We start from the raw sequence: 55,055 nt of genomic DNA, 5'->3' as shown, positions 1-55,055 counted from the left end.
CTCCCGGGAGAAGCCCCACTCGGGGACGGCGGAGGGAGGTTCGAATCCTTCACCTGTCAGCAGGACGGTGTCCGACAGGAAGGCGTGCAGCTGGGCCAGGTTCGCCGGGCCGCCCTCGGCGAGATAGCGGTGCGCCTCGGCGGCGACCCCGATGGGCGCGGTGGAGAGCTCCATCAGCTCGGCGCTCGGCTGCTGCTCCCCGCCCAGGACGACGACGGGGGCGGCCAGGTCACGGACCCCCGGCCAGAGGTCGTGCGGCGATCCGAGCAACCGAACCACGACGAGGTCGGCATCGCCGACGGCGGCTGTCAGCTCCGCCTCCGTGGACCGGGCCGGGTTGAGCCAGCGGTAGGCGGCGCCACTGGCGCGTGCGGAGAGCAGATCGGTGTCGGACGTGGACAGCAGCGCGATGCGCACGGTTCCTCCTGCGGGGTTCTCGCCCCGGGTATCGGTCGGATCGGCCCGTGCGCAGTGTCTGGCTGCGTCCCGACGAGACGGGGAGTCTCGGCGTGACATCACAGTGGCGGAACCGCCCCGGAATCGAACCGGGTTCCTGCCGCACGGGTGTGAGGGGAGCCTAGCGTGCGGTCGGGGTTGTAACTTGGGCGCCGTGCGCGTTGCTCTCGCTCTCGGTGCCGGTGGCGCCCGCGGCTATGCCCATATCGGTGTGATCAACGAGATCCGCAGTCGAGGACACGAGATCGTCGCGATCTCCGGCTCGTCGATGGGGGCCATGGTCGGCGGGATGACTGCTGCCGGTCACCTCGACGAGTTCAGCTCCTGGGTCTCGGGGCTGAGCAGGCGTGACGTGCTCCGACTCGTCGACCCGCACCTGTCCGTTCCAGGTGTGATCACCGCCGAGCGGCTCTTCGCCGAGATCCACGCCATCGCCGGGGACTGTCGGATCGAGGACTTCGACATCTCGTTCACCGCCGTCGCGACCGACCTGCGGGCGCGGCGTGAGGTCTGGTTCCAGCGTGGTGAGCTCGTCTCCGCGCTGCGCGCCTCGGTCGCGATGCCCGGCGTCTTCACCCCGGTCGTGCTCAACGGACGCCTGCTCGGCGACGGCGGCGTGCTCAACCCGGTGCCGATCGAGCCCACCGCTGCGGCCGGCGCCGAGATCACGATCGCGGTCTCCCTGCACGGCAACCGGTTCGCGCACTCCGCGGCCCTGCCGACTCAGGAGGAGGCGGAGCCGTCGTGGCGCGAGACCATGGTGGACAAGGTCCGTGAACGCCTGGGCCGGCCCCCGTCCGAGGCCGCGGAACCGGACCCGGACGCCGCGCTGTTGAACGGGATCAAGATCGCGGACGTGATGGGCCTGTCCAACGACGCCACCCAGGCGCTGGTGATCCGCTACCGGATGGCCGGCAACCCGCCGGACCTGCTGATCTCGGTGCCCGGCAACGCCGCCGGCACGCTTGACCTGCATCGCGGCAAGGAGATGATCGAGCTCGGTCACACGCTGGCCGTGCAGGCGCTTGACGCGGCGGATCTCTGAGCCCCGTGGACGTGTGGAACGCGGTCTTCTGGGGAGCGTTCTCCTCGGCCGCGCTCTTCGTGGGACAGGCGTTGGCCGGTCCGATGGGCAGGTCCAACCGGGCGGTCGGTCTGATGATGGGTTTCGGTGCGGGCACGATGCTCAGTGCCGTCGCCTACGAGCTCATCCCGGAGTCGACCCTGGAGCACGGGCTCGCGGTCGGAGCCTCCTGCCTGGTCGGCGCGTTCGCCTACTACGTCGGGGATCGGATCGTCGACGGCAACGGCGGTGAGGACCGCCAGCGGATCACGTCGAGCGAGGGCGGCTCCGGTGCGGCGATGTTCATCGGCGCCCTGCTGGACGGGATTCCCGAGGCGCTGATCCTCGGGATCGGGCTGGCGGCCGGGGGCCCGATCAGCGTCGCCTTCGTCGCGGCGATCTTCGTCTCCAACGTCCCGCAGGGTCTGGCCGGGACGACCAGCCTCCAGGACGCCGGGTACACCGGCCGACGGATCGCCGGCATGTGGGGTGCCCTGACCATCGCCTGCGCCGTCACTGCCGCCGCCGGCTACCTGGTGGCGGACGCGTTGCCGATGACCGGCCTCTACGCCCAGGGCTTCGCCGGCGGCGCCGTGCTGGTCATGCTCGCGGACTCGATGATGCCCGAGGCGTTCGAGCACGGCGGCCGCTCGGTCGGGCTCCTGACCGTGGTCGGGTTCCTCGTCGCCGGCGCGCTCTCAGTGCTCCAGTAGTCGCCGTTCCGGGTTCGGCACGGCGGCGAGCAGGAGTCGGGTGTACGGGTGCTCGGGCTGGTGCAGCAGACGCTCCGTCGGGCCGCTCTCGACGACGTCACCGGACTTCATCACCAGGACGTCGTCGCAGACGTACCGGACCACGGCGAGGTCGTGGCTGATGAAGAGCAGCCCGACCCCGGTCCGGCTGCGGATGTCGCTGAGCAGGTTGAGCACCTGCGCCTGGACCGAGACGTCGAGGGCCGAGACGGCCTCGTCGAGCACCAGCACGGCCGGATCGACGGCGAGGGCGCGTGCGATGGCGACTCGCTGCCGTTGCCCGCCCGAGAGGCTGCGCGGCAGCGCGGCGGCCTCCCGCTCGCCCAGGCCGACCTGCTCGAGGAGGGCCAGGAGGCGGGTGCGCCGCTCACTCCTGGACAGGGTGGTGTGCAACCGCAGCACCTGGTCGATCGCGGTGCCGACCGGCACCCGCGGGTCGAGGGAGAGGTAGGGGTCCTGGAAGACGATCTGGACCGCCTTGGCCCGTTCGAGCCGCGCCGCCCGGCCGCGCTGTCGGGCAGCGACGTCACGCCCGCGGATGAGAACGCGGCCCGCGTCGGGCTGCTCGAGCCCGACCACGATCCGGGCGGTCGTGGTCTTGCCGGAGCCGGACTCGCCGACGATGCCGAGCGAGCCACCGGCCTCGAGCCGGAAGGACGCGTCGCGGACGGCGACGACGTCGATCCCGCGGGTGCGGTACGTCTTGTGCAGGCCTTCGACCTCCAGCAGCGGCGTGGTCACGAGGCATCCTTCTGGGTCAGCAGGCAGCGGTTCGCCCGGTCGCCGTGGGCGACGAGGTCCGGTGCGGTGGCGGTGCAGGGGGTCTCGACCCGGTCGCACCGGGAGGCGAACGCGCACCCGGTCGGTTCGGTGAGCAGGCTCAGGGGAGTGCCTCGGATCGGCTCGAGCCGCTGGTGGGACTGCTCGAGTCGTGGGGTGGACCCGATCAGTCCGGCGGTGTACGGGTGCTGCGGAGTGTGGAACAGGTCGAGCGCCGGAGCCTGCTCGACCACCTGCCCGGCGTACATCACGTAGACCCGGTCGCAGACCGAGGCGGCGAGGTCCAGGTCGTGGGTGATGAACAGCATCCCCATCTGCTGCTCCCGCTGCAGCCGCTGCAGGATCCCGACGATCTCGGCCTGGGTGGTGACGTCGAGCGCGGTGGTGGGTTCGTCGCACAGCAGCAGGCGGGGCGAGCTCATCAGGGCGCCGGCGATCATCACCCGCTGCAGCATCCCGCCCGACAGCTCGTGCGGGAACTGCTCGAGGTGCCGCTCCGGGGCGGGCAGGCCGACGGCGGTGAGCAGGTCGAGGGCCCGTGTCCGGGCTTCGGCCACGTCGCCCTTGCTGGCGTAGCGGGTCGACTCGAGCAGGTGCTCGCCGATCCGGCGCAGCGGGTTGATCCCGGCTCGGGGGTCCTGGAAGACCATCGAGACGTCCTCGGTGCGCAGCCGGCGCAGCTGGGCGGGTGAGGCGGAGAGCACGTCGAGGCCGTCGACGGTGACACGGCCCTCGACCTGCGCGGCCCGGGGGAGCAGCCCCAGCGCGGCGCGTGCGGTGACCGACTTGCCCGAACCGGACTCGCCGACCAGCCCGACGACCTCGCCGGCCCGGACCTGGAGGTCGACCCCCGCCAGCACCGGGCGCTTGGCCACCGCGGGAAGGCGGAGCGACAGGTCGGAGATCTTCAGCAACGGCTCGCTCATGAGTCCCTCCTGGCGATTCGGTCGCCGAGCTCTTCGCCCAGCACGTTGAAGGCGACGACGGTGAGGATCACCGCGGTCGAGGCGACGACGGCGGTGAGCGGTTCGCCCAGCAGGACGGCGCCGCGGCTGTCGTTGATCATCGCGCCCCAGTCCGCGGTCGGCGGTTGGATGCCGAGACCGAGGAACGACATCGCCGCGAGGTCGAGCAGCGCGTAGCCGAACATCACGGTCGCCTGGGCCAGGATCAGCGGTGCGATGTTGGGCAGCACCCGACGTACGGCGATGTCGGGTCCGCTGAACCCCTGGACGGCGTAGGCCGCGACGAAGGGACGGGTCCGGGCGGTCAGCACCATCCCACGCACCTGGCGGGCGATGAACGGCGTGTAGGCGAGCGCCATCGCGACGATCGGCGCGACCAGCCCCTTCCCGAACAGGGCGACCGCCAGGATCGCCAGCAGCAGCGCGGGGAAGGCGAACCCGATGTCGAGGATCCGGCTGATCACCGCGTCGACGCGACCACCGCGCCACCCGGCGACGAGGCCGACCAGGGCGCCGAGCAGCGTGGCGGTCACGACGACGGTGAGCGGTCCGACCAGGCTGGTCCGGGAGCCGTAGACGAGGCGCGAGAACGTGTCCCGGCCGACCTGGTCCGTGCCGAGCCAGTGCTCGGCGCTCGGCCCGCTGAGGACGTTGCGCAGGTCGGTCGCCTCGGGGTCGTGGGTGGCGATCAGGGGCGCGAAGAGGGCTGCGACGACGAGGGCGATCAGGACGGTCGCCGAGGCGATCACGAGCCAGTTCCCGCCCCAGGCGCGCAGCCGGGCCGAGCGCGTGGGGCCGACCAGGGTCGGCGCGATCGCGGTCATCGGGCTGCCGCCCCGGCCAGGGTGCGCGGATCGATCAGCGGCTGCACGAGGTCGACGACGAGGTTCACCAGCACGAAGGCTCCTACGACGATGAGGACGATCGCCTGGACGACCGGGAAGTCGGACTTGTTGACCGACTGGATGAGCAGCGAGCCGAGCCCGCTGAGTCCGAAGGCCGACTCGACCACCGCGCTGCCGACCAGCAGGCCGGCCACCAGGAGGCCGGAGATCGTCGTGATCGGGCCGAGAGCGTTGCGCAGCACGTGCCGTCGGACGACGGTGCCGCGGGGGACCCCGCGGCTCATCGCGACCTCGACGTGCTCGCGTCCGAGCTCCTCGAGCATCGCCGACCGGGTCACGCGCCCGACCAGCGCGATGAAGGTCAGCGACAGCGAGATCGCCGGCAGCACGAGGTGGTGGATCCGGTCGAGCAGACCCTCACCGGCGCCGAACGTGGGGAACCAGCCCAACCGGACCGCGAAGAGCGAGATCAGCAGGATCGACGCCACGAACGACGGGACGGCGGCCAGCACCGTGGTCCCGACCAGCGTCACCCGGTCGGCCCAGCGGCCCGCGTTGAGCGAGGCGGTGATCCCGGCCGCCAGACCGACGAGCAGGATCACCACCAGCGACATCACCATCAGCAGCAAGGTGGTGCCGAGCCGGGCTCCGATCAGGGTGGAGACCTGCTCGCGGAACTGGAAGGAGATCCCCAGGTCCCCGCGCAGGACGGCACCGAGCCAGTCGAGGTACTGCGTCAGGAACGACTGGTCGAGCCCGTACTGCTGCTCGAGCGCCGCCATCGCCTCCGGTGACAAGGTGCGACCCTGCGTGAGCAGGTCGACCGGGTCGCCGGGGGCGAGGTACATCGAGGCGAAGACCAGGAACGACGCGACGAGCAGTGTGATCACGACCCCGAGAAGTCGTGACCCCACATAGCGGACGGCAATCACAGGGAGGGCCGCCAGGCGTCGGAGGTGGTGAGACCGAGGCTGCTCTCGAGCGCGGCACCGAGGTGGAACACCGTGGTGTCGTCGTACGTGCGACCGACGATCTGGACGCCTGTCGGCACGCCGGCCGCGCCGATGCCGGACGGCACCGACAGGACGGGGCAGCGTCCGATGATGTTGAACGGCATCGTCATGACCGCGTCGTACATCGAGACCGGACCCGAGTCGTTCGGGATCAGGTCTGCGGCGACGCGCGCCTCGGCCGGGATCCGGGGAGCCGCGACCGTCGGCGCCAGCAGGGCGTCGTAGGTCTCGAGCAGCTCGGCGAGCGGACGGTAGAACTCCACCTCGCCGGTGAGACCGGCAGCGTAGTCGCGCGGCACGATCGCGGCCCGGGCGAACTCCTTGGTGTAGTCCATGACCAGGTCGGCGACGGCCTCGTCGAGGACCTGCCCGGCGAACGCACCCATGCCGGGGCCGAGGTGGGTCCAGGCGATCTCGAGGATCTGCTCCCGGGTCCACGGCAGCGTGACCTCGTCGACCGTGACCCCTGCGGCGCGCAGCGCGTCGGCGGCGGCCCGGGTGTTCGCCACGACCGCGTCGTCGAGGAGGTAGTCACCCAGGTTGAGGCAGAGCGCGACCCTCATCCCCGCGACGACGGCGGGACTGCCGAGCTGGCCCGGCTGCGTGGGCAGCTCCAGCTTCGGCCGCAGGGTCGCGGGGTCGCCGACCCACGGTCCGGCGAGCACGTTCTGCAGCAGTGCCACGTCGGCGACGCTGCGTCCCATCGAACCGTCGGAGCAGTAGTAGTCGAAGTTGAACGGGGCCAGACCGGGCACCCGTCCCGCCGGCGGCTTGAAGCCGACGACGCCGCACTGCGAGGCCGGGATCCGGATCGAGCCCCCGATGTCGGAGCCGGTCGCCAGCGTCGACATGCCCGCGGCGAGGGCCGCACCCGCCCCGCCCGAGGAACCACCGGGGGTGATCTCCAGGTTCCACGGGTTGCGGGTGACGCCCCACAGCTTGCTGTGGGTGACGACCGTGCAGCAGAACTCCGGCATCGTGGTGCGGCCGTGGACGACCGCCCCCGAGTCCAGCACCCGGTCGACGACCGGGTGCTGGAGCGGCGTGGTCTGGCCCTTGAGGAGCAGCGATCCACCCTCGATGGAGCGGCCGCTGATCACGTGCTCCTCCTTGAGCAGCGTCGGCACGCCCTCCAGGGCCCGCGGCGCGGGGCCGACGCCGGCGTAGCGGCGTTCGGACTCGCGGGCGGCGTCGTACGCCTCGTCGAGCATCTGCTCGGTCAATGCGTTGACCTGGGGCTGGGTCTTGTCGGTCTGGGTGGCCACCGCGTCGAGGAGCTCGACGGGGGAGAGGTCACGCGACCGGAAGAGCGCGAGCGCCTCGGTGGCGCTCAGGTAGGCGAGGTTCATCCCTTGGCACCGATCTTCGCGGCCCACGGGTAGTACAGGTAGTTGATCGACGGGTCGACGCCGGTGATCTTGTCGCCGAGCCACACGCTGGTCGGGAACGAGTAGATCGGCAGCCACGGCAGGCCGTCCATGGCGGCCTTCTCGGTCGCCTCGACCGCGCCGGTCCGGCTCGCGTCACCCAGCGGGGTGGCGACGGCGGTGTTGGCCAGGTCGTCGTACCCCGGCGCGGTCCATCCGCCGTAGTTCGAGAACGAGAACGAACGCAGCGCGGCGAGGTTGTCCATCGGGTCGGCGATCGAGGCGTACCAGGCGGTCAGGAAGAGGTCGTACTTCGCCCGCGCCTTCGGGTCGGCGAAGAGTGCGCCGTACTGGTCGGGAGCGATGGTCTCGATCTTGGCCGTCATCCCGATGCTCTTGGCGGCGTCGGCGATCGCGGTGGCGATCACGTCGGCGGCCTGGAACGCGGGCGTGGACGCGATCACGATCTCTTTGCCGACGACACCGGCCTCCTCGGCGAGCTTCTTCGCCGCGGTGGGGTCGAACGTGTACGACGGCAGCGCGGCCTTGCGGTCGGCGACCTCGCTGTCGGAGGCGCCGGCGGCGGTCCACACGGAGTCCGGGACGATCGAGTCGGCGACCTCGCCGACACCCTGCTCGGCGGCCTGGAGGATGCCCTCGCGGTCGATCGCCATCAGCAGTGCCTGGCGTGCCTTCGGGTCCTTGAGGGTGCCGGTGGTGTTGACGATCTCCGAGATCGTCGAGGTGTTGAGCCCGTAGTAGAGCGAGCCGGGTGCGCCGGCCTTGAGCTGAGCCTGGGCGTTCGCGGGGATCGACCAGCCGCCGTCGACCTCGCCCGCCGTCCAGGCGTTGACCCGGGTGGTCGGGTCGGAGAGGAAGACGAACTTGACCGTCGCGGCCTTCGCCTTGAGGTCGGCGTCCCAGTAGTCGTCGTTGCGGGTCAGCGTGATGTTGTCACCCGGCGTCCAGGACTTGAACGCGAACGGACCGGTGCAGTTCACGCCGGTGGTCGCGTTCCCGTAGTTGGCGCCGGCGGCCATCATCGTCTTGGCGGACTCGACGGTGCCCGCGGCGGTGGCCATGTACTGGTTGAACAACGAGTCCGGGTACTTGGTCTTGACGGTGACCTCGTTGTCGCCGGTCTTCTTGATCGACGCGACGTTCATGTACGCCGCGCCCCAGTACGAGCCGAAGGCGGCGTTGGTGTTGGCGCTCAACGAGAACACGACGTCGTCGGCCGTCATCGGGGTGCCGTCGTGGAACTTCACGCCCTGGCGGATGGTGTAGACCCAGGTGGTCGGGTCGGGGTTCTCGACCTTCTCCGCCAGACCGGGCGAGGTGCTCATGTCGGAGTTCAGCCGCAACAGCGACTCGCAGACGTTCGAGAGCACCGTGTTCGGCGGGTAGTCGTAGGCGTAGAGGTAGGCGAGCGAGAACGGCTCGGCGTAGAGCGACCAGGTGAACGAGTCGATGTCGCCGGTCGCCTTCGGCGTGGTCGCGGTCAGCTCGTAGGCCTTCCCGGAACCGCCGGACTTGTCGGAGTCGTCCGAGCTGCCCGAGCAGGCTGACGTGGTGAGCGCGAGGGCGAGCAGGCCGACGGCAAGGGGTTTACGCATGGTCGTTCCTCCGGGTGTTGGGTACTGCGTGGGTGGTGCTGTCATGGACGAGCTCCCCGCCGACGTACGTGCGGATGACTCGGGTCGAGGCGATCTCGTCCGCCGGGGCGGCGAACGGGTCACGGTCGAGGACCACCAGGTCGGCGTGGTAGCCAGGCCGCAGGTGTCCGGTGCGGTCCTCCTGGTGGTTCACGAAGGCGCTGCCCGCGGTGTAGGCCGTCAGGGCCTGCGCCAGCGTCAGCGCGTTCTCGCTGAAGAACGCCGGCGTGTCGAGGTCGGGGTGTCGGCGGGTGACGGCGACGTGGATGCCCTCGAGCGGGTCGGCACTGCTGACCGACCAGTCACTGCCGGCGGCCAGTCGGGCACCGGCGTCGGCCAGGGCGGCGAACGGGTACTGCCAGGCGGCCCGACGATCGCCGAGGAACGGGATCGTCAGGTCGTCCATCTGCGGCTCGTGGCAGGCCCACAGCGGCTGCATGTTCGCGGTGGTGTCCAGCTCGCTGAAGCGTGCGATGTCGTCGGGGTGGACCACCTGGAGGTGGGCCAGGTGGTGCCGGTTGCCGGACGGGCCGTTGGCCGCACGGGCCGCTTCGACGGCATCGAGCGCTTCCCGCACCGCCCGGTCACCGAGGGCGTGGAAGTGGACCGAGAAGCCCTCGGCGTCGAGCCGGGTCACGTAGGTGAGCAGCGCGTCGGGGTCGACGAACGACAGCCCGGAGTTCTCCGTGGCGCAGCCGCACCCGTCCAGGTACGGCTCGGTCATCGCGGCGGTGTAGGTCTCGGCGACGCCGTCCTGCATGATCTTGATCGCGATCGGCCGGAACCGACCCTCGACCCCGGTGGCGCGGCGGGCGACCAGGCCCTCGACCTGTTCGATCCCGGCTTCGCGGTCCCACCAGAGTGCGCCGACGACGCGGGCCTTGAGCTCGCCCGTCTCCTCGGCACGGCGGTAGGCGTCGAAGAGGTCCGGCATGCCGAAGACGGCGCCGACGGCGGCGTCCTGCCAGGACGTGATGCCGAGGGAGAAGAGGTACTGCTGGGCGACCAGCAACCCCTGGTAGGCGTCCTCGAGACCGGCGGCCGGAGCGTGCTGGACGACCAGGGACATCGCACCCTCGTGCAGCGCACCGGTGGGGAAGCCGTCGGCCTCGCGCTCGATCCGACCGTCGACCGGGTCGGGGGTGGAGGCGTCGATGCCGGCGATCCGCAGCGCCGCCGTGTTGGCCCAGGCGCCGTGGCCGTCGCGGTTGGTCAGGATGACGGGCCGGTCCGGCACGATCGCGTCCAGTGCCTGCCGGGTGGGAACGCCGCCGGGGAAGAACTCCATCTTCCAGCCGCCGCCGAGGATCCACGGCGCATCCGGGTTCGCCGCGGCGTAGGTGGCGATCCGCTCCAGGCACTCCTCGGCGGACTCGGAGCCGTGCAGCTCGCAGCGGATCATGTTGATCCCGGCCATCACGGGGTGGACGTGGGCGTCCTGGAAGCCCGGCAGGAGCAGCCCGCCGTGGACGTCGACCACCTCGGTGCCGGCTTCGGCCAGGGCCAGCACCTCAGCCTCGGAACCGACCCAGGTGATCAGTCCGTCGCGCACCGCGACGGCCCCCGGGATCGAGGACTCCTGGCCGGCGCTGAACAGCCGGGCGTTCACGAAAACGGTGTCCGCGACCACGGTCTCAGATGTGCTCAATGTGATCTCCCTCTCAGATCTCAGCCCGTAACCTAAGCGTCAGTTTCGCTTTAGTCAACGCCATTGACCAACTCGTTGACTAACGAGTTGACTAGGGTGTGCGCACCACTCCAGGGAAGGGGCACGGCATGGCACGGAGCACGTCCGGGAACGGACGGCGGCGAGGCGATCTCAGTCGCGAGGTGATCATCGAGGCCGCGACCGTCGTCGCTGCCGCGGGGGAGAACATCACCTTCCGTGCGCTCGGGGACGCCCTCGGCTCCGACCCGACGGCGGTGTACCGGCACTTCAAGGCCAAGGACGAGCTCGTCCGATGCGTCTACGACCAGCTGATGCTCGGCGCGGTCGAGCGCCTGGACAGCTCAGCGAGCTGGCGCGAGCAGATCCGGCAGCTCGCCGTGATCGCGTGGGAGATCAGTGAGCAGCACCCCTTCATCGGTCGCGATGCCCACATGCTCACCACCGGCGGGCCGGGCGAGCTCGCGAACATCGAGGTGATCCTCGAGCAGCTGCTCTCGATCGGCCTGGACCGTGACGAGGCGGTCCGCTACTACGCCGTGATCGGCGGCTACGTGCTCTCGGTCGCCTCGACGCTCTCCGCGCGCCGGATCAGCGAGCCGGACGTCGACTTCGGCAGGCCCACCGCCTGGCTGTCCGAGCTGGGCAGCATCGACGCGGGGCGCTACCCGGCCATCGCCCAGACCCGCGAGTCGCTGGCGGAGCTGGACATCTACGGCGTCTCGCTGATGGGTGTCGAGGTGCTCCTCGATGCCGCCGAGGCCGCCGCTGCCCGCTCCTGAGCGAGTCAGTTCCCGCTGCTGCTCGCGCTCGGCGAGGGGGTGACGGTGACCGTCACGGTCGGCGCCGGCGTCGGGGTCGACGTGAGAGCCTCGGACGCTGCGGCGAGCGCACTCTCCAGGGCCGACACGGTGGCCGCGTCGACCGTGCCGGTCGGGTCGACGCCGAGCGCCTTCTGCGCCTTGGTCAGCGCCTCGGTGAGCTCAGGTGTCCAGGTGCCGTCGACCGGTCCGTCCCAGTAGCCCAGCAGCGTGAGCGTCTGCTGGAGGGCAGCGGTGTTCGCCGTCGCCTCCTGGGCGGCGGCCCCGCCCTGGGCGAGCAGGTCGGCCGCGAGCGCGTCCTGGCTGGCCTTGTCCAACGTGCCGGTGACCGGGAGCTGGTGGGCCTGCTGGAGGCTCTTGATCGCCGCAACCGTCTCGGGACCGTAGATCCCGTCGACCTCGCCGTCGTAGTAGCCGGTGGAGGCGAGGGAGGTCTGCAGTGCCGTGGTGAAGGCGCGCACGCTCGCCTCGGCCCGCTGGGCCTGGTCGTCGCTGAGGCAGCCGGCGTCGGCAACGAGAGCCAACCAGGAGAGCTCCAGCGCGACCGCGGCCGCGTTGAACTCCTCGGCGGCCTCGTCGAGCGGGGTCTGTTCGGAGATGCCGTCGGCGGCGGTCTCGAACGCCGCCTCGGCCGCGGTGACTCGGCTGACGCTCGAGGCCGGGGCCAGGGGAGTCGGTGAGGGCGTCGTCGCGTCCTGCGTCGCGGTCGAGGTGGCGCCTGCCTGCAGGCTCGCCAGCTGCTGCTGCGCGGTGACCAGCTCCGCCTGGGCGGCCGCGAGCTCCTGGTTGGCTGTCACCGCGGCCTCGGCCTCCGACATCGCCACGTCCTGGGGGTCCTCGAGATCTCGCCCGGCGGTGCGGACGTCACCGACCGTCGGTGCGGTCGCATGCAGCACGTCGCCGTACCGATCCAGAGCGGTGATGTAGGAGGCCGCAGCGGTGCAGAAGGCCTTCGAGGCGGTGTCGAGAGACGACTGGGCGTCGGCGACCGCCTGCTCGGCATCGCTGACGCGAGCCTCGGCCCGCTTCAGCGCGACGTCCGAGTCCGACCCGCCGCAGCCGGTCAGCGCCAGCGCGAACGCCAGCCCGACCCCACCCAGAACCACACCGTGCTTGGGCACCCCGTGCCTCCTCGATCAGTGGTCGCGCAGGATGGTGCCGTAGCCCTCGACCTTGTCGTCCATCCCGTGCTCGCGCATCGCGTGCCACAGCGTAGCCGCGTTGATCGCGACGATCGGCTTGCCGCGCTCGGCCTCGAGCTTGTCGGCCAGGTCGATGAACGAGAGGTTGGTGCCGACCTGGACGATCGCCTCGACCTCGGGACCGTCCAGCTCGTCGACGACCTCACGCAGTCGGTCGTCGGGGACCTTGGCGATGTCCATCGCGGTCGGGCAGCGCAGACCGGTGATCGCGTGCACGTCGAACCCGGCCTCGGTGAAGAAGCGGCCGACCTCGCGGTCGGCGACCGGCTGGTAGGGGGAGAAGACGGAGATCCGCTTCACGCCGAGCGTGCGCAGGGCCTCCCGGCACGAGCTGGCGCCGGTCGTCACCTCCAGCCCGGTGGCCTTCCTGATCCGCTGCTCGAAGGCGGCGTTGCCCTCGACGCCGCCCCAGAAGGTCTCGGCGGACATGCCCATCACCATCCGGTCCGGCTCCGCGGTCAACGTGTCGCGGATCGCGGTGTCGATCGAGCCGCGGATCTGGACCAGGAGCGCCTCGAAGCCGGCATCGCCGGAGATCGTCGGGTCGGCGATGTACATCGAGCCGGCCCGGTAGGCCACGCCTTCGACCCCGGCGCGCCAGTAGTCGTGCTCGACGACCGTGTTGGTGCTGGGAACGATGACGCCGAAGAGCGCTCGGGGAGCGACAGCGTTGGTCATTTCACCTCAATTTCAGCTAGGTGCAGGTCGGCCGCGCGGTGTGCACGGGCGCGTCCGGTGGGTTGGTCGAGCAGAAGCGCGTCGACCAAGAGCGGGGAGACGATCGCCGCGACCATGTCGTCGGCGACCCGGCGCGGCACCCGCGCCGAGGCGAGGACCGCGTGGAACGGGGCGACGAGGTCGGAGACGTAACGGTGCCGGAGCTCCGCCGCCTCCGCGTCCTCGCCGGCGGAGGTGGTGAGCGCCCGCAGGAACGCCGCGACCGGCTTGTCCCGCAGACGGTTGCACAGCAGGTCGACCTCGGCGTGCAGGTCCTCGGCCAGGGAGCCGGCCGTGGCGCGCGGGGCGGTGTGCGCCACGTCGATCAGGGCGGCGAGGACGTCGGTCGGGGTGGCCCAGTGCCGGTAGATGGTCGACCTCGAGACGCCGGTCGCCTGGTGGAGGCGCTGCGCGGTCAGGGCCGAGGCCCCCTCGGTGAGGAGCAGGTCGAGGGCGGCGGTCAGGACCACTTCGGTGGTGTCGCTCGCCGGTCCGGCGGGGCGTCCGATCTTTGGCACGGAGTAAACGATACAAGATGTTCCGGTTATGTGATAGTAATACATCCTGTACCGGAAAATTGGTTCCAGATTCCTGAGGAGAAGACATGCGCCCCCATGTTGAGACGATCGATGAGAAGGACCTTCTCTTCCACATCGCCGAGTTCGAGCACGCCACCGGCACCGCGAAGCAGAAGAACCTCTGCTACGACGAGGAGGACGGCTCGGCGTCGCTGAAGGTCCACTTCACGAGCGACTGGTCCCGTCCGGCCGGCTACCACGCCGCCGAGACCGAGTGGTACGTCCTCGAGGGCGAGGTGAAGATCGGTGACACCGTCCTGCGCGCCGAGGGTTACTGGCACGCCTCCATCGGTGTGTGGACCCCCGAGCTCGAGGTCAAGGAAGGCACCGTCGTCCTGCTGTTCCGCGAGTTCGGTGACTGGACCTTCACCCCCGCGACCGAGGACGCGATCGGCGTGCGCGAGGACCAGAAGCTGATCATCATGCAGACCGCCGAGATGCCGTGGATCGACGTCGTCGACGGCAGCCCGATGCGCTTCGACCTCGGCGGGACCCCCGTCCCCGGTCTCTACATCAAGCTCCTCCACCGCGACGAGAAGACCGGTTTCTACACCCGTCTGATCAAGGCGAAGCCGGGCTGGGTCGAGCACCCGCTCGCGCACCACCCCTGCAGCGAGGAGGCGTACTGCCTCGAGGGCGGGTTCAACTACAGCTTCGGCGACATGTGGCCGGGCACGTACTTCTGGCGTCCGCCGCTGGTCCGCCACGGTGACTTCACCGCGCACGAGACCATGGGCTGCACCTGGATCCTGCGTTCGGACAGCGACCTCGTCGACTGGTACACCGACGACGCCAAGATCGAGATGCAGGGCACCCCGACCAACTGGGGCCCGGACTTCCCGCACAGCATCGCGCCGCAGCCGGTCCAGCCGGTCCGTTCGCGCAGCCTCGGCAAGTGGGAAGACCCGACCTACCAGTGACGCACCCGGTCAGGGTCCGGCCGGCAGGCTGACCTCGACCACCAGACCCCCGGCGGGACGCGGCCTCACGGCCAGCGTCCCGCCGTGGGCGTTCACGATCCGTTGCACGATCGCGAGCCCGAGGCCGACCCCGACCTGCTCGCCGTGCACCCGGTCGGTCCCGCGCCGGAACGGCTCGGTCAGGGTCGTCACGATCCCGGGGTCGACCTGTTCCCCCGTGTTCTCCACCGTCAGTACGGCGACGCCGGACTGAACCCGCGTGCGCACCCGGACCTCGCCGTCGTCGACGTTGTGCACGATCGCGTTGTGCACCAGGTTCATCGTCATCTGGCCGAGCAGCGCGGCGGAGCCCCGGACGACCGCCACCCCGCCGGCGTACTCGAGCGTCACCCGGCTCCGCTCCGCCAGCGGGAGGAGCGACTCCACCGCCTCGTCGACGGTGAGCGACAGATCCACGTCCTCCCACGCGAAAGCGGCGGCCGCATCGGCCCTGCTGAGCATCAGCAGTGCCTCGGTGAGATCGATCGAGCGTGCGTTCAGGGACGCCAGGCGCTCGATCAAGGCATCGACGTCCCGGGCGGGATCCTTGGCGGCGACCTCGAGCAGCGTCTGGGTGATCGCCAACGGCGTGCGCAGCTCGTGGGACGCGTTCGCGGCGAAGCGTTGCTGCTCGGCGACGTGGTCCTCGAGGCGGGCCAGCATCGAGTCGAACGCGTCGGCGAGCTCGCGGAACTCGTCGTTGGGTCCCGGTAGCTCGATCCGGTGGGAGAGCGACCCGGTCGCCGCCCGGCGGGTGGCGGCCGTGATCGGGACCAGGGGAGCGAGCATCCGACCGGCCAGCAGCCATCCGCCGATCAGTCCGACCAGGAGCAGCGCGAGCAGCATCCAGGCGGCCTTCGGCGCGAACGCCTCCCACAGGTCGGAGCGTCCCGGGATGAAGATGCCCGGGATCCCGGCGTTCGGATCGTCGACCCGGACGGCGTCGCGCGGCACGTAGCGGAGCAGGAACACCCAGACCACCGAGATCAGGCCGATGCCGGCGACCATCAGGAAGACGGCATAGCTGAGGGCGAGCTTGAGCCGGACGCTCGCGCCCGGGCGCCTAGGCATCGATCCGGTACCCGACGCCGGGAACGGTGGCGATCACCGCCGGCTCCCCGAGCCGTTTGCGCAGCGCCGAGACGGTGATCCGCACCGCGTTGGTGAACGGGTCAGCGTTCTCGTCCCACGCCCGCTCGAGCAGCTCCTCGGCACTCACCACGCCCCCTTCGGCACTGACCAGCACCTCCAGAACAGCGAACTGCTTCCGGGTCAGCGCCACGTAACGCCCGTCGCGGAAGACCTCCCGCCGGAACGGATCGACCCGCAGGCCGGCGATCTCGCGCACGGGCGGTCGGCTGTGCCCGCGCCGCCGGTCCAGGGCACGGAGGCGGAGCACGAGCTCGGCCAGCTCGAACGGCTTCGTCAGGTAGTCGTCGGCGCCGAGCTCGAACCCGCTGGCCTTGTCGTCGATCCGGTCGGCCGCGGTCAGCATCAGGATCGGCATCCCCGACCCCGAGGCGACGATCCGCCGTGCGACCTCGTCGCCCGACGGTCCGGGGATGTCGCGATCCAGCACCGCGAGGTCGTAGGCGTTGGTGCTGAGCAGCTCGAGCGCCGTGTCACCGTCCCCGGCGATGTCGGCGGCGATCGCCTCGAGGCGCAGGCCGTCCCGGATCGCCTCGGCCATCAGGGGCTCGTCCTCCACGATCAACACGCGCACCGTCCGATCCTAGGCAGGAGGCACCTATCGTCCGCGTATCGATTTCCGCATACGCCCTGGCAACGCGGCGCTCGGTGGACTGGAGCCATGATCCTGCGACTCCTCCCTCTGGTGCTGTGCCTCGCCGGGTGTGCGGCGGTACCGGCGACCGTGGCGGCGCGGCCCGCGGGCGGCCTCGACCCCGGACTCCAGCGGGCCCTGACGGCGGCCACGGCCGCAGCCGCCCGCGACGGGGTGGAGATCACGGTGACCAGCGGCTGGCGGTCGAGGCGCCACCAGGCGCGCCTGTTCGCCGAGGCGGTGACGACGTACGGATCGGAGGCGGAGGCGGCTCGGTGGGTGGCGCGGCCCGGTACCTCGGTGCACGAGGCGGGCCAGGCCGTGGACGTCGGCCCCGACGCTGCCGAGGAATGGCTCGACACCCACGGCCGTGCCTACGGGCTGTGCCGGATCTACGCCAACGAGCCGTGGCACTTCGAGCTCCGCCGCGGGGCCGAGCGCAACGGCTGCCCCACCCCCTACACCGACCCGACCCAGGATCCGAGGTTGCGATGACGCCCGAGTACAGCTGGTGGTTCTCCTGGCTGGCGCCGTACCGCGGCGACCTCGCTCAGGTCGCCCTCTTCCTCCCCGTCGCTCTCGCCGCCGTGATGGCACTCGCGGTGGTCCGCCGGTGGCGTGGACAGCCCGCCGGCCGGGCGTGGGGTCGGTCGTTGTGCGAGGTGATGATCGTCCTGGGGACAGCGCCCTTCATCTGGCTCACCCTGCAGCCGGGCAGCGAGCCCGGCCGGGTCGGTGCCGTCAGTCTCGCGCCGCTCGAGGACCTGCAGACGATGCCGCCGTACCAGGTGGTCGGCAACCTCGCCGTCTTCGCCGCCCTGGGGTTCTTCGGCCCGCTCCGGTTCACCGCGCTGCGCTCGGTGCCCCGGGTGCTGCTGGTCGCCGCACTGGGCTCGATCGCCATCGAGACGGCCCAGTACGTGCTCCGGATCGACCGGGTCTCCTCGGTCGACGACGTGCTGCTCAACACGGCCGGCGCGGGCCTGGCGGCGATCCTCGCCGCGCCGGTGTGGGGCCGGACCCGGATTCGTCGGCCGACTCTGGAATGCTGAGCGCTTCACCGTGGTGGTGACGGTCGCAGCAGGAGGTGTGGATGAGCGAGATCGCGGGGGAGCTCACCCGCGTCAACGACGCGTTCTCCCAGCCGACCCTGACCCTGCTCCACCAGCGTCAGGCACCGGTCGTGATCACGATCTTCCGGGCGGCCTTCGGGCGCAACAACCGGCCGATCCCGACCGCGCGACTGCACGTCCAGGTCGACGAGCACCTCGCCGAGTTCCGGCACGCCGGCGAGACCGATCTGCCCAGCGGGACCGGGCGCGAGATCTGCCAACGCTGGATGCGCGGCCAGTGGCTGGTGCGGTCCTTGGACGAGCTCGGCAACGAGGTCTACTCCCTGACCTCCCACGCCCAGCAGGCACTCGAGCTGGTCAAGAACCTCGCCCGGGACCGGGCCACGCTCAGCGAGCACCGGATCGCGACGATCCTCGGCACCGTCCGTCGGTTCAACTCCGAGGCCAACCCGGACCGGACGACGCGGGTCTCCATCCTCAACGCCGAGATCGCCCGGCTGCAGGCCGAACGGGACCGGCTGGTCGACGGCGCCGACATCGTCAGTGCCACCGAGGACTACATGTCCGAGGGATTCACCGAGCTGCTCTCCCTGATCTCGGCGCTGCCGAGTGACTTCGCCCGGGTCGAGGAGCGGTTCGCCGGGATCCGCGGCGCCGTGCTGGCCGCCTTCCGTGCCGAGGACCGACCGGCCGGTGAGGTGATCGACGACTACCTCGCTCGCGCGGACGCGCTGATGACCGCCACCCACGAGGGCCGCGCCTTCGAGGGGGCCTTCGCCCTGCTCCGCGACGACGCCCTGGTCACCCAGCTGCGCGAGGACCTGAACGCGCTCCTGGACCACCCGCTCTCGGACCGCATCCTCGGCGAGGCCGAGCGGACCGAGCTGCGCGGCACCGTCCGGCTGGTCCGCGACGGTCTCGACCGGGTCCTCACCCAGCGCTCCCGGGTGACGGCCACGCTCAAGGAGTACATCGTCTCCCACGACACCGCGCGCGACCGGGAGCTCGAGCAGACCCTGCGCGCGGTCGAGTCCGAGCTGATGACCTGGTTGGCCACGACCGGGCCGCGGGCCACCCACGAGATCCAGCTGCTTCCGGCTCGGGCGAGTGTCGACCACCTGCGTGAGCGCTTCTACGACCCGGCCGACGACCTGCTGCCGGACCGGATCGAGGTCGCCGACCCCAACGACGCACCGCCGGTCACCCTCGCCGAGCTCAAGGGCCAGGGCGGACCGCAGCTGAGCACGCTCCGCGACCGGCTCGACGCCACGTTGACGTCGCTGACGCCGGCGGGGTCGCTCGGCGAGCTGTTCGACTCCCTCGAGCCCTCCCTGCGCCGGCCCGTCGAGATCTTCGGTCTGCTCCACCTCGCCGCCGATCGTGGGTGGTCGAACGAGGAGGCCACGGAGGCGTTCGCGACCATCCGCTCCGACGGCTCCCGCCGTGCGTTCGCCCTGCCCCGCACCCCGTTGCCCGACCCGGACCTCCGAGGAGGCGAGACTTCCGCATGACACTCGACAGCGACGTCACCGACGTGACCGAGACCAACGACGTCATCGACGACCCGATCTCCCTGTTCGAGGGTGACGAGGGCGGGCTCGAGTTCGGTCAGCGTCACGCGCTCGTGACGCTGCTCAAGCAGCGCTTCATCAGCGCCCGCACCCACCCGCGCGACTGGGCCGTCCTGGTCGACCACGAGCGGGTGCTGCGCTCCCGGCTCAACGACCTCTTCCTCGACCTCCAGGTCGACCGCGTCCGCGAGGTCGCATGGAAGCGGCAGGCGACCTCGGAGACGGGCTCGCGCTTCCCGACGCTGCTGCACGACACCGCCTGGACGCGCGAGGAGACGGTCGTCCTGATCCACCTGCGCGACCGCCTCCGCGCCGGCCTGGCGACCGGCGACGTGAAGGTCTACGTCGACCGCGACGACATCGTCGAGTACGTCGCCAGCTTCCGGCCGCTGCACGCGACCGACGAGGCGGGGGACGAGAAGCGCGCTCGCAACGCCGTGGCCAGCATCGTCAAGACCGGACTGCTCATCCCGGCCGGCAGCGAGGACCGGTTCGAGATCAGCGAGGCGGTCGAGTCGCTGCTGCCGCTGGAGCTCCTCCAGGAGCTGTTGGAGTCCCTGCAGCGCGCCAACGGCGCCGACACGTTCGTGGTGGTCGACGAGCCCACCGGTCTGTTCGAGGAGTGAACCAGTGACGATCGACGGACTCTTCGCCCGCGAGGTCGTGGCCACGCCGGCCGACGACACCATGCAGTGGCGCGCAGCGCTGCTCCAGCTGGTCAACTGGGGCGGCTTCGGGGGCCTCACCACCGTGCCCCTGCGTGGCGACACCACGATGATCTCCGGCGCCTCCGGGGTCGGCAAGAGCACGATCCTCGACGCCTACACGGCCCTGATGATGCCGTCGGACACCAAGTTCAACGGCGCTTCCAACGACGCCGTCGCCGGCCGTGCCCGCGGCGTGGGCCAGCGCAACCTGCTCTCCTACCTGCGCGGTGCGGTCGACGTGATCGACGACCCGCGCACCGGGCGTCCCGTGGAGAAGCTGCTGCGCGGCAAGGGCGCCGACACCTGGGGCGCGGTCGCGATGACCTTCGTCAACGACGAGGGCGGCCGGTTCACCGTGCTGCGGACCTACTACGTCCCGCGGCGGGCGACCCGGTCGGGCGAGGTGCAGATGCAGCTCGCCACCTTCGACGGCCCGCTCCCGCTGGACACGCTCGAGGTCGCCGTACCCGAGCGGTTCCACGCCAACGTGCTGAAGAAGCTCTACCCCGGTGTCCGGGTGCACCAGACCTACGCCGAGTTCTCCGCCGTGCTCTACGCCCGGCTCGGGATCGGCGCCAACGGTGACGGCGCCAAAGCGCTGCGCCTGCTCGCCCGGATCCAGGCCGGCAACCAGGTCCGCAGCGTCGACGAGCTCTACAAGGACATGGTCCTCGAGCGGCCGTCCACCTATGCCGCGGCCGACCGGGCGATCGAGCACTTCGACGACCTCGAGACCGCGTACTCCGCGATGCGGACCGAGGAGCAGAAGCTCGAGCTGCTCAGTCCGATCAGCGGGCTGCACGACCGGATGGTCACCGGACGCCGACGCCTGGCGGAGCTGGACTCCTTCGGGGTCACGCTCGCCGGGGACACCCCGGTCCGGCTCTGGCTGCTCCGCACCCACCAGCAGCTGCTCCAGACCGCCGTGGGGGCGAACCGGCAGGCCCGCACGGCGGCGGCCGAGTCGTTGGCCGCGACCGCGGCGAGCGAGGCGTCCCTGCTCGGCGACCTCGAGACGGCCAAGGAGGCGCACCGCGCCGCCGGTGGCGGCACCCTGCAGTCGCTGGGTCTCGCCGTCGAGCAGGAGGAGGTCATCCGCGAGGACCGCCGCGGCCGCCGCACCGTGCTGCAGGACCGCCTCCTGCCCCTGGTCGACGTGGCCGACCGGAACGCGCCCGACCTGGACCACGTGCTGTCCACGGCGAAGCGCTTCGGCGCGTTCCAGGAGCAGGCCCGCGCCTGGCTCGAGAAGTCGAGGGAGGAGGCCGACGCGCTCACCCGGGAACGTGACCAGGTCCGTGACCGGCGGTACCCGCTCAACGTCCGCCAGCGTGAGCTGCGCGAGGAGCGCGGGTCGATGGAGAACCGCGCCAGCCGGATGCCGACCCGGATGCACGAGCTGCGCAGCGAGGTCGCCCACGCGACCGGTCTCGACCCGGACGAGCTGCCCTTCGTCGCCGAGCTGATCGACGTCGCCCCCGAGGAGAGCGGCTGGCGCACCGCGATCGAGACCGTGCTCGGTGCCTCGGCCCGGACGATGCTCGTGCCGCTGGACCGCTTGGGTGACTTCTCGGCCGCGATCGACGGACTGCAGCTGCGCGGACGGCTCACCTTCGAGGGCGCCGAGATCGACCTGCCCGACCTCGGACCGGCCGACCCCGAGCGGATCGCCGGGAAGCTGCTCTTCAAGGACTCGCCGTTCTCCGGCTGGGTGCAGGCCCACGTCGCCGAGCCCGGACGCAACGCTCTCTGTGTCGAGAGCGCGGCTGGCCTCGACGGTGCAGGGCTCCGGGTCACGGCTGCCGGTCAGACCCGCAACGGTCGGCGCGGGGCGCACGGGCGCGGCGACGTCCGGAACATCATCGGGTTCTCCAACGAGGACGCCCTGGCCGAGATCGACGTCGAGCTCGCCGCCCTCGAGGCGACGCTGGTCGGCTTCGACAACGACGTGGCGGAGATCGACCGGGAGCTCCGTGTCCTGGAGCGCCTCCGCGGTGCGTACGACGCCGTGGCCGCTGCCCGGTTCGACGACTTCGACGTCGCGGGCAGCGACGACCGGATCGCCGAGCTGGAGCGCCGCCGGACGGAGATCCTTTCGGCCGACGACCAGCTGCAGGTCCTCCAGGACCAGATCGACACCCTCGCCGCCTCGCTCGAGGAGGCGCGGCGCACCCGGTTCGGGCTGGAGCAGCGACAGCGGGAGCTCAACAACGCCCACGGCGAGCTGGTCGACTCCGAGGACCTCGTCAACGACCGGCTCGACGCGATGGAGCGTGCCGGACGGGTGGCGCTGACCGCCGAGCAGGACGCGGCGCTGGCTGAGGAGTTCGCTGCGGCGGCCGCCCCGGCCGACCCCGACGACCTGGACCGGTTCGTGGAGAACTCCCAGCGGATGGCCGAACGGCTCCGCAACGCGGTCGGGGAGGCTGACGCCGACATCCGCCGGGTCGAGGAGGAGCTCTCCGGGATCTTCCGGATGTACAAGTTCCAGTGGGAGTCCCCGAACCTCGGTGCCACCCCGGAGTCCTACCCGGACTACGCGCGCATCCTCGACGAGATCCGCGGGCAGGGCCTCGCCGCCCGGCGCTCGGAGTGGCGTCGCCGGCTCACCGAGTGGAGCGGGCAGGACCTCGTGCCGCTGGTCGGGGCGATGGCGGCGTCGATCGAGGAGATCGAGGACCGGCTCGAGCCGATCAACGCGATCCTGCGTCGCCTGGAGTTCGGTGCCTCGGGCGACCGGCTCCGGATCCGGCTGCGCCGGCTCACCCCGGCGCACGTCCAGGTGTTCCTCAAGGACCTGCGCAACCTTTCCTCGGGATCGACCTCCGAGCTGGCCGAGGCCGACCTGGAGAAGCGGTTCGCCGACCTGAGCCGGTTCATGCAGCAGCTGCGCAAGCCGTCCCAGGTCGGAGACGTCGTCGTCGCGACCACCGATCGCGACCGGCTCCTCGACGTGCGTCGCCACGTCGAGATCAGCGCCGAGCGGTACGACCACCTCACCGGTGAGCTCCGCGCCACCTACCGGACCCTGGGGGAGAAGAGCGGCGGCGAGAGCCAGGAGCTGGTGGCCTTCATCGTCGGCTCGGCGCTCCGGTTCCGACTCGGTGACGAGCAGCGTTCTCGGCCGCGCTTCGCGCCGGTCTTCCTCGACGAGGGCTTCGTCAAGGCGGACTCGGAGTTCGCCGGCCGCGCCGTGCAGGCCTGGAAGGGCCTCGGCTTCCAGCTGATCATCGGCGTGCCGCTGGACAAGGTCACCGGTCTGGAGCCGCACATGGACGACCTGCTGGCGATCACCAAGAACAACGCCACCCACCAGGCCTGGATCACCCCGCTCACCGACGGCTCCTGAGGCGATACTGGCGGGGTGCGACACGGCCCGCTACCGACAGTGGTGCTGCTCCACGCCTGGGGCGAGACGGAGCGCGTCTTCGACCGGTTGCTGCCACTGCTCGCGCCGTCGGCGGAGCTGGTCGTCCCGGACCTGTCGGCGGTCGTCGACGGTGCGGCCGAGCACGTGCGTGCGCTCATCGAGTCGGTCGGCCGGGGGCCGTGCTGGCTGCTCGGCACCTCGAGCGGCGGGTACCTCGCCCAGCAGGTCGCCGTCGACCACCCCGAGCTGGTGCGGGGCCTGGTCCTCGTCGGTGCTCCGTGCGACCTGCAGCGTGCGGACACCGCAGCGGTGGTCGAGCTCGTCGCGTCGTTCACTGATCCGGTGAGCGCGGCCGACGTGGACGCCCTGACCGGCGCGATCGGGCTGAGCACCCCGGTTCCGGAGTGGTTCCTGGCCGACCAACGGACCGCGGCGATGGGGATCCCGAAACGCGTGTGGCAGGCCGGGCTCGACGCTCTCGTCGGAGCCGTGCCCCCGATCCGGGCCGGCACCATCGTCGTGCCGACGCTGATCCTGTGGGGCGCCGACGACGACGTCGTACCGGCCGAGCAGACCACCGAGCTCCACCGAGCCATCGTGGGCAGCCGGCTGGAGGTCTATGACGGCGTCGGCCACCTGGTGCTGTGGGAGCGGCCCGAGCTGGTCGCCCGCGACACCCTCGCGTTCATCTCGCAGCCGGGGTAGGGCTCAGCAGCGCCCGCCGGCACGGGCCAGACGCTTCACCAGCGGCAGGTGCGCCGAGGAGTCACCGACGTGGACCCGGTAGCAGCCGCGCTTGACCGTCCAGCGTCCCGCCCAGATCGAGAACGCCCGCTTGTCGAGGCTGATCGACACCGTCTTCGAGGCACCCGGGGCGAGGGACACCTTCTGGAAGCCCTTGAGCTGACGAGGGGGTTCGCCGGCCGCCTTCGGGAAGCCCAGGTAGACCTGGACCGTCTCCGCGCCAGCACGCCGACCCGTGTTGGTCACCCTCACCCGGACGGCGGCTCCGCCGGTCCTCGTCGGTCGTACCTTGAGCCTGGAGAGCTTGAAGGACGTGTAGGACAAGCCGTAGCCGAACGGGAACAGCGGCTTGATCTTCTTCTGGTCGAACCAGCGATACCCGATCCGGAGCCGCTCGCTGTACGTCGTGTGTGGGACGCCCTGCGCGTCGCTGACGCCCGGGTACTGCTGCGGGGTCCGCAGCGGACCGTCGCTGACCTTCCTCGGGAAGGTGATCGGGAGCTTGCCCGAGAAGTTCGCGTCACCGAAGAGCAGGTCGGCGACCGCCTGTCCGTCGATCTCGCCGGGATACCAGTTCTCGACGACGGACCCGACCGCGCCGAGCCACGGCATCGCCAACGGTGCCCCGTTCTGCAGCACCACGACGGTGCGGGGGTTCGCCGCGGCGACCGCCGCCACCAAGGCCTCCTGGTCGACGGGGATCGGCAAGCACTGGGCGTCGGGGGAGATCGCGTTGAGGAACGGGTTGCACGCCGCCTGGTGGGCGTTGAGGTCCTTGCGGTCCACGCCCTCGACGTTGGCGTCGTTGACGAACACGATCGCGGCATCGGCCCGCCGGGCGATCGTGGCTGCGGCCCGCCGGACGGTACCGGGGGCGTAGGTGACCGTTGTTCCGTTCCGCTTCGCCCGGGCGCGGATGGCGCTCAGAGGAGAGATCACGTTCGGGTCGAGGCCGAAGACGGGGACGTGGTTGCTGCCGAACCCCTGCGAGGCGAGCTTCGAGCCCGTCCTGGTCGCGGGGATCCCGATGACGGCGACCTTCTTCGACGACCGGGTCAGGGGGAGCAGGCTGGCGCGGTTCTTGAGCAGGACCGAGCCCTCGACCGCGATCTGCCGGGCCATCGCCCGGCTCGCGCTGGTGGTGGCGGTCGCGTTCGCGGCGGCGGACCCGGTGACGGGTGGGTGCTCGAAGAGGCCGAAGCGGAACATCGAGGTCAGGATCCGACGGACCATGTCGTCGAGCCGGGCTCGTGGCACGGTGCCGGCGGTCACCGCCGCCTTGAGGTTCTTGCCCCACTTCGCCGGCTGGGCCTGCTCGATCCCGAGGTACCCGTTGCCGGACATCTCCATGTCCATGCCGGCGTTGGCCGACCCGACCGTGGTGTGGGTGGCACCCCAGTCGCTCATCACGAATCCGTCGAAGCCCAGCTCGTCCTTGAGCAGCTGCTGGAGCAGCCGGCGGTGTTCGCACGCATAGGTCGAGGCGACCCGGTTGTAGGAGCACATGACCGACCCGACCCCGGCGCGGATCGCGTCCACGAACGGGGCGAGGTAGATCTCGCGCAGGGTGCGCTCGTCGACCTCCGAGGACCCGGTCATCCGGTAGGTCTCCTGCTCGTTAAGCAGGTAGTGCTTCGCGTCGGCGATCACCGGGCGACGCTGGATCCCGCGGATCAGCTGCGCACCCAGCTGGCCGGTGAGGTATGGGTCCTCTCCGGCGTACTCCAACGTCCTGCCGTTGAGCGGGGTGCGGGCCAGGTTCAACCCCGGCCCGAGGACGACGTTGACGCCCTTGCGGATCGCCTCGTCGGCCAGGACCGTGCCGTAGCCCGCGATCAACGACCGGTTCCAGGTGGAGGCCTGGGTGATCCCCTGCGGGAAGGCGGTGGTGTTCTGCTGCTGGAAGCCGATCCCGCCCGAGCTGTCGTTGAGCACCAGGTCCGGGATGCACAGTCGGGGGTTGCCGAGGATGGTCCCGGAGGCGCTCGGGTTGGGTCCGGTCGGGTTGAGGATGCCGATGCCGGTGACCATCTGGATCTTGTCGTCCACCGTCATCGCGCTGACCAGGCGGTGGGCCCGCGCCGCCGGAGCCTGTCGGGCGTCGAGCCAGGGACAGGCGCCCGAGCCCGCCGCCGAGGCGCGGTTCGTCGGGGCGACGGCAAGGGCACCGATCGCGACGGTGAGAGCGATCAGGGCGGGGGTACGACGGGGCACGAAGTGCCCAACGTCACATCCCTGGCGCGGTTACGGGACGCGCGGCCCGGGAGCCAGCTGTCTCAGCGTGCTCGGTTGAGGATGAAGACGACGAGCGCGACGATGACGAGTACGACGAGGATGGTCCACAACATGACAGGCTCCCTCCGAGTGAGCCGAGTGCTCACGACCCTCATGTACCCGCGTCAGGGCTCCCGAAACGTCGAGGCACCCACACGGGCCCGCGTCATTCGGTGGCGTCGTCCTCACGTCGCAGATGGGCCAGGGCGGGGTCGGCCCAGATGGCGGCCGTCTCCCGCCAGTCGGAGACCAGCTCGAGGAACGGGCCACGGTCCCCGGTGGCCGCGCAGGCGTGGAGGGACTCGGCCGCCTCGGCGATGAACTCCTGCCGGTTGGACTCCGAGAGTGCGTCGGTCCACGGCTGCTCGTCGACGAACTGGATCGCGATCCTGGTGTAGTGGTCACCCTCGGTCATGACGGTCCTTCGCTGGCAGGAGTGGTGGCGAGCACCCGCATCGCGAGTGTCGTGGTCGCCTCGACGTTGAGAAAGCCTACGACCCGGCTGACCTTGTCCGGATCGAGCGGCAGCAACCCCGGGGTGCCCGGCGTCTCCGGCGTCAGCCCGAGATCCAGGTCGGCGTGCCCCGACATGATCCGCACGTTGAAGTCGAACCGCTCCCGCGCGCCGGGAGCGCTCAGCCGCCGGACGACGGTCGAACCGATGCGACGGCCACCGGTCTCGGCCGCCCAGCTGTCCAGCGTCGCGACGAGCGCCTGTCCCTCGTTGTGGTCGATGTCGGCCCAGACCGACTGCATCGACCCGGCTTGGGCGAGCAGCAGGGCAGCCGTCTTCTCCCCGATGCCGGTGACCCCGGGCAGATTGTCGCTGCTGTCGCCGCGCAGGGCGGCGTACTCGAGGTAGTTCTCGGCTGCGACGCCGTACATCGCGAACAGGCGCTTCGGGTTGAGCAGCGGCGATCCGGAGATGCCGCCGTCGATCAGGCGGAGCACCTGGGTGTGGTCGCTGATGTGAGCGAACGCGTCCCGGTCGGAGGTGATGATCACGCAGTTCCAGCCGTGCTCCCGTGCCCACGTAGCGCCGGAGGCGTTGACGTCGTCGGCCTCGAGGCCCGGGGGAGTCAGCGTCGCGAGACCGAGGGCGTCGAGGAAGGCGCCGGCGCGGTCGAGCTGCTCGACGAGCTGGGGGTCCTTCTCCGCCCGACCGCCCTTGTAGTCGGGGTAGAAGTCGCTGCGGACCGACGCCGTGCGGTCATCGAGTCCGAAGATCACCGCATCGGGGGCGAAGGTGTCGATCGCCTCGAGGATCTGGCGGAGCATGCCGTGCAACGCCCAGGCCGGACGCCCCGAACGGTCCGTCAGCCGGGTGTGGGCCCGTGCGTGGTGGTTGCGGTGCAGCAACGACGGCGCATCGACGACCAGCAGCAGCCGCCGGTCGGTCACCGCGGGGTCAGGCGACCGCTGCGGACGGCGTAGCGCTCGAAGGGCCACGTCATCAGCGGGGGAATGCTGGCACCCAGCGCGACCAGGGTCAGCCCGACGCTCCAGCGTCGCGTGACGGCGACCGCGAGGGTGATGACGACGTACGCCGTGAAGGCGGCGCCGTGCAGGGGACCGAAGATCTTGACCCCGATCTCGTTGTCGGCGAGGACGTACTTGAACGCCATCCCGATCAGCAGACCCGCCCACGTGAACGCTTCGATCCGCGCCACCCAGACGAAGGCGTTGCCGAGCCGGCCGAGGTCGGTTCCGGCGGTCCCGGTCTCGGTGGATGCGGTCTCAAGGGTGTTGGTCACGGTCGAAAGGTACCTGGCGAACCAAGCGCTTTCGAATCGCGTGCGAGACTGGGCGCATGGCTCAGGACTACACGCACCTGCCGCCTCCGGTGCGGCTCGAGGAGACGATCGCCGAGATCGATGCTCGGACCGTTCAGGATCCGGAAGCCGGGCAGAACGTGGATCGGCAGCTGGCCCTGCACGCGGGCGGCTGACCTTCGGTCAGCTCGCGCCTCCGGCGGGGAGCTCCTCGAACATCACCTCGGGATGGTCGCGGGCGATGAGCGAGGCGCGCCACTTGTCGCTGACGAGCGCCATGTAGGTGCCGTCCGATCGCTGCAGCACCTCGGTGCCGCGCAGACCGCCCAGCTCCTCCGCCCCGGCCGCGTCGGTGCGGCGTGCCACCTGGTAGTCGAGGCGCGAGAGCCGGATCGGGGAGTTGAACTCGTTGGCCATCCGCTCCTCGACCACCTCGAACTGGAGCGGGCCGACGGCGGCCAGCACCGGGCTCTGGTCTCCGCGCAGGTCCGAGCGCAGCACCTGGACGACGCCCTCCTGGTCCAGCTGCTCGATGCCCTTGCGGAACTGCTTGAACCGGCTCAGGTCGGCCGCGGTGGCGGTCATGAAGTGCTCAGGGGCGAAGCTCGGAACGGGCGGGTAGGTGATCGGGTCGCCGTCGTACAGGGTGTCGCCGACGCGGAGTGCCTGGGCGTTCACGAAGCCGATGATGTCGCCGGGCTCGGCGTGGTCGACCGAGGTCGTCTCCCGGCCGAAGAGCGACTGGGCGTACTTCGTGGCGAACGGCTTGCCCGTCTCGGCGTGGGTAAGCACCATCCCGCGCTCGAACTCGCCCGACACGACCCGCGCGTACGCCAACCGGTCGCGGTGGGAGGTGTTCATCCCGGACTGCACCTTGAAGACGAACGCGCTGAAGGCGTCGTTCGTCTGGCGGACCGAGCCGTCCACGCCGGTCGTCGCGCTCGGACCGGGAGCCAGGTCGAGCAGGAGGTCCAGCAGCTGGGCGACACCGAAGTTCTGCAGTGCGGAGGCGAACATGACCGGCGTGGTCTCCCCGGCCAGGAAACGGTCCTGGTCGTGGTCGGCGTCGTCGAGACCGAGCAGCTCATGCCCTTCGACGGCCTCGGTCCAGGCGAGCAGGTCGGTCTCCTCGACCTCGTCGGCGGCCATCCGGCGCTCCGGGGCACGGGTCGCGCCGCCGGCGGTGCGGGTGTACTTGATGAACTCGCCCGTCCGACGGTCCAGGACGCCGCGGAAGTCGCCCGCCTCGCCGACCGGCCACGTGAGCGGCGTCGGACGGAGCTTGATCTGCTTCTCGATGTCGTCCATCAGCTGCAACGGGGACAGGCCGGGGCGGTCCCACTTGTTGATCACGGTGATGACCGGGATCCCTCGCAGGGCGCACACCTGGAAGAGCTTGAGCGTCTGCGGCTCCAGACCCTTACCGGCGTCGACCAGCATCACGGCGGAGTCGACAGCCGACAGCACCCGGTAGGTGTCCTCGGAGAAGTCGCTGTGGCCGGGAGTGTCGACGAGGTTGATCACGTGGTCGCGGTAGTCGAACTGCAGCGCCGCGGAGGTGATCGAGATGCCTCGGGCCTTCTCCATCGCGAGCCAGTCCGACACGGTGGCACGTCGGTTGCCCTTGCCGTGGACCGCGCCGGCCTCGGTGATCACCCGCGCGTGCAGGGCCAACGCCTCGGTCAGGGTGGACTTACCGGCATCGGGGTGGCTGATGACGGCGAAGGTACGGCGAGGACGTTGGTCGGGCACGCACCGAAAATTACCGGTCCAGCGGCCGGATCACGTCCTCGGCGAAGCGACGGAGGCCGTCCAGCTTCTGTTCGAGGGTGCATTCGAGGCCGTAGTAGTAGGCCCACGGCATGGTCATCGTGTCGGTGACGCCCGCCGCTTCGGCGGCCGCGAACTGTTCCGGCAGCATGCAGTCGGTCAGCGCGACGATGACGCTGAAGTCCCCCTCGGCGCCGATCTCGTGCCGGATCTCGGCCAGCCGCTGGGCGAACACGGCCGCCTCGGCTGTGGTGTAGAGGTCGCCGATCCAGCCGTCGTGCCGGGCCGCGCGACGCAGGCCGATGTCGGACAAGCCCCCGACGTAGATGGGGATGGGTGCCGTCGGAGTCGGCTCCATCCGCAGCTTCGGTGCCGAGTAGAACCGGCCCTCGTGGCTGTTCCAGCCGGGGGACCAGAGCTCCTTCATCAGGTCGAGCGCCTCGTCGGTGCGACGGCCTCGGGTGGAGAAGTCCTGGCCGAGCATCTCGAACTCCTCGCGGCACCACCCCACGCCGACGCCGAAGGCGACCCGGTTGTGCGAGAGGACGGCCGCGGTGCCGACGGATTTCGCGACCTGGAACGGGCTGCGCAGGGCGGCGACGTAGACGGTCGTGTAGAACCGGATCCGCTGCGTGACCGCGGCCATCGCCCCGGCCAGGACCCACGGGTCGGGCCAGTGCGCATCGGCGTTCCAGCGCCGCGCCCCGTCCGGGGTGTAGGGGTACGGCGTCTCCAGCGACTCGAGGTCGACGAGATGGTCGGGGATCAGGATGGCGTCGTACCCGCACTCGTCGGCGACCTTCGCGATCGGGAGGAGCTCGTCGACAGGGAGGAAGGCCACGTTGACCGCGAAACGCATGACCGGAGACTAGAACCTGTTCTCGCTGCGGCGGAAGGGTAGGTTCGGTCGGGTGATGATCCGGCCCGACATCCTGCAGGCGATCAAGGTCGGCGACGTCGATCTCGCGTTCCGGAGGTGGGAGCGGCCGCGGGTCAAGGTCGGCACCCGGCTGCGCACCCGGATCGGACTGGTCGAGGTGACCGCCGTCGATCCCGTGGAGGCGTCACGGATCAGCACCGAGGACGCGCGCCGCGCCGGCTCGACCCCTGACGAGCTGGCCCGGCTGCTGGAGGCACGGGCCGAGCTTCCGGTCTGGCGCGTCGGAGTCAGGTACGCCGGCCCCGACCCTCGCACCCAGCTGCGCGCCGCGCTGCCCGATGCGGACGAGATCGACGCGCTCACGACTCGACTCGACCGTCTCGATGCCGCCTCGTCGATCGGTCCCTGGACCCGTGCGACGCTGCGGTTGATCGACGAGAACGCCACCGTGCGGGCGCCCGAGCTGGCTGCCCGGGTCGGCCGGGACACGGCCAGCTTCAAGCGTGACGTCCGCAAGCTCAAGGAGCTCGGCCTGACCGAGTCGCTCGACATCGGCTATCGGATCTCCCCGCGCGGTGCGGCTCTGATCGACGCCGAGACCGGGCAGGTCCACGAACGATCAGTGCCGACGGGGATCCCGTTGCCGCGGGTCGGCGCCCCCGCCACCCGGGCCCTCCGCGCTCAGGAGATCTGGACCCTGCACCAGGTCCGGTCGTGGACCGAGGCCGACCTGCTCGCCCTGCACGGAGTCGGCCCGATCGCGATCCGGCTGCTCCGTGACGCGCTGGCCGACCAGGGCTGGTCGCTCGCCGACTGAGGACGTGTGGATCCTCAGGCGTTCACCTTCACCAGCAGCTCACGGATCCGGGTCTCGGCCGTCTCGTCGAGCGCGGTGAGCGTCCACGCGACGGGGTGCATGCTCTGGCTCTCCTCGAAGGCCGGGTTCTGGACCTCTCCGAACCCGAAGACGATGAACTCCTTGTCCGGCTTGATGTAGCAGACGTCCTGCCCGTCCTTGACGTAGAACGGGAGCCCCCACCGGACGATCGGCTCGAGGGTCGGCGCGCTCTCCCGGATGATCGCGTGGAGGCGGGTTCCGATCTCGCGGTACGGCGCGGGGGCATCCTCGAGCTTCGCCAGCACGGCTGCGTCGCCCTTCTTGGTGAACATGGATCTGGTCTCCTTCGGTCTCGTGCCTTGTGCGGTGGTCGGACAGTGGTCGCGACCGTACGTGGGGCTGACCGTACTCCTGTAGCCTCGGCCAGAATTTTCGTGAGTGAGGAGTCGGCATGGGGCGCACCACACTGGTCATGGGCGGAAGCGGATTCCTCGGGTCGACCGTCATCCGTCAGCTCGCCGGCCGCGGCGATCGGGTCCGGGTGTGGCTGCGTCCGTCGAGCTCCGACGCCGCGCTGGACGGTCTGGATGTCGAGGTCGTGCGTGGCGAGCTGGACGACCCGGCCGCGCTCCGGGCGGCGATGTCCGGCGCCGACGCGGTGCACTACTGCATCGTCGACGCGCGGGCCTGGCTGCGTGATCCGTCGCCGCTGTTCCGCACCAACGTGGAGCTGCTCGGCCACGTGATCGAGGCGGCCGTCGAGGTTGGGGTGCCACGGTTCGTGTTCTGCAGCTCCGTGGTCGCCATCGGCATCCCGGCGGAAGGGACCGCCGGGGTCGCCGATGAGCTGACTCCCCACACCTGGCGGCACCTCGGCGGTCCCTATGTCGAGTCGCGGCTCCAGGCCGAGGAGGCGGTACTTCGGGCGTGCCGCGAGCGCGGCCTGCCCGCCGTCGTACTCAACGTCTCGACCACTTACGGTCGCGGCGACCGGGGGCCGACGCCGCACGGGAAGCTGTTGCGTGCCGCCGCCGAGGGGCGCATGCCTGCCTACGTCAGCGGTGTCTGCATGGACGTGGTCGGCATCGAGGATGCCGCGGCGGCGTTCCTGCTGGCTGAGGAGCGCGGGACGGTGGGCGAGCGGTACATCGTCTCCGAGCGCTACCTGCCGATCCAGGAGCTCTTCGTGATCGCTGCCGACGAAGCCGGGGTGAAGCCGCCACGGATCGGCCTCCCGATCCCGGCCATCCGGGTGCTCGGCGCGCTCGGATCGGCGTGGTCGCGCCTGGCGCGCCGGGACACGGTCGTGACCCGTACGTCGGTGCGGCTGATGACCCTCCAGTCAGCCATCGATCACGGCAAGGCCACCCGTGAACTCGGGTGGGAACCGCGGCCGATCGAGGAATCGGTCCGCGAAGCGGTCCGTTGGTTCTCCGCTCAGCCGCGGTCCTGAGCTCGGTTCAGCTGGGCACCGCGTACGCCGCGACCCCGGTGTCGAGCAGCACGCACGGCTCGTCCCCGACGACCCAGGCGTCGTGGCCGGGTTCGATGAGCATGACGTCTCCCCGGCCGACGGTGAGCTCGGATCCGTCATCGGAGCGGACCACCATCTGACCGGAGATGCAGAAGCCGGTGTGCCGCGTCTGGCGGAGTCGGTGCCTGCGATCGGTTTGACGTCCTCGGACCAGCGCCAGCCTGGCTCGAAGGTGCCTCGTCCCAGGGTGAAGTCGCCCAGCGTGACGACGTCCATGCGGCCGTGATCCTTGAACGGCCGAGTCTCGTACGGTGTCTCGATGCTGCGTTGTTCGGTTGCCATCGTTGCCCCACTCTCATCGTGGCGTGTGGGCGGGCGGGCGCAGGCGGTCGTGTCGGCGTCGTCCGCCGTCCGGACCTACGATTCTCGTCCTCGCGCCGACGGAGGTAAATGCATCTACCATGGGAACATGCGTTCGAACAGGCGGGAGGATCCGGGCCAGCTCTCCCTGTGGGACGAGAACGCCGAGCCCGTCGTTCGCCGGACCCGGAAGCGTCGGCGGGTCGACCTGCTGGCCTACGAGGTCACGGACGTCGCCTTCAGCAGCCGAGGCTGGCATCCGGGCGCCGTCCTGTTCTACGAGCCGGCGCGCCACCGGGAGCGCGGCCAAGTCATCGTGGTGAGCCGGGGCGACCAGGTCCGGGCGGGGGAGTACGACGTCTCCTGGGGGCGTCCGGTGCTCCGCACCGACTTGGGCACGATGTGGATCGGCCCCGACTGGGAGGTCGCCGGTGTGGTGCGGATGGTCGAGCAGCCGCTGATCGACTACGCCCCAGCCGTCCGTACATTGAAGACATGAACATCCCCACCGCTCCGTTCGTCGTCGTTGGTCTCGTCGGCGGTTACGCCACCGCTCGCTACACCGGGAAGCGTGAGCTCGGGGGAGTCGTCCTGGCGACGGCCGGCGCCGCTGCGGCCAAGGGCTGGGCCGGATCGGTCGGCGCTGTCCCGGCGGCGGCGCTCACCGCGCTCTACGTCGGTGCCTTCGGTGGCTCCCACCCGCTCGCGAAGAAGATCGGCGCTTGGCCCGCGGTCGGCGTCGTCACCGCGATCGCCACGGGTGCGGCTGCGGTCGCCGATGCGAAGGGGCGCACCAGCGCCTGAAGCGACCCCGACTCAGTCACCCACCCGGCCGGTGTCGTAGGCCCACATCGCGATCTCGACGCGATTCCGGGCGCCGAGCTTGGACAGCAGGCTCGCGACGTGGGTCTTCACGGTCGTCAGGCCGATGAAGAGCTCCGCGGCGATCTCAGCGTTCGTCCGCCCGCGGGCGACCAACGCCAGCACCTCCTCCTCCCGGTCGGTGAGTTGCTCGATCGGTTGGGTGCGTTCCTTCGCCGGTCCCTTGGCGGCCAGCGTCGCGAGCAGGCGTCGGGTGATGTTCGGTGCGATCAGGGCATCGCCGACGGCGGCGGCATGCACCGCCTGCACGAGCAGCTCCGGGCCGGCGTCCTTGAGCAGGAAGCCCCGAGCGCCGGCCCGCAGGGCGCCGTGGACGTACTCGTCGAGGTCGAACGTCGTGATCACCACCACCGCGATCGGGTCAGCCACGTCGCGGCCGGCGAGACGTTCGGTCACCTCGATCCCGTCGAGCCCCGGCATCCGGATGTCGACCAGGCACACGTCGGGTCGGAGGCTGCGCGCCAGCTCGACCGTCGTCGGCCCGTCGGCGGCCTGCCCGACGACCTCGATGTCGGGCTGGGCGTCGAGGATCATCGTGAGGCCGGTCCGCACCAGGTCCTGGTCGTCGGCCACCAGCACCCGCACCGTCATCGGTGCACCTCCGTGGGCAGTTCGGCTTCGACCGACCACCCGCCCCTGGACTGTGGTCCGGCGCGCAGGGTGCCGCCGAGCAGCTGCACCCGCTCGTTCATGCCGAGGAGACCGAAGCCGTGGCTTGCTGGACGGGCCGGGTCGATCTGACCGTCGTCGGTGACGCAGAGCCGCAGGGTTCCGCTGGTGACGGCGACCTGGATCTCGACCCGGGTGGCGTTCCGGGCGTGCCGGAGGGCGTTCGTCAACGACTCCTGCGCCAGCCGGTAGACCGCGCTGTCGACCTGGCGCGGAACGTCGTCGAGATCGTCCGGCACCGTCACGTCAACGACCGGGAGCGGCTCGCGGCGCGCCAGCGACGCCAGGTCCGCGATCCCGGGCTGAGGGGCGTACTCCGTCGGTGCACCTTCGCGCAGCACCCGGACCATCGCGCGCATCTCCGCCAACGTCCGCGATGCTTCGTCCTCGATCACCGCCAGCGCCTCGAGTGCCGCCTCTGGACGCTGGCCGGCCACCATCCGGCCCGCCTGAGCCTGCACCGCGATCGCCGAGACGTGGTGGGCGACCGAGTCATGCAGGTCGCGTGCGAGGCCGACCCGCTCCTGACTGCGGATCTGCTCCAACGCCCGGCGCCAGTTCTCGGCGCGGAAGCGGAACGCCGCGCCGGCTGTGGCCGCAGCCGCGAGGACTGCGAACCCGCCGATGACATCGCCCGGGCCAGTGGCGTCGGCGATGGTGCCGATGACCGCAGCGACGAGCACCACCGTCAGCCCGATCACGATCTCGCGTCCCGAACCCCAACGGACCAGCGCGTAGACCAGCACCAGGACGAAGATCATGGTGTTGAGTCCGACGCTCGGCGCTCCGCCGACCACGGTCGCCAGTCCCAAGCCCAGGGCGGTACCGAAGGCCACCACGACGCAGGCCAACGGGTGGGTACGCCGCCAGAGCAGCACGGGCACGAGTCCGACGGCCACGACCGTGGCGAACGGGCGCCAGGCGACGTCGTCGCTGAGGGCGCCCTCGAGGAGCGCCGTCACCATCAACGCGCCGACGAGCACCCAGTCGCGCCAGACCCGCGTGGGAACGTTCGCGGGGCGCGGCTCAGCCCACAACGAGCGCAGGGCGGCGGTGATCACCTGCTCAGCCTAGGGATGGTCGCCGCGTCGCGGACCGGCCGAAAGAACGAGGCAGGTCCGACCTCGATGACGATGTGGCCGACACCGGGGTCGGCGGAGGCTCCAGATCATGATCACTGTGGACCACCTGACCAAGAGCTATCGCGGCGTCACCGTCGTCGACGACGTCTCGTTCACCGCTCGTCCTGGCCGCGTGACCGGCTTCCTCGGCCCCAACGGTGCCGGCAAGTCGACCACCCTGCGGATCCTCGTCGGCCTGACTCCGCCCGGGTCCGGCCGGGTCGAGGTGCTCGGTGGCCGGTACGCCGACCTGCCGAACCCCGGTCGCGAGGCCGGCGTCCTCCTCGACGCCTCGGCCCAGCACGGCGGGCGCACCGGACGCGAGATCCTCACGATTGCTGCGCGCACCATGGGCCTGCCGACCAGCCGCGTCGCTGAGATGCTGGCGCTGGTCTCGTTGACGGACGAGGAGGCAGGACGCCGAGTACGGCACTACTCGCTCGGCATGCGGCAGCGCCTCGGGCTCGCCACCGCCCTGATCGGCGACCCCGCCGTACTGCTCCTCGACGAGCCGGCCAACGGCTTCGACCCTGCAGGGATCCGCTGGATGCGCGCCCTGCTGCGGGACTTCGCCGACCACGGTGGCACGGTGCTGCTCTCGTCCCACCTCCTGCACGAGGTCGAGGTCATCGCCGACGACCTGGTCATGATCGGGAACGGGCGAATCCTCGCGGAGGGCACCAAGCACGAGCTGCTGGCAGACGCCGGCACCGGACTGGAGGAGCTGTTCCTCGCGCTCACCGCTGGAACCCAACGCGACCGGATCGCCGCCCAAGGAGGGGAGGCAGCATGATCACCGAGACCGCTTCTCGCGATGTTCACCCGATCCCGGCCAACCGTCTGGTCGACGTCGAGCTGCGCAAGATGTTCGACACCCGCTCGGGCTTCTGGTTGCTCGTGAGCATCGTCGTGCTCGCGGTCGCTGCGACCGTGGCCGTGGTCGTCTTCGCTCCTGAGAGCTCGCTCAGCTACGGGACGTTCACGGCCGCCGTCGGCTTCCCGATGACGTTGATCCTCCCCATGATCGCGATCCTCGCGGTCACCAGCGAGTGGAGCCAGCGCAGCGGACTGACGACGTTCACGCTCGTCCCCAGCCGGGGACGGGTGATCGGCGCCAAGGCGATCGCGACCCTGATCGTCGGCGTCGCCTCGATGCTGGTGGCGTTCACGATCGGAGCCGTCGGCCACGTGTTCGGAGCCGCCCTCCTGGGGGTCGACCCGGTGTGGAACATCGACCTGGCTCACGCCGCCCAGATCGTGCTGGGCAGCTTGGTGGGGATGGCCATCGGTTTCACCTTGGGCGTAGTGCTGCGTCAGTCGGCCGCCGCCATCGTCGGATACGTCGTGCTGTCCTTCGTCCTCTCCGGCCTCCTCGTGCTGTTGGCTCAGGTGCGCGACTGGTTCTCGGACCTGCAGCCCTGGATCGACTGGAACGCCACGCAGGTCACCCTGTTCGGGGGCGAGACCTCGTCGGCGCGTGAGTGGGCCCAGCTGGCATCGACCACCATGATCTGGATCGTCATCCCCCTGACGATCGGCCTGGTGATGTTGCGCCGCTCCGAAGTGAAGTAGACGCTCCCCACCTAGGGTGGGGAACCGTGACGGACTACGTGGTCGTGACCAATGCCGGGGCCGGCAGCAACGATCAGGCGCGGCTGGAGCCTGCACTCGAGGTGCTGCGTGCTGATGGCCCGGTGGAGGTGGTCGCCACCTCGTCAGCCGAGGAGCTCGACGAGGCTCTGTCGGGGACGACGTCGACGGTCGTCATCGCGGGCGGGGACGGCACCCTGCACGCCGTGGTCAACGCCGTACGCCGGCTGGAGCTCGACGTCCCACTCGGCCTGATCCCGCTCGGCACCGGGAACGACTTCGCCCGCGGCACCGACCTTCCCCTCGACCCGGAAGCGGCGGCCCAGGTCATCGTCAACCGTCCGCCTCAGCCGATCGATCTCGTGGTCGCCGCTGACGGAACTGCCGTCGTCAACAGCGTGCACCTGGGCCTGGGCGCCCAGGCGGGCCACGAAGCCGAGGCGCTCAAGCCGGTGCTGGGCCGGCTCGGGTACGTCGCCGGGGCGCTGAAGACGGGCCTCCGGCCGAAGTCCCTCCATGTGACGGTGACCGTGGACGGCATGGTCGTGGCCCAGGCGAAGGAGCACCTGACCCAGGTCGTGGTCGGCAACGGTCCGAGCGTCGGAGGGGGCACGGAGCTCGTTCCCGATGCCGAGCCGGGAGACGGCCGCCTCGACGTCCTGGTCGCCAGGACGCAGGGACGGCTCAGCCGGTTGGCCTACGCCGCCCAGCTGCGCCTCGGCCGCCACACCGAACGGTCTGACGTGGTCCACTTGCGGGGCACGGAGGTAGGGGTCGAAGGGGAGCGGTTCAGCCTCAGTGCTGATGGCGAGCTCAGCGGACCGCACACGAGCGCCTCCTGGCGTCTGGCCCCAGGCGCCATTCAGTTCCATCGCTAGGTGCAGTTGTCGCCGTAGAGCAGGATGGAGGGCATGTTCGCATGGTTGAAGGAACTCGCCTCTTCTATCGCCGGCAAGTCCACGTCGTCGACCCCGCCGGACGACGTGCCGGCGCACGGGACTCAGGACGACGCCGCCGGCGCCGCTCCGGGCGAGGCGCTGGCTGACCGTTCGGAAGGTCCCCACGCGCCGACCACCCCTGACGACCCGCTGGTGACGGTCGAGGTCGACGAGGACTGACAGCGACAGCTACTCGCAGACGGCGCCGTCGTGGTCGCGGTCGGAGTACCAGGCGTACTCCGGGTCCTTGCCGCGCACGTAGGGGCCGTATCCGTGCGAGATGGCCTCCGCGCAGGTCCCGTATCGCGGGTCGGTGCCGCCGATTGAGGGGCCACTGGTCCCGCCAGTTCCGCCGGTCGGGGCCGCCCGGGCGTTCTTCACCGTCGCCTTGCGGACCTTCACGGTCGGGTTTCCGCAGCGGCCGACCGCCAGGAGCAGGGAGTCGCGCTCGGTCTGGTCGACCGTGAGGCCCCAGCGGGCCTTGATGGCGACCCAGTTCGCAAGATAGGTGCAGCGCTTCTTGATGGGCTGCCATTCGCCCGGATCACGGTCACCTTTGGACCGGTTGGCATGAGCGGTGACAGCGCTCAGGGCACGCGGGTCAGCGAGGTCGTTGGCGAACGCCTCGCGACGCGCTGCGGTCCAGGAACGCGCGCCCGACTCCCAAGCCTCGGCGAGCGGGACCAGGTGGTCGATGTCGATCTGGCGGGCGTTGATGACGACGACGGCGTCGTACGAGGACACCCAACGGCCGGTCTTGACCGTGCAGGTCCCGGTGGTCGCCTTGCGGGACGCGGCCCGCAGAACCTCCGCCCGGGTGTCGCGGCAGTCGTGATCGGCATCGTCCCAGTGCTTGAACTTCGTGCGTGCGTACCCGGACGAGACCTCACCGGAGACCTTGAGGGACTTCACGGCGGTCACGTAGGGGGTCGAGTAGGTCGTCCCGTTCCCGGCGGTCGGCACCTTCGAGGTGGCACCTGCAGGCCCGGTAGTCGCGATCAATGCCGCAAGAGTCCCTGCTGCTGCAACGGCTGCGAGACGCGTCAGCGCTCGCAAGCGGTTCCGTCCTTGTCGCGGTCCAGGTTCGCCTTGTTCGCGCTGTAGACGGCGCGGGCCTTCTTGGTGGTCGCGGGACGGCCGTACCCCTGCGCAACCTGCTTCGAAGCAGCGGCAGGACTCTTCGCCACACCGTGCGGGTAGTCCTTGGCGAGCTTGGCGCAGGACGAGTACTTCTTCCCCGTAGCCGCGTGGGCCGGGGACGCGACCGCCGTGATGGACAGGGCCAGGCCTGCGGCGAGCGCGACGGCAACGGTCTTCATGCCGAGGACGGTACGGCGCCAGTCTGCCGATTGTCTGAGGAACTGAGTCTTCGCTGAGAAGGCAAGACAATGGTCCCTGGCCCGGTTCGTTGAGAGTTGGAACTCAGATGTCGTCGTAGCGGTGGCTGCTGCGATCGGGGGAGTAGTCCGGCCCATAGTCGGGGCCGGAGTTGACGCTGCGCACCCGATGCGCCACCCCGACATCGCTCGCGCTGCGGGGCTGAGGCCGGTCAAGGTCCCGCAGTCGGGCTCTCTCCCGAGCGAGCGGCACGGCGGCGAGACGGCCGATCCCCGTCGCTACACCCAACATCACCGCGAGCGGGAGGTTGTGGAAGTTGAGGAGCAGCGCTCCTGCGGACAGGCCGACGAAGGCGGCTGAGATCACATGCCAGCCCTGCGCGGAGACGCCGACCGTCATGCCATGCACGACGAGCGCGCCGACCGGCCCGATGATCATGGCCGGTATGGCACCGGCAACGATGATCACGACGCCCGCGACGACCGCGCTCCCAAGGGTGCTCCATGAGGCACGGCCGCTCACGATGTTCAGCGTCTGGCCGACGGGAATCTCCACTCCGAGGGCGAGGAGGCTCACGCCGATGGCCAGGGCATAGCCCGAGAAGCCAGGCGAGCCGGGCGCCGGCGTCGACGGATGGCGTCGCATGGGGGCAGCATTCCATAGAACCTGGCGCGTCGGAGCGCCTCAGCTGGACAAGCTCGGACCCCCTGGCGACCCTTCCGCCGCGTCATCCCGCTCCGCTGCGACCCGCTCGAGGATCCAGGTCGCCACGGTTGCGGTGACAGCGCCCACGACCCCGATCCCCACGAACATCAGGACCATCGCGATGAGGCGGCCTTCCAGGGTGACCGGGGCATAGTCGCCGTAGCCGACCGTCGTCACCGTTGTCAGCGCCCACCACAAGGCATCGCCGAACGTCGTGATGTTCGCGCCGTCCGCGTCCTGCTCTACGTCCAGGACGGCGAGCCCGCCGAGGAAGACGGCCATCGTTGCTGCACCCGCGACGTAGACCAGGACCCGTCCGGCCAGGTTCTTGGTAGCGGTGCGGTCCAGGATCCGCACGAGCGCGAGCAGCCGCAGCAATCGCAGTGGACGGAGCATCGGGAGGATCACCAGTGCGACGTCGTACCAGTGCTGGACGGCGTACGCCTTGCGCTCATCGGCCAGGTAGAGCCGGATGACGAAGTCCGCGACGAACGCCACCCAGACCGTCCAGGAGACGACGGCGAGCGACGTGCGGAGGTCGGGATCCAGACGGGGGTCGAGGATCGGCCACGCGTAGGCGACGAGGAAGGCCCCAGCCAGGAGGAGGAGTGGAACCTCGGAGCGGCGTTCCCAGCTTTCGACACGGGACTGTGTGGCGGGCATGGTTCGCACGGTAGCGGCGGGGGAGTGAGCCGGAAATGGGAGAGACCCCCTCCTGGCGAAACAGGAGGGGGTCCTTCCATGTGATGGACCACGCCATCGATGATCGATGAGTTCTGCCGCGAAGTTCTCCGACGAGATTCCGCAGTCAGAAGGCCGCCGATCTCAGATGTCGTAGTACAGCTCGAACTCGTGCGGGTGCGGGCGCAGCTGCACGGGCAGGATCTCGTTGTTGGTCTTCCAGTCGATCCACATCTCGATGAGGTCCTCGGTGAAGACGTCGCCGACGGTGAGGAACTCGTGGTCGTCCTTGAGCGCCTGGAGCACGTCGCCGAGGGTCGTGGGGACCTGGGCGATCTCAGCCATCTCGTCCGGCGGGAGCTCGTAGATGTCCTTGTCGATCGGTGCCGGCGGCTCGATCTTGTTCTTGATGCCGTCGATCCCGGCCAGCAGCAGCGCGGAGAAGGCGAGGTACGGGTTGGAGGACGGGTCGGGGAAGCGGGTCTCGATGCGCTTCGCCTTCGGGTTGGTGCCCGTGATCGGGATACGCACGGCCGCCGAGCGGTTTCGCGAGGAGTAGACCAGCGAGATCGGCGCCTCGAAGCCGGGCACCAGGCGGTGGTAGGAGTTCACCGTCGGGTTGGTGAACGCCAGCACGGCCGCAGCGTGCTTCAGGATGCCGCCGATGTACCAACGCGCCATGTCGGAGAGGCCGCCGTAGCCGGCTTCGTCGTAGAAGAGCGGCTCGCCGTTCTCCCAGATCGACTGGTGCACGTGCATGCCCGAGCCGTTGTCACCGAAGATCGGCTTCGGCATGAAGGTGACCGTCTTGCCGGCCTCCCAGGCGACGTTGCGGACGATGTACTTGAACTTCATGACATCGTCGGCCGCCTTGAGCAGCGTGTCGAACTTGTAGTTGATCTCGGCCTGGGCCGCGGTGCCGACCTCGTGGTGGGCACGCTCGACCAGGAGGCCGGAGTCCTCGAGCGCCTTGACCATGTCGTCACGCAGGTCCTGCGTGCCGTCGGTCGGCGTGACGGGGAAGTAGCCGCCCTTGGTGCGGACCTTGTAGCCGCGGTTCGGGGAGCCGTCGGGGTCGGTGTCCGCGCCGGAGTTCCAGGAACCCTCGAAGGACTCGACCTCGTAGAAGGACTTGTTCATGCCGGTGGCGAACTTCACCGAGTCGAAGATGAAGAACTCGGCCTCGGGAGCGAAGTAGGCGGTGTCACCGATACCGGTCGTCGCCAGGTAGGCCAGCGCCTTGCGGGCGATGTTGCGCGGGTCGCGCGAGTACGCCTCGCCCGTGATCGGGTCGTGCACGAAGTAGAGCATCGCGAGCGTCTTGTGCTTGCGGAACGGGTCGACGTACGCCGTCGAGACGTCCGGGTAGAGCGCCATGTCGGACTCGTGGATCGACTGGAACCCACGGATCGAGGAGCCGTCGAAGGCCATCGGGTCCAAGTTGAAGGAGGACACCGGCACCGTGAGGTGCTGCTGGATGCCCGGGAGGTCGACGAAACGGACGTCGACGAACTCGACACCTTCGTCCTTGATGAACTTCAGAAGCTCTTCGCCAGTGGTGAACATGGCATGACCCTACAGAACGCAACGAGGGCCGGGGAGTCCTCCCCGGCCCTCGTAACACGCTGTTAATCAGCCAGCGTTCATCAGCGGATGAAAAGCATCTCCTGGTAGGTCGGGAGGCTCCACAGGTCGTCGGCCACGACGTCCTCGAGGGCGTCGGCAGCCTCACGAACCGCGAGCATCGCCGGGAGGATCGAGTCACGGTAGTACGCCGCCTCCTCGATGCCTTCGTAGGCGTGCGCACCGCCCTTGACCGCAGCGAGGTCGGAGATCGCGGACCGCAGCGCGCTGACCAGCCCGCTCACCGCGACCAGGTCAGTGGTGTCGGCCTCGACGCCGGCCGCCCGGAGCGCGGCGACGTTCCCGGCGAGCTCGGTCTGGTACCGAACGGCCGACGGCAGGATCGTGGTGCGCGCGATCTCCTCGGTGAGGTTCGCCTCGACGTTGATCACCATGAGGTACTGCTCGAGACCGACCTCGTAACGGGCCTCGACCTCGGCCTCGTTGAAGACGCCGTACTTGCTGAAGAGTGCCTTCGCCTCGGGGGTGAGGTACTCCGGCAGGGCGTCGACGGTGGTGCGGAGGTTCTTCAGCCCGCGCTGCTCGGCCTCCTCGTGCCACTCCTGCGAGTAGCCGTTGCCGTTGAAGACGGCGGCGCCGTGGTTCTCCACGATCTTGGCCAGGACGGCCTGGACGGCGTCGTTGAACTCGGTGCCGCCGGCGACGGCCGCCTCCAGCTCGGTGGCGATGTGGTCGAGGGCCTCGGCCATGATCGTGTTGATGATGACCATCGGAGCTGCGACGGTCTGGTTCGAGCCGGCGGCGCGGAACTCGAAGCGGTTGCCGGTGAAGGCCATCGGCGAGGTGCGGTTGCGGTCGCCGGCGTCCTTGGTCAGGTCAGGCAGCGTGTCGACGCCGACGGAGAGGACACCCTTCTGCTTCGAGGAGGTGGCGCCACCCTTGGCGATCTGCTCGAAGACGTCCTGCAGCTGGTCGCCGAGGAAGATCGAGATGATCGCCGGCGGGGCCTCGTTGGCGCCCAGGCGGTGGTCGTTGCCGGCCGACGCGATCGAGAGGCGCAGCAGTCCGCCGTGGAGGTGCACGGCGCGGATGACCGCGGCGCAGAAGACCAGGAACTGGGCGTTGTCGTGCGGGTTGTCGCCCGGGTTGAGGAAGTTGCCCTGGTTGCCGTTGCCGAAGGAGAAGTTGACGTGCTTGCCCGAGCCGTTGACGCCGGCGAAAGGCTTCTCGTGGAAGAGGCACTCGAAGCCGTGGGTCTTGGCGATCGACTTGAAGGTCGACATCAGCAGCTGCTGGTGGTCCGAGGCGAGGTTGGCGCGCTCGAAGACGGGCGCGATCTCGAACTGGCCCGGGGCGACCTCGTTGTGCCGGGTCTTGGCCGGAACGCCGAGCTTGAACAGGGCGCGCTCGGTGTCGTGCATGAACGCGAGGACGCGCTCCGGGATCGCACCGAAGTAGTGGTCGTCGAACTCCTGGCCCTTCGGCGGCTTGGCGCCGAACAGGGTCCGGCCGGCGTTGAGCAGGTCGGGACGCGCGTTGACGAACGCGGTATCGACCAGGAAGTACTCCTGCTCCGGACCGCAGTAGGAGACGACGTTGTCGATGTCGGTGTGGCCGAACAGCGTCAGGACGCGCTTGGCCTGCTCCGACATCGCGTTCTGCGAGCGCAGCAGCGGGGTCTTGTGGTCGAGGGCCTCACCGGTCATCGAGACGAAGATCGTCGGGATGCACAGCGTCGAACCGTTCGGGTTCTCGAGGATGTACGCCGGCGACTGGACGTCCCAGCCGGTGTAACCACGGGCCTCGAACGTGGCGCGGATGCCGCCGTTGGGGAACGACGACGCGTCCGGCTCGCCCTGGACGAGGGTCTTGCCCTGGAACTCCCAGATCGCGGTGCCGTCACCGACGGGCTCCATGAAGGAGTCGTGCTTCTCGGCGGTCAGGCCGGTGAGCGGGTAGAAGACGTGCGCGTAGTGCGTGACACCCTTCTCCATCGCCCAGTCCTTCATCGCCGAGGCGACGATGTCGGCGACGGCCGGGTCGAGCCGCTCACCGTTCTGGATGGTCGCAGCGACGGACTTGTAGATCGCCTTGGGCAGACGCTTGGCCATCACCGTCAGCGAGAAGACGTTCTCACCGAAGCTCGCCGGCGCGTCGTCGGCGCCGTTGAAGAACGTGGCCGGAGCCTCGTTGGCCTGGATCGCGCGGATCGCGCCGAGGCGGGCGGGGTTGGCAGTCATCGCAAGCTCCTAGTGCACGGCACGGATCAGCACCGTTTGTATCGGGGATGGATGCAATCCAACCCGACGAGGATTTCGCGAACGTGTCCCGATGTTTCAGGGATGTAACAGGGTGCGCCAGGTCTGGAGCGTGACCGTCGCCGATCCGACCGCGAGGTCGTGCAGACCGCGGCCGTCCGGCTTGAAGATGAGCGGCGGGATCACGGCGATCACGAGGATCTGCCGAGCCAGTGCACCGACGGCGTTGATCGGTCGCGGGTCACCGCTGACCCGCACCGTGCGGAGCCGGGTGGCGAGCTTGCCGAAGCTGCCACCGGCCACCGCCGTGAACAAGGTCGTCTCCAGGACGAAGACGCCGAGCACGTAGAACTGCTCGGGCCCGCCCTGGGAGGAGTACGCCGACCAGCCGGTGAAGAAGACGACGACCAGCGTCGAGGCGATCCAGTCGACGATGAGGGCGAGAGCCCTCCGCGCCCAGGACGCGGTGGGGAACGTGGGGTTCGGCACGGTCAGCGACCGCGCAGGTTCCCGCGCTGGCCCTTCATCGAGGTCGGCACCGGGCCCTTGGGCAGCGGCATCTTGCCCTGCACCGCGTCGAGCGCCTTGAGCCGGTTGAGGATGTCGGTGATCTCGGCGCCACGGACGTTCTTGCCGAGCTTCATGATCGTGCGGTTCAGCTTCGGCAGCGGGGTCTGGCCCTCGCCGTTGCCGACGATGATCTCGTGGATCGGCACGTCGACGATGACCCGCTCGTGCTTGCGCTTCTGGTCGGCCAGGAGGTTCTTGACCCGGTTCGGGTTGCCCTCACCGATCAGGACGATGCCGGGAGGACCCACGACGCGGTGGACGAGGTCCTGGTTCTTGTTGAACGCGACTGCGGGCTCGGTGTTCCAGCCGCGACGGAGCAGGTTGAGCACGCCGGCAGCCGCGCCGGGCTGGCCCTCGATCCGGGAGTAGGCAGCAGCCTGGGCGCGGCGACCGAAGATCAGCAGGGCGGCGAGGATGCCACCGAGGAGGACGCCGAGGACGGTGAAGACCGTCCCGATCCAGCCGTCACCGGGCAGCAGCCAGAACAGGCCACCGCCGATGAGCGCACCGAGCACGAACGAGCCGAGGAGCCACAGGTTGATCCCCGGGTCAGCGGCACGGGTGATCCGGTAGGACTCGACGAACTGCTGCCGTCGGGACATGGTGCTCGGGTCGAGCTGGGACATGCTCACACTCTTCTTCTCGTGCTGGCGTGGGACTACTGAGCGGCTTCGCGCGCTTCGATGGCCTGACGGTACAGGCGACCGGCGCGGTAGGACGAACGGACAAGCGGACCTGACAGGACACCGGCGAAGCCGATCTCCTCGGCCTCGGCCTGGAGCTCGACGAACTCCTCGGGCTTGACCCAGCGCTCGATCGGGTGGTGACGGACCGTCGGGCGCAGGTACTGCGTGATGGTGATGAGGTCGCAGCCGGCCTCGCGCAGGTCGTGCAGCGCCTGGCTGACCTCCTCGCGGGTCTCACCCATGCCGAGGATCAGGTTCGACTTGGTGACCAGGCCGAACGCACGGGCCTGGGTGATGACGTCGAGGGAGCGCTCGTAGCGGAACGCCGGCCGGATCCGCTTGAAGATCCGCGGCACGGTCTCGACGTTGTGGGCCAGCACCTCGGGCCGGGACTCGAAGACCTCGGCCAGCAGCTCGGGGACACCGTTGAAGTCGGGGACGAGGTTCTCGACGCCGGTCTCGGGGTTGAGCTCGTGGATGGCGCGGACCGTCTCGGCGTACAGCCAGGCGCCGCCGTCGGCCAGGTCGTCGCGGGCGACGCCGGTGATGGTGGCGTACTTGAGGCCCATCGTCTTGACCGACTCGGCGACGCGGCGGGGCTCGTCGCGGTCGAGCGGCTGCGGCTTGCCGGTGTCGATCTGGCAGAAGTCGCAGCGGCGGGTGCACTGGTCACCGCCGATGAGGAAGGTCGCCTCGCGGTCCTCCCAGCACTCGAAGATGTTGGGGCAGCCCGCCTCCTGGCAGACCGTGTGCAGGCCCTCGGACTTCACCAGACCCTGGAGTTCCTTGTACTCCGGACCCATCACGGCCTTGGTCTTGATCCACGACGGCTTGCGCTCGATGGGGGTCTCGGCGTTGCGCGCCTCCAGGCGCAGGAGCTTGCGTCCCTCCGGGGCGGTGGGGGAGTCGATCGTCACGGGTTTCAGCCTACGTTCGAGGGGGTGAGCAGCGTGATTCGGGGCGCGTGCTTCGGTTCGGGTTTCGGGTCGTAGTCGGGGGTCGCCTCGTACGGCTCCCACGCGAGGTAGCGGGTGAGCTGCTCGACCAGGACGGGCAGCATCTCGGCGACGGTGACGTCCCGACCCAGCTCGGCGCTCAGCGTGGTCACCCCGGCGTCGGCGATGCCGCAGGGCACGAACCGGTCGTACCAGGCCAGGTCGACGTCGCAGTTGATCGCGAGGCCGTGCATCGTCACACCCTTGGACACCCGCAGTCCGATCGCGGCGATCTTCCGCTCGGGGCCGCGCTCGTCGGCCTGGAGCCAGACGCCGCTGCGGCCGGGGACCCGGGCGGTGGTCACGCCGAAGTTCGCGCAGGCCTGGATCATCGCCTCCTCGAGGCGGCGGACGAAGTCGACGACCTTCACGTGCTCGGGCAGGTGCACGATCGGGTAGGCGACCAGCTGGCCGGGACCGTGGAAGGTGATCTTGCCGCCGCGGTCGACGTCGATGACGGGTGCTCCACCGCTGTCGACCGGCCGCTCGTGGGCGTCGGTGCGCTTGCCGGCGGTGTACGTCGGCGGGTGTTCGAGGAGCAGCACGGTGTCGGGTCGCTCAAGGGCGACCACGGCCGCGTGCACCTCCTTCTGCAGGTCCCAGGCCTCGAGATAGTCGATCGTCCCGATCTCATCGAACTGCAGTGCACTCACGCATCCAGCCTACGCCCGAGGAATCGGAGCTCTCCGGGCAGGATCCGTCTCCAGTACGAGCGCTCGTGAGCGCCCGGGCCGACGGTGAGCGTCGCCGCGCCCGGCGCGAAGCCGCGCGCATAGGTCCGCGTGGCGTCACGGAACGGGTCCGCGTCACCGACCTGCAGCCGGACGGGGATCCCGTGCAGGCCTGACTGGTCGGTCATCACGGAGTACTTCTCGTACTCGGCAGCGTCGTCGAACCCCGAGCGTGAGGCGTCACTCGGGTCGACCCACAGCGCCGGGGACGCCGCCGCCACGCCCCGCACCCGCGAGGCACCGAGCAGGCCGGCGAGCCGCAGGCTGCCGTACCCGCCCATCGACCACCCGTAGAAGCCCAGCCGGCTGGTGTCGAGCCCCGTCGCCGTCAGGCGGGGGATGAGCTCTTCGATCACCATCGAGCCGGCGTCGTCGCCGTGGTGCGGGTGGTAGTAGCCGGTCCCGCCGTCGACGGTGACCACCGCGAAGGGCGGCGTGCCCTGGGCGACCGCCTCGGCCTGGAACGCGGGCAGCCCCATCGTCAGCCCGGTGCGGTGGGTGCCGCCGAGACCGTGGAGCGCCAGCACGACCGGCAGCCCGTCGGCCTGATGTCCGGGCGGCAGTGAGACGGCGTAGGTGACGCGCTTGCCGCGAGCCTCGGAGCTGAAGGTCGTCGACGTGACCGCGCCGATCGCGACGTCCGGCACCGTGCCCTCCGACCCGGCCGGCCCCAGCAGCTCCTTGCCGGCGACCGCTGCTCCCGCGACGGCCAGGGCGGCCCCACCGGAACCGAGGAGGAGAGCGCGCCGCGAGACCATGCGCCGAGTATGGCGGTGCCTCCGCCAGGGCTGTGGACAGACCCCGCCGCGCGCTCCTCGTCAGGCGTACAACAGGGACATGAGTCCCGGTGCACCACGATCCGTGCAGCTGATCCTGATGCTCGGCATCGGCGCGATCGTCGGACTGGGGATCGTGCTGCTCGCGCCCGGGCACCCGACCCGTCCCCAGGCGCCCCCGGTGCAGCCGACCCCCGGCGCCGTACGGCTCGAGCAGGAGGCCGCGCAGGTGCTGCGGCTCTGGGACGGAGCACGGGCGGCCGCCTGGGCGACCGGGGACACGAAGGCGCTGCGGCGGTTGTACGTCGACGGGTCCCGCGCTGGCCGGGCCGATGTGGCCCTGCTGGCGCGATGGCGTGACCGGGGCCTGCGGGTCTTCGGCATCACGATGCAGGTGGTGCGGCTCGACGTGATCGACCACGCTGCCGGTCGATGGCGGCTGCGGGTCACCGACCGGTTGGCGGCCGCCGACGTCGTCGGACCCGGGGTGGAGGCCGAGCTGATCGACCCCGAAATGCCGTCAGGTGCCGCCCGGACCCGCGTGTTGGAGCTACGCGAGCAGGACGGCACCTGGCGGATGGCGCTCGTGCGAGCGCGGTCGTGATCAGACGTCGAAGACGCCCGACTCCAGACGCTTCTTGACGTCCTGGAGGAAACGACCGGCGTCGGCACCGTCGACGAGGCGGTGGTCGTAGGTCAGCGCGATGTTGACCATGTAGCGGATCGCGATCGTCTCGCCGAGCTCCGGGTCGTCGATGACGACCGCACGCTTCACCACGGCACCCGGGCCGAGGATGCCGACCTGGGGCGCGTTGATGATCGGGGTGTCGAAGAGCGCCCCGAAGCTGCCCAGGTTGGTGATCGTGAACGTCCCGCCGGAGAGCTCGTCGGGGGCGATCTTGTTGGTCCGGGTCCGCTCGGCGACGTCGGCGATCTTCTTCGCCAGACCGCTGATCGACAGGTCGCCGGCGTCCTTGACGACCGGGGTGAGCAGGCCACGCTCGGTGTCGACCGCGAACGCGATGTTCTCGCGGTCGAAGTAGGTGACCGTGCCGGCGTCGGTGTCGATGTTCGCGTTCAGCTTCGGGTGCGCCTTGAGGGCGTCGATCGCAGCCTTCGCGAAGAACGGCAGGTAGGTCAGCTTCACGCCCTCGGCGGCCTGGAACGAGGCCTTCTTGGCGTCACGCAGGCGGGCGATGTTGGTGACGTCCACCTCCATCACCTGGGTGAGCTGTGCGGAGTTCTGCAGCGAGCCGACCATGCGCTCGGCGATGACCTTGCGCAGACGCGAGAGCGGCTCGGTGGTGCCGCGCAGCGGCGACGCGACGACAGCCGGGGCTGCCTTCGGCGCGGCCGGAGCGGCAGCGGCCGGAGCAGCGGCGGCGGGAGCCGGAGCGGCAGCGGCGAGGACGTCCTCCTTGCGGATCCGACCCCCCACACCCGAACCGGTCACGGAGCCCAGGTCGACACCGTGCTCGGCGGCGATCTTGCGCACCAGCGGCGTGACGTAGCCAGGGGCGTCGCCGTTCGAAGCCGGAGCAGCCGGAGCGGCAGCCGGAGCAGCCGGAGCGGCAGCCGGAGCAGCCGGAGCGGCAGCCGGAGCAGCCGGAGCGGCAGCCGGAGCAGCGGGCGCAGCCGGGGCGGCCGGGGCCGCGACAGGAGCAGCCGGAGCGGCAGGCGCAGCGGGAGCCGGCGGGGCTTCCACAGGAGCGGCCGGAGCGGCGGGAGCCGGGGCGGCGGGAGCCGGGGCGGCGGGGGCGGCGGACGCATCCCCGACGACGGCGAGCACGGCGCCGACCTCGACGGTCTCGTCCTCGGCGACGTGCTGCGCCAGCAGCGTGCCCGCGACGGGCGACGGGATCTCGGTGTCGACCTTGTCGGTCGAGACCTCGAGCAGCGCCTCGTCGACCGCGACGGAGTCACCGACCTGCTTCAGCCACCGGGTCACGGTGCCTTCAGTGACGGACTCGCCGAGCGCGGGGAGGGTGACCTCGGTGCCGGAAGCCTCACCAGCGGGAGCGGCCGGGGCAGCCGGAGCCGGGGTCTCCACGGGAGCAGCGGGAGCGGCCGGAGCGGCGGCTTCGACCGGAGCCTCGGCAGGCGCAGCCGGAGCAGCGGGGGCGGCCGGGGCGGCGGCCTCGTCGGCCGCACCGATCACGGCCAGGATCGCGCCCACCTCGACGGTGTCGTCCTCGGCGGCGCGGATCTCGAGGACCACACCAGCAACGGGAGACGGGATCTCAGTGTCGACCTTGTCGGTCGAGACCTCGAGGAGTGCCTCATCGACAGCGACGGTGTCGCCCACCTGCTTGAGCCAGCGGGTAACGGTGCCTTCGGTCACGGATTCGCCGAGCGCCGGGAGGGTTACTTCGGTGGGCATTGACTTCCTTCTGTTCGCGGGGGTGTTGCGTCCGACTACATCTTTGCACTGAGACGACGCGCGTACTCGACGAGGGTCGTCAGGCCAGCACCGGTGCCACCAGGGGTGAGGTGTCCGCTCGCGGCACCGGAGTGCCACGAGGGCCCGGCGATGTCGAGGTGGGCCCAGGGCAGACCGGCGGTGAACTCCTGCAGGAACGCGGCGGCGTACAGCCCGCCACCCCAGCGGATCCAGTCGTGCTGGGCCAGGTCGGCGACCTTGCTCGAGTGCACCCGCTCGACGATCGTCGCGGGGATCGGCATCGGCCACATCGCCTCACCGGAGGCTTCGGCGGCGCTCAGCACCGCGGCCACCGTGTCGTCGTCACCGAGGACGCCGGTGATCCGGTCGCCGAGCGCCATCACCATGTGGCCGGTGAGGGTGGCGATGTCGAGGATGACGTCGGGCTTGACCTCGGTGGCGCGCACCAACGCGTCGGCGAGGATCAGTCGGCCCTCGGCATCGGTGTTGGAGACCTCGACGGTCGTCCCGCCGTAGATCCGCAGCACGTCGCCGGGGCGCATCGCGTTGCCCGAGACCATGTTCTCGGCCATCGGGACGAAGGTGCTGACCTTGATCGGCAGGCCGAGTCGGGCGATCACCAACGTGGCCTGGACGGCGGTCGCGGCGCCCGCCATGTCGGACTTCATCGACGACATCGAGTTGCCCGGTTTGATCGTGTAGCCACCGGTGTCGAAGGTGATGCCCTTGCCGACCAGGGCGAGGTGCGCCACGGGCTTGGCGGGTGAGTAGGTCAGCTCGACCAGACGCGGCGGGGCGGTGGACCCGCCGCCGACGCCGAGGATGCCGCCGCAACCGAGCTCGGCGAGGGCGACCTCGTCATGGACGGTCGCCTTGAGCTTCGAGACTCCACGCACGGCCGCGACGACCGCGTCGGCGAAGGTCGGCGGCGTCAGATCGACGGGAGGAACGTTCACCCAGTCGCGGACGGTCCTGACCGCTTCGGCCAGCAGCTGGGCCGTCTCGAAGGAGGCTTGGACCTCGGCCCGTCGCGCGCCGCCCGAGAGGACCGTCACGGTGGCGTCGGGGGTCGGGGTGGAGGCGCTGGAGCGGTAGCGGGTGAACGTGTAGCCGCCGAGGCTGTGCCCCTCGACGACGGCAGTGACGAGCTCGGCCGAGTCGGCCGGCAGCGCGAGCGCGACGGTGGCAGCCTGGGGGACCGCACGGGCGGCCGCGCCCGCAGCGCGACGGACGGCGTCCTGGGTGACGGCGGAGCCCAGACCCACCAGCACCAGCAGGTTGGTGCTCATCTCGGACTCGACCGGAACCTTCGTGACCTCGCCGGACTTGCCGCTCACCCCGAGGGAGGTGAGGAGAGGGCGGAGCCGGCGGCCGAAGGCCTCGGTGATCTCTTCGCCACCCGCGGCGAGCACGGGACCCTTGGCCAGCTGGAGCACGCCGACGACGACAGCCTCCGCTCGCGTCTTCACGGGATTCGCGTTGCGAAGCGCATAGGTCACGAGGCGAGCGTACTGCGATAGGTTCACGGCTATGTCTGATGGCACGGCCAGCGGCCTCCTCCAGTCACCTCTGCACGAGCGACATGTGGCACTGGGTGCGAAGTTCGGTGAGTTCGGCGGGTGGGACATGCCGATCGAGTACGGGACGGGCGTGCTCAAGGAGCATGCCGCCGTCCGCGACGGGGTCGGCATCTTCGACGTCAGCCACCTCGGCAAGGCGATGGTGCTCGGCGAGGGCGCGGCGGCGTACATCAACGAGACGCTCTCGAACGACCTCGGTCGGATCGTGCCCGGCCAGGCGCAGTACACGCTGTGCCTCGACGACGCCTCCGGCGGGATCGTCGACGACCTGATCGCCTACCTGCACGACGACTCCCACGTGCTGCTGGTCCCCAACGCCGCGAACACGGCCGAGGTGCTGCGCCGACTGGTCGCCGGCGCCCCCGACGGGCTCCAGATCATCGACCACCACCGCGACTACGCCGTGCTGGCGGTCCAGGGGCCACGCTCGGACGAGACCCTCGCTGCCGTCGGGCTCCCAGTCGGTCACGACTACATGAGCTTCGTCGAGGCCGCCTTCGGTGACGTCGACGTCGTGGTCTGCCGCACGGGTTACACCGGTGAGCGGGGCTACGAGGTGATCGTCCGCAACGAGGCCGCCGGCGACCTCTGGGACGCCCTGCTCGCTGCCGGCGCCGAGTACGGCGTCCTGGCCTGCGGCCTCGGCTCGCGCGACACGCTCCGCACCGAGATGGGCTATCCGTTGCACGGGCAGGACATCAGCCTCGACACGACCCCGCTCCAGGGCGGCGTCGGCTGGGCGGTCGGCTGGTCGAAGCCCGCGTTCTGGGGGCGTGACGTCGTCGTCGCCGAGAAGGCGGCCGGCGCGACCCGGCGGCTGGTCGGCGTGGTGGCCACCGGGCGCGGGATCCCGCGACCGCACCAGCAGGTCTTCGCCGACGCCGCGGGCGCCGATCCGATCGGAGAGATCACCTCCGGCACCTTCAGCCCGTCCTTGAAGCAGGGCATCGGGCTGGCGCTGGTCTCGAAGGCCGTGCCGCTGGACTCCGAGGTGTCGGTAGACATCCGGGGCCGGAGGGAGACCTTCCGACTGGTGAAGCCCCCGTTCGTCGCGACCTCGGTGCGGGAGTCGTGAGCGCCGTGGAGCCGACCGGCGAGCCCTGGTGGTGGCGGCTTGAGAACGCGGCCGGCGATGCGGTAAGCGTCGGTGCCGATTACGCCGATCAACGCTTCGCGACTCAAAGTGATGCCGAATCGTGGGTGGGGGAGTTCTGGCGCGAGTTGGCCGACCAGGGTGTCACGGCAGTGACGCTGTTCGAGGTCGACCGACAGGTCTACGGGCCGATGTCCCTCTCCCTCTGACTGACACACCTGACTCCGATCGACCTGCAACAGGAGCCTTACCCGCACATGGACCGTTTCTTCCAGCTGGCTGCCCGCGGCACCAGTGTCCGCACCGAGGTGCTCGGTGGCCTCGTCACCTTCGCGACGATGGCCTACATCCTCGTCGTCAACCCGTCGATCCTCGGGGCCCTGCCCGACGTGACCGGCACCACCCTCGACCACGCTCAGCTGGTCACGGTGACCGCGCTGGTCGCCGGCGTGATGACGATCGCGATGGGTCTGTTCGCCAACGTCCCGATGGCCCTGGCCGCCGGGCTCGGCGTCAACGCCTTCGTCGCCTACACCCTCGTCGGGGGTCGCGGCCTGACCTGGCCCGAGGCGATGGGCGTCATCGTCATCGAGGGCATCGTGATGCTCGTGCTCGTCCTGATCGGGCTGCGCGAGGCGATCATGCACGCCATCCCCGACGGCCTGAAGCGGGCCATCGCCGGCGGTATCGGCCTCTTCATCGCCCTGATCGGCATGGTCGACGGCGGCATCGTCGAGCACCCCGAGGCCGGCACCATCGTGGCCCTGTCGCACAACTTCTCGTCCTGGAACACCGTCGTCTTCGTCGTCGCGCTGGTCGTGATGGCGGTGCTGATGGCACGCAAGGTGCCCGGCGCCCTGCTGATCGGGATCGTCACCGCCACCGTCGTCGGCATGGTGATCAACAAGATCGCCGACGGCACCCCCGTTCTCGGCGCGCAGCTCCCGAACGACATCGTCGCCAAGCCCGACTTCGGGCTCGTCGGTGACATCAGCTTCAACG

59 protein-coding genes (2 of these 59 only partly in view) are annotated in these 55,055 nt (G+C 70.1%); 23 read left to right on the top strand and 36 right to left on the bottom strand.

Annotated elements, in window-relative coordinates; genetic code table 11:
• Window positions 1-417: the start of a cobaltochelatase subunit CobN gene (cobN, locus tag ACZ5J1_RS08230; RefSeq protein ID WP_464564233.1), read on the bottom strand. The gene continues 3,144 nt to the left of window position 1, outside the view; the window shows 417 of its 3,561 coding nt (coding positions 1-417); it begins with the start codon at window positions 415-417; its stop codon lies beyond the left edge, outside the window.
• A 193-nt stretch (window positions 418-610) separates the two neighbouring features.
• Between cobN and ACZ5J1_RS08225 the strand changes: the two genes are divergently transcribed.
• Both ACZ5J1_RS08225 and ACZ5J1_RS08220 read left to right on the top strand, forming a co-directional pair.
• Complete coding sequence (locus tag ACZ5J1_RS08225) at window positions 611-1,501, top strand: patatin-like phospholipase family protein (protein WP_464564231.1); 891 nt, start codon at window positions 611-613, stop codon at window positions 1,499-1,501.
• 5 nt (window positions 1,502-1,506) lie between these two features.
• Window positions 1,507-2,232 carry a ZIP family metal transporter gene (locus ACZ5J1_RS08220; RefSeq protein ID WP_464564229.1) on the top strand — a complete coding sequence of 242 codons (726 nt, stop codon included), beginning with the start codon at window positions 1,507-1,509 and terminating at the stop codon, window positions 2,230-2,232.
• On the opposite strand, the gene ACZ5J1_RS08215 is transcribed toward ACZ5J1_RS08220, so the two are convergent.
• Genes ACZ5J1_RS08215 through ACZ5J1_RS08185 form a run of 7 tightly spaced genes read right to left on the bottom strand, consistent with a single transcriptional unit; the run spans window position 2,218 to window position 10,544 of the window.
• Window positions 2,218-3,012 carry an ABC transporter ATP-binding protein gene (locus ACZ5J1_RS08215; RefSeq protein WP_464564227.1) on the bottom strand — a complete coding sequence of 265 codons (795 nt, stop codon included), beginning with the start codon at window positions 3,010-3,012 and terminating at the stop codon, window positions 2,218-2,220. The genes ACZ5J1_RS08220 and ACZ5J1_RS08215 overlap by 15 nt on opposite strands.
• Complete coding sequence (locus tag ACZ5J1_RS08210; RefSeq protein WP_464564225.1) at window positions 3,009-3,977, bottom strand: ABC transporter ATP-binding protein; 969 nt, start codon at window positions 3,975-3,977, stop codon at window positions 3,009-3,011. Before ACZ5J1_RS08210 ends, ACZ5J1_RS08215 begins: the two co-directional genes overlap by 4 nt.
• Complete coding sequence (locus ACZ5J1_RS08205) at window positions 3,974-4,840, bottom strand: ABC transporter permease (RefSeq protein ID WP_464564223.1); 867 nt, start codon at window positions 4,838-4,840, stop codon at window positions 3,974-3,976. Before ACZ5J1_RS08205 ends, ACZ5J1_RS08210 begins: the two co-directional genes overlap by 4 nt.
• Window positions 4,837-5,751 carry an ABC transporter permease gene (locus ACZ5J1_RS08200; RefSeq protein ID WP_464564221.1) on the bottom strand — a complete coding sequence of 305 codons (915 nt, stop codon included), beginning with the start codon at window positions 5,749-5,751 and terminating at the stop codon, window positions 4,837-4,839. The genes ACZ5J1_RS08205 and ACZ5J1_RS08200 overlap by 4 nt, the downstream gene beginning before the upstream one ends.
• Before the next feature lie 38 nt (window positions 5,752-5,789).
• Window positions 5,790-7,223 carry an amidase gene (locus tag ACZ5J1_RS08195; RefSeq protein ID WP_464564219.1) on the bottom strand — a complete coding sequence of 478 codons (1,434 nt, stop codon included), beginning with the start codon at window positions 7,221-7,223 and terminating at the stop codon, window positions 5,790-5,792.
• Window positions 7,220-8,857, bottom strand: coding sequence for an ABC transporter substrate-binding protein (locus ACZ5J1_RS08190; RefSeq protein ID WP_464564217.1), 1,638 nt, complete (start codon window positions 8,855-8,857; stop codon window positions 7,220-7,222). The genes ACZ5J1_RS08195 and ACZ5J1_RS08190 overlap by 4 nt, the downstream gene beginning before the upstream one ends.
• Window positions 8,850-10,544, bottom strand: a complete 1,695-nt coding sequence (locus ACZ5J1_RS08185) for an amidohydrolase (protein WP_464564215.1) — start codon at window positions 10,542-10,544, stop codon at window positions 8,850-8,852. The genes ACZ5J1_RS08190 and ACZ5J1_RS08185 overlap by 8 nt, the downstream gene beginning before the upstream one ends.
• Before the next feature lie 128 nt (window positions 10,545-10,672).
• Here ACZ5J1_RS08185 and ACZ5J1_RS08180 point away from each other — a divergent pair, with 128 nt between their 5' ends.
• Window positions 10,673-11,344, top strand: a complete 672-nt coding sequence (locus tag ACZ5J1_RS08180; RefSeq protein ID WP_464564213.1) for a TetR/AcrR family transcriptional regulator — start codon at window positions 10,673-10,675, stop codon at window positions 11,342-11,344.
• Window positions 11,345-11,349: 5 nt separating this feature from the next.
• Here the strand turns inward: ACZ5J1_RS08180 and ACZ5J1_RS08175 are convergent, their stop codons facing one another.
• The 3 genes from ACZ5J1_RS08175 to ACZ5J1_RS08165 are packed head-to-tail and all read right to left on the bottom strand — an operon-like array spanning window position 11,350 to window position 13,820.
• Window positions 11,350-12,504, bottom strand: a complete 1,155-nt coding sequence (locus ACZ5J1_RS08175; protein WP_464564211.1) for a peptidoglycan-binding domain-containing protein — start codon at window positions 12,502-12,504, stop codon at window positions 11,350-11,352.
• A 15-nt stretch (window positions 12,505-12,519) separates the two neighbouring features.
• The gene (locus tag ACZ5J1_RS08170) at window positions 12,520-13,263 is read right to left on the bottom strand and encodes a maleate cis-trans isomerase family protein (protein WP_464564209.1); all 744 of its coding nucleotides are present in this window, start codon (window positions 13,261-13,263) and stop codon (window positions 12,520-12,522) included.
• The gene (locus ACZ5J1_RS08165; RefSeq protein ID WP_464564207.1) at window positions 13,260-13,820 is read right to left on the bottom strand and encodes a TetR-like C-terminal domain-containing protein; all 561 of its coding nucleotides are present in this window, start codon (window positions 13,818-13,820) and stop codon (window positions 13,260-13,262) included. The genes ACZ5J1_RS08170 and ACZ5J1_RS08165 overlap by 4 nt, the downstream gene beginning before the upstream one ends.
• Window positions 13,821-13,906: 86 nt before the next feature.
• Between ACZ5J1_RS08165 and ACZ5J1_RS08160 the strand changes: the two genes are divergently transcribed.
• Window positions 13,907-14,800, top strand: coding sequence for a DUF4437 domain-containing protein (locus ACZ5J1_RS08160; RefSeq protein ID WP_464564205.1), 894 nt, complete (start codon window positions 13,907-13,909; stop codon window positions 14,798-14,800).
• A 9-nt stretch (window positions 14,801-14,809) separates the two neighbouring features.
• On the opposite strand, the gene ACZ5J1_RS08155 is transcribed toward ACZ5J1_RS08160, so the two are convergent.
• Together ACZ5J1_RS08155 and ACZ5J1_RS08150 are read right to left on the bottom strand one after the other, a co-directional pair.
• Window positions 14,810-15,910, bottom strand: a complete 1,101-nt coding sequence (locus ACZ5J1_RS08155; RefSeq protein ID WP_464564203.1) for a sensor histidine kinase — start codon at window positions 15,908-15,910, stop codon at window positions 14,810-14,812.
• The gene (locus ACZ5J1_RS08150; RefSeq protein ID WP_464564201.1) at window positions 15,903-16,562 is read right to left on the bottom strand and encodes a response regulator transcription factor; all 660 of its coding nucleotides are present in this window, start codon (window positions 16,560-16,562) and stop codon (window positions 15,903-15,905) included. Before ACZ5J1_RS08150 ends, ACZ5J1_RS08155 begins: the two co-directional genes overlap by 8 nt.
• An 87-nt stretch (window positions 16,563-16,649) precedes the next feature.
• Here ACZ5J1_RS08150 and ACZ5J1_RS08145 point away from each other — a divergent pair, with 87 nt between their 5' ends.
• The 6 genes from ACZ5J1_RS08145 to ACZ5J1_RS08120 are packed head-to-tail and all read left to right on the top strand — an operon-like array spanning window position 16,650 to window position 24,048.
• Entirely contained in the window at window positions 16,650-17,117 is a 468-nt protein-coding gene (locus ACZ5J1_RS08145; RefSeq protein ID WP_464564199.1) for a D-alanyl-D-alanine carboxypeptidase family protein, read from the top strand.
• On the top strand, window positions 17,114-17,674 hold the full coding sequence (locus ACZ5J1_RS08140) for a VanZ family protein (protein ID WP_464564197.1): 561 nt from the start codon (window positions 17,114-17,116) through the stop codon (window positions 17,672-17,674). The genes ACZ5J1_RS08145 and ACZ5J1_RS08140 overlap by 4 nt, the downstream gene beginning before the upstream one ends.
• Window positions 17,675-17,715: 41 nt before the next feature.
• On the top strand, window positions 17,716-19,206 hold the full coding sequence (locus ACZ5J1_RS08135) for a DUF3375 domain-containing protein (RefSeq protein ID WP_464564195.1): 1,491 nt from the start codon (window positions 17,716-17,718) through the stop codon (window positions 19,204-19,206).
• Entirely contained in the window at window positions 19,203-19,892 is a 690-nt protein-coding gene (locus tag ACZ5J1_RS08130) for a DUF4194 domain-containing protein (protein ID WP_464564193.1), read from the top strand. The genes ACZ5J1_RS08135 and ACZ5J1_RS08130 overlap by 4 nt, the downstream gene beginning before the upstream one ends.
• Window positions 19,893-19,896: 4 nt before the next feature.
• Window positions 19,897-23,322 carry an ATP-binding protein gene (locus ACZ5J1_RS08125; RefSeq protein ID WP_464564191.1) on the top strand — a complete coding sequence of 1,142 codons (3,426 nt, stop codon included), beginning with the start codon at window positions 19,897-19,899 and terminating at the stop codon, window positions 23,320-23,322.
• A 39-nt stretch (window positions 23,323-23,361) separates the two neighbouring features.
• A complete protein-coding gene (locus tag ACZ5J1_RS08120) occupies window positions 23,362-24,048 on the top strand; it encodes an alpha/beta fold hydrolase (protein ID WP_464564189.1) in 687 nt (228 codons plus the stop codon).
• A 3-nt stretch (window positions 24,049-24,051) separates the two neighbouring features.
• On the opposite strand, the gene ACZ5J1_RS08115 is transcribed toward ACZ5J1_RS08120, so the two are convergent.
• The 4 genes from ACZ5J1_RS08115 to ACZ5J1_RS08100 form a co-directional block, all read right to left on the bottom strand.
• Entirely contained in the window at window positions 24,052-26,301 is a 2,250-nt protein-coding gene (locus tag ACZ5J1_RS08115) for a beta-glucosidase (RefSeq protein WP_464564187.1), read from the bottom strand.
• 226 nt (window positions 26,302-26,527) lie between these two features.
• Window positions 26,528-26,776, bottom strand: coding sequence for a hypothetical protein (locus ACZ5J1_RS08110; RefSeq protein ID WP_464564185.1), 249 nt, complete (start codon window positions 26,774-26,776; stop codon window positions 26,528-26,530).
• Window positions 26,773-27,762, bottom strand: a complete 990-nt coding sequence (locus ACZ5J1_RS08105) for a 5'-3' exonuclease (protein WP_464564183.1) — start codon at window positions 27,760-27,762, stop codon at window positions 26,773-26,775. Before ACZ5J1_RS08105 ends, ACZ5J1_RS08110 begins: the two co-directional genes overlap by 4 nt.
• Window positions 27,759-28,115 (bottom strand): DUF3817 domain-containing protein, encoded by a 357-nt coding sequence (locus ACZ5J1_RS08100; RefSeq protein WP_464564181.1) that lies wholly within the window; start codon window positions 28,113-28,115, stop codon window positions 27,759-27,761. The genes ACZ5J1_RS08105 and ACZ5J1_RS08100 overlap by 4 nt, the downstream gene beginning before the upstream one ends.
• A 56-nt stretch (window positions 28,116-28,171) precedes the next feature.
• Here ACZ5J1_RS08100 and ACZ5J1_RS08095 point away from each other — a divergent pair, with 56 nt between their 5' ends.
• Complete coding sequence (locus ACZ5J1_RS08095; RefSeq protein ID WP_464564179.1) at window positions 28,172-28,309, top strand: hypothetical protein; 138 nt, start codon at window positions 28,172-28,174, stop codon at window positions 28,307-28,309.
• A gap of 7 nt (window positions 28,310-28,316) precedes the next feature.
• Here the strand turns inward: ACZ5J1_RS08095 and ACZ5J1_RS08090 are convergent, their stop codons facing one another.
• Together ACZ5J1_RS08090 and ACZ5J1_RS08085 are read right to left on the bottom strand one after the other, a co-directional pair.
• Window positions 28,317-29,885: a peptide chain release factor 3 gene (locus tag ACZ5J1_RS08090; protein ID WP_464564177.1), complete on the bottom strand. Its 1,569-nt coding sequence runs from the start codon at window positions 29,883-29,885 to the stop codon at window positions 28,317-28,319.
• 10 nt (window positions 29,886-29,895) lie between these two features.
• On the bottom strand, window positions 29,896-30,762 hold the full coding sequence (locus ACZ5J1_RS08085) for a TIGR03619 family F420-dependent LLM class oxidoreductase (RefSeq protein WP_464564175.1): 867 nt from the start codon (window positions 30,760-30,762) through the stop codon (window positions 29,896-29,898).
• A gap of 55 nt (window positions 30,763-30,817) precedes the next feature.
• On the opposite strand from ACZ5J1_RS08085, the gene ACZ5J1_RS08080 reads away from it, so the two are divergent.
• On the top strand, window positions 30,818-31,600 hold the full coding sequence (locus ACZ5J1_RS08080) for a helix-hairpin-helix domain-containing protein (RefSeq protein WP_464564173.1): 783 nt from the start codon (window positions 30,818-30,820) through the stop codon (window positions 31,598-31,600).
• Between the two features lie 14 nt (window positions 31,601-31,614).
• On the opposite strand, the gene ACZ5J1_RS08075 is transcribed toward ACZ5J1_RS08080, so the two are convergent.
• Window positions 31,615-31,953, bottom strand: coding sequence for a DUF1801 domain-containing protein (locus tag ACZ5J1_RS08075; protein WP_464564171.1), 339 nt, complete (start codon window positions 31,951-31,953; stop codon window positions 31,615-31,617).
• Between the two features lie 119 nt (window positions 31,954-32,072).
• Here ACZ5J1_RS08075 and ACZ5J1_RS08070 point away from each other — a divergent pair, with 119 nt between their 5' ends.
• Window positions 32,073-33,074, top strand: a complete 1,002-nt coding sequence (locus ACZ5J1_RS08070; protein ID WP_464564169.1) for an NAD-dependent epimerase/dehydratase family protein — start codon at window positions 32,073-32,075, stop codon at window positions 33,072-33,074.
• Window positions 33,075-33,081: 7 nt separating this feature from the next.
• Here ACZ5J1_RS08070 and ACZ5J1_RS08065 read toward each other — a convergent pair whose 3' ends face one another.
• Window positions 33,082-33,243, bottom strand: coding sequence for a cupin domain-containing protein (locus ACZ5J1_RS08065; protein ID WP_464564749.1), 162 nt, complete (start codon window positions 33,241-33,243; stop codon window positions 33,082-33,084).
• Between the two features lie 321 nt (window positions 33,244-33,564).
• Here ACZ5J1_RS08065 and ACZ5J1_RS08060 point away from each other — a divergent pair, with 321 nt between their 5' ends.
• Together ACZ5J1_RS08060 and ACZ5J1_RS08055 are read left to right on the top strand one after the other, a co-directional pair.
• A complete protein-coding gene (locus ACZ5J1_RS08060; RefSeq protein ID WP_464564167.1) occupies window positions 33,565-33,954 on the top strand; it encodes a hypothetical protein in 390 nt (129 codons plus the stop codon).
• Window positions 33,951-34,259, top strand: coding sequence for a hypothetical protein (locus tag ACZ5J1_RS08055; RefSeq protein ID WP_464564165.1), 309 nt, complete (start codon window positions 33,951-33,953; stop codon window positions 34,257-34,259). Before ACZ5J1_RS08060 ends, ACZ5J1_RS08055 begins: the two co-directional genes overlap by 4 nt.
• A gap of 12 nt (window positions 34,260-34,271) precedes the next feature.
• Here the strand turns inward: ACZ5J1_RS08055 and ACZ5J1_RS08050 are convergent, their stop codons facing one another.
• Both ACZ5J1_RS08050 and ACZ5J1_RS08045 read right to left on the bottom strand, forming a co-directional pair.
• Window positions 34,272-34,928, bottom strand: coding sequence for a response regulator (locus tag ACZ5J1_RS08050; protein WP_464564163.1), 657 nt, complete (start codon window positions 34,926-34,928; stop codon window positions 34,272-34,274).
• Complete coding sequence (locus ACZ5J1_RS08045) at window positions 34,925-36,067, bottom strand: sensor histidine kinase (RefSeq protein ID WP_464564161.1); 1,143 nt, start codon at window positions 36,065-36,067, stop codon at window positions 34,925-34,927. Before ACZ5J1_RS08045 ends, ACZ5J1_RS08050 begins: the two co-directional genes overlap by 4 nt.
• A 109-nt stretch (window positions 36,068-36,176) precedes the next feature.
• Between ACZ5J1_RS08045 and ACZ5J1_RS08040 the strand changes: the two genes are divergently transcribed.
• Genes ACZ5J1_RS08040 through ACZ5J1_RS08025 form a run of 4 tightly spaced genes read left to right on the top strand, consistent with a single transcriptional unit; the run spans window position 36,177 to window position 38,835 of the window.
• Window positions 36,177-36,920 carry an ABC transporter ATP-binding protein gene (locus ACZ5J1_RS08040; protein ID WP_464564159.1) on the top strand — a complete coding sequence of 248 codons (744 nt, stop codon included), beginning with the start codon at window positions 36,177-36,179 and terminating at the stop codon, window positions 36,918-36,920.
• Window positions 36,917-37,699 (top strand): ABC-2 transporter permease, encoded by a 783-nt coding sequence (locus tag ACZ5J1_RS08035; protein ID WP_464564157.1) that lies wholly within the window; start codon window positions 36,917-36,919, stop codon window positions 37,697-37,699. Before ACZ5J1_RS08040 ends, ACZ5J1_RS08035 begins: the two co-directional genes overlap by 4 nt.
• A gap of 26 nt (window positions 37,700-37,725) precedes the next feature.
• Entirely contained in the window at window positions 37,726-38,595 is an 870-nt protein-coding gene (locus ACZ5J1_RS08030) for a diacylglycerol/lipid kinase family protein (RefSeq protein ID WP_464564155.1), read from the top strand.
• Window positions 38,596-38,628: 33 nt separating this feature from the next.
• Window positions 38,629-38,835 carry a hypothetical protein gene (locus ACZ5J1_RS08025; RefSeq protein WP_464564153.1) on the top strand — a complete coding sequence of 69 codons (207 nt, stop codon included), beginning with the start codon at window positions 38,629-38,631 and terminating at the stop codon, window positions 38,833-38,835.
• Window positions 38,836-38,844: 9 nt separating this feature from the next.
• Here ACZ5J1_RS08025 and ACZ5J1_RS08020 read toward each other — a convergent pair whose 3' ends face one another.
• From ACZ5J1_RS08020 to ACZ5J1_RS07970, 11 genes are all read right to left on the bottom strand, one after another.
• Window positions 38,845-39,657: an excalibur calcium-binding domain-containing protein gene (locus tag ACZ5J1_RS08020; RefSeq protein WP_464564151.1), complete on the bottom strand. Its 813-nt coding sequence runs from the start codon at window positions 39,655-39,657 to the stop codon at window positions 38,845-38,847.
• A 41-nt stretch (window positions 39,658-39,698) separates the two neighbouring features.
• Window positions 39,699-39,974: an excalibur calcium-binding domain-containing protein gene (locus tag ACZ5J1_RS08015; protein WP_464564149.1), complete on the bottom strand. Its 276-nt coding sequence runs from the start codon at window positions 39,972-39,974 to the stop codon at window positions 39,699-39,701.
• Window positions 39,975-40,077: 103 nt separating this feature from the next.
• Window positions 40,078-40,638 (bottom strand): hypothetical protein, encoded by a 561-nt coding sequence (locus ACZ5J1_RS08010; RefSeq protein WP_464564147.1) that lies wholly within the window; start codon window positions 40,636-40,638, stop codon window positions 40,078-40,080.
• Window positions 40,639-40,677: 39 nt separating this feature from the next.
• Entirely contained in the window at window positions 40,678-41,361 is a 684-nt protein-coding gene (locus tag ACZ5J1_RS08005; RefSeq protein ID WP_464564145.1) for a potassium channel family protein, read from the bottom strand.
• 162 nt (window positions 41,362-41,523) lie between these two features.
• Window positions 41,524-42,945 (bottom strand): type I glutamate--ammonia ligase, encoded by a 1,422-nt coding sequence (gene glnA / locus ACZ5J1_RS08000; protein ID WP_464564143.1) that lies wholly within the window; start codon window positions 42,943-42,945, stop codon window positions 41,524-41,526.
• Window positions 42,946-43,025: 80 nt separating this feature from the next.
• Entirely contained in the window at window positions 43,026-45,203 is a 2,178-nt protein-coding gene (locus ACZ5J1_RS07995; protein ID WP_464564141.1) for a glutamine synthetase III family protein, read from the bottom strand.
• 96 nt (window positions 45,204-45,299) lie between these two features.
• A complete protein-coding gene (locus ACZ5J1_RS07990) occupies window positions 45,300-45,710 on the bottom strand; it encodes an RDD family protein (protein WP_464564139.1) in 411 nt (136 codons plus the stop codon).
• A 2-nt stretch (window positions 45,711-45,712) separates the two neighbouring features.
• The gene (locus ACZ5J1_RS07985; RefSeq protein WP_464564137.1) at window positions 45,713-46,417 is read right to left on the bottom strand and encodes a DUF4191 domain-containing protein; all 705 of its coding nucleotides are present in this window, start codon (window positions 46,415-46,417) and stop codon (window positions 45,713-45,715) included.
• 32 nt (window positions 46,418-46,449) lie between these two features.
• Window positions 46,450-47,394, bottom strand: a complete 945-nt coding sequence (gene lipA, locus ACZ5J1_RS07980; RefSeq protein WP_464564135.1) for a lipoyl synthase — start codon at window positions 47,392-47,394, stop codon at window positions 46,450-46,452.
• A 5-nt stretch (window positions 47,395-47,399) separates the two neighbouring features.
• Complete coding sequence (gene lipB, locus ACZ5J1_RS07975) at window positions 47,400-48,125, bottom strand: lipoyl(octanoyl) transferase LipB (RefSeq protein ID WP_464564133.1); 726 nt, start codon at window positions 48,123-48,125, stop codon at window positions 47,400-47,402.
• On the bottom strand, window positions 48,122-48,961 hold the full coding sequence (locus ACZ5J1_RS07970; RefSeq protein ID WP_464564131.1) for an alpha/beta hydrolase: 840 nt from the start codon (window positions 48,959-48,961) through the stop codon (window positions 48,122-48,124). The genes lipB and ACZ5J1_RS07970 overlap by 4 nt, the downstream gene beginning before the upstream one ends.
• A 79-nt stretch (window positions 48,962-49,040) precedes the next feature.
• On the opposite strand from ACZ5J1_RS07970, the gene ACZ5J1_RS07965 reads away from it, so the two are divergent.
• Entirely contained in the window at window positions 49,041-49,583 is a 543-nt protein-coding gene (locus ACZ5J1_RS07965) for a hypothetical protein (protein ID WP_464564129.1), read from the top strand.
• On the opposite strand, the gene sucB is transcribed toward ACZ5J1_RS07965, so the two are convergent.
• Window positions 49,584-51,359: a 2-oxoglutarate dehydrogenase, E2 component, dihydrolipoamide succinyltransferase gene (gene sucB / locus ACZ5J1_RS07960; protein ID WP_464564127.1), complete on the bottom strand. Its 1,776-nt coding sequence runs from the start codon at window positions 51,357-51,359 to the stop codon at window positions 49,584-49,586.
• Between the two features lie 35 nt (window positions 51,360-51,394).
• Entirely contained in the window at window positions 51,395-52,879 is a 1,485-nt protein-coding gene (locus ACZ5J1_RS07955) for a leucyl aminopeptidase (protein WP_464564125.1), read from the bottom strand.
• A 31-nt stretch (window positions 52,880-52,910) separates the two neighbouring features.
• Here ACZ5J1_RS07955 and gcvT point away from each other — a divergent pair, with 31 nt between their 5' ends.
• The 3 genes in view from gcvT to ACZ5J1_RS07940 are tightly spaced (at most 48 nt apart) and all read left to right on the top strand, a layout consistent with a single transcriptional unit that may run on beyond the window.
• A complete protein-coding gene (gene gcvT, locus ACZ5J1_RS07950) occupies window positions 52,911-54,035 on the top strand; it encodes a glycine cleavage system aminomethyltransferase GcvT (protein WP_464564123.1) in 1,125 nt (374 codons plus the stop codon).
• Complete coding sequence (locus tag ACZ5J1_RS07945; protein ID WP_464564121.1) at window positions 54,032-54,262, top strand: hypothetical protein; 231 nt, start codon at window positions 54,032-54,034, stop codon at window positions 54,260-54,262. The genes gcvT and ACZ5J1_RS07945 overlap by 4 nt, the downstream gene beginning before the upstream one ends.
• Window positions 54,263-54,310: 48 nt before the next feature.
• A protein-coding gene (locus ACZ5J1_RS07940) for an NCS2 family permease (RefSeq protein ID WP_464564119.1) crosses the window boundary here: on the top strand, window positions 54,311-55,055 show its 5' portion. It continues 605 nt past the right edge of the window; 745 of the gene's 1,350 nt are visible here — the first part of the coding sequence; it begins with the start codon at window positions 54,311-54,313; the stop codon falls past the right edge of the window.

This window comes from Nocardioides sp. JCM 18999 (assembly GCF_055391175.1).
This window is presented reverse-complemented; position numbering and strand designations above follow the sequence as displayed.

Coding starts and splice junctions, on each gene's coding strand:
- gcvT (WP_464564123.1), top strand. CDS start 52,911: ATGTCTGATGGCACGGCCAGCGGCCTCCTCCAGTCACCTCTGCACGAG.
- ACZ5J1_RS07995 (WP_464564141.1), bottom strand. CDS start 45,203: ATGACTGCCAACCCCGCCCGCCTCGGCGCGATCCGCGCGATCCAGGCC.
- ACZ5J1_RS08055 (WP_464564165.1), top strand. CDS start 33,951: ATGAACATCCCCACCGCTCCGTTCGTCGTCGTTGGTCTCGTCGGCGGT.
- ACZ5J1_RS08155 (WP_464564203.1), bottom strand. CDS start 15,910: ATGCCTAGGCGCCCGGGCGCGAGCGTCCGGCTCAAGCTCGCCCTCAGC.
- ACZ5J1_RS08075 (WP_464564171.1), bottom strand. CDS start 31,953: ATGTTCACCAAGAAGGGCGACGCAGCCGTGCTGGCGAAGCTCGAGGAT.
- ACZ5J1_RS08080 (WP_464564173.1), top strand. CDS start 30,818: ATGATCCGGCCCGACATCCTGCAGGCGATCAAGGTCGGCGACGTCGAT.
- ACZ5J1_RS08130 (WP_464564193.1), top strand. CDS start 19,203: ATGACACTCGACAGCGACGTCACCGACGTGACCGAGACCAACGACGTC.
- ACZ5J1_RS08050 (WP_464564163.1), bottom strand. CDS start 34,928: ATGACGGTGCGGGTGCTGGTGGCCGACGACCAGGACCTGGTGCGGACC.
- sucB (WP_464564127.1), bottom strand. CDS start 51,359: ATGCCCACCGAAGTAACCCTCCCGGCGCTCGGCGAATCCGTGACCGAA.
- ACZ5J1_RS08195 (WP_464564219.1), bottom strand. CDS start 7,223: ATGAACCTCGCCTACCTGAGCGCCACCGAGGCGCTCGCGCTCTTCCGG.
- ACZ5J1_RS07965 (WP_464564129.1), top strand. CDS start 49,041: ATGAGTCCCGGTGCACCACGATCCGTGCAGCTGATCCTGATGCTCGGC.
- ACZ5J1_RS08095 (WP_464564179.1), top strand. CDS start 28,172: ATGGCTCAGGACTACACGCACCTGCCGCCTCCGGTGCGGCTCGAGGAG.
- ACZ5J1_RS08160 (WP_464564205.1), top strand. CDS start 13,907: ATGCGCCCCCATGTTGAGACGATCGATGAGAAGGACCTTCTCTTCCAC.
- ACZ5J1_RS08190 (WP_464564217.1), bottom strand. CDS start 8,857: ATGCGTAAACCCCTTGCCGTCGGCCTGCTCGCCCTCGCGCTCACCACG.
- ACZ5J1_RS08140 (WP_464564197.1), top strand. CDS start 17,114: ATGACGCCCGAGTACAGCTGGTGGTTCTCCTGGCTGGCGCCGTACCGC.
- ACZ5J1_RS08015 (WP_464564149.1), bottom strand. CDS start 39,974: ATGAAGACCGTTGCCGTCGCGCTCGCCGCAGGCCTGGCCCTGTCCATC.
- ACZ5J1_RS08085 (WP_464564175.1), bottom strand. CDS start 30,762: ATGCGTTTCGCGGTCAACGTGGCCTTCCTCCCTGTCGACGAGCTCCTC.
- ACZ5J1_RS08010 (WP_464564147.1), bottom strand. CDS start 40,638: ATGCGACGCCATCCGTCGACGCCGGCGCCCGGCTCGCCTGGCTTCTCG.
- ACZ5J1_RS08180 (WP_464564213.1), top strand. CDS start 10,673: ATGGCACGGAGCACGTCCGGGAACGGACGGCGGCGAGGCGATCTCAGT.
- ACZ5J1_RS08070 (WP_464564169.1), top strand. CDS start 32,073: ATGGGGCGCACCACACTGGTCATGGGCGGAAGCGGATTCCTCGGGTCG.
- glnA (WP_464564143.1), bottom strand. CDS start 42,945: ATGTTCACCACTGGCGAAGAGCTTCTGAAGTTCATCAAGGACGAAGGT.
- ACZ5J1_RS08110 (WP_464564185.1), bottom strand. CDS start 26,776: ATGACCGAGGGTGACCACTACACCAGGATCGCGATCCAGTTCGTCGAC.
- ACZ5J1_RS08170 (WP_464564209.1), bottom strand. CDS start 13,263: ATGACCAACGCTGTCGCTCCCCGAGCGCTCTTCGGCGTCATCGTTCCC.
- ACZ5J1_RS08035 (WP_464564157.1), top strand. CDS start 36,917: ATGATCACCGAGACCGCTTCTCGCGATGTTCACCCGATCCCGGCCAAC.
- ACZ5J1_RS08145 (WP_464564199.1), top strand. CDS start 16,650: ATGATCCTGCGACTCCTCCCTCTGGTGCTGTGCCTCGCCGGGTGTGCG.
- ACZ5J1_RS08005 (WP_464564145.1), bottom strand. CDS start 41,361: ATGCCCGCCACACAGTCCCGTGTCGAAAGCTGGGAACGCCGCTCCGAG.
- ACZ5J1_RS07970 (WP_464564131.1), bottom strand. CDS start 48,961: ATGGTCTCGCGGCGCGCTCTCCTCCTCGGTTCCGGTGGGGCCGCCCTG.
- ACZ5J1_RS08060 (WP_464564167.1), top strand. CDS start 33,565: ATGCGTTCGAACAGGCGGGAGGATCCGGGCCAGCTCTCCCTGTGGGAC.
- ACZ5J1_RS08210 (WP_464564225.1), bottom strand. CDS start 3,977: ATGAGCGAGCCGTTGCTGAAGATCTCCGACCTGTCGCTCCGCCTTCCC.
- ACZ5J1_RS08135 (WP_464564195.1), top strand. CDS start 17,716: ATGAGCGAGATCGCGGGGGAGCTCACCCGCGTCAACGACGCGTTCTCC.
- ACZ5J1_RS07985 (WP_464564137.1), bottom strand. CDS start 46,417: ATGTCCCAGCTCGACCCGAGCACCATGTCCCGACGGCAGCAGTTCGTC.
- ACZ5J1_RS08205 (WP_464564223.1), bottom strand. CDS start 4,840: ATGACCGCGATCGCGCCGACCCTGGTCGGCCCCACGCGCTCGGCCCGG.
- ACZ5J1_RS08040 (WP_464564159.1), top strand. CDS start 36,177: ATGATCACTGTGGACCACCTGACCAAGAGCTATCGCGGCGTCACCGTC.
- ACZ5J1_RS08025 (WP_464564153.1), top strand. CDS start 38,629: ATGTTCGCATGGTTGAAGGAACTCGCCTCTTCTATCGCCGGCAAGTCC.